This is a genomic window from Nostoc sp. CALU 546 (genome assembly GCF_048836525.1).
On the sequence record NZ_JAWJTF010000069.1, the window covers coordinates 1 to 52,537 of the forward strand.

At 41.0% G+C, this 52,537-nt stretch carries 33 protein-coding genes and 1 pseudogene; 22 read left to right on the forward strand and 12 right to left on the reverse strand.

Annotated features, from left to right (window positions below; all coding sequences use genetic code 11):
* Nucleotides 1-265: 265 nt before the first annotated feature.
* Nucleotides 266-940 (reverse strand): 7-cyano-7-deazaguanine synthase QueC, encoded by a 675-nt coding sequence (queC, locus tag RRG12_RS27530; RefSeq protein WP_420761363.1) that lies wholly within the window; start codon nucleotides 938-940, stop codon nucleotides 266-268.
* 343 nt (nucleotides 941-1,283) lie between these two features.
* On the opposite strand from queC, the gene RRG12_RS27535 reads away from it, so the two are divergent.
* The 8 genes from RRG12_RS27535 (at nucleotide 1,284) to rdgB (ending at nucleotide 14,409) form a co-directional block, all read left to right on the forward strand.
* On the forward strand, nucleotides 1,284-2,366 hold the full coding sequence (locus RRG12_RS27535; protein WP_069068972.1) for a Gfo/Idh/MocA family protein: 1,083 nt from the start codon (nucleotides 1,284-1,286) through the stop codon (nucleotides 2,364-2,366).
* Nucleotides 2,367-2,867: 501 nt separating this feature from the next.
* On the forward strand, nucleotides 2,868-3,491 hold the full coding sequence (locus RRG12_RS27540; protein ID WP_420761364.1) for a DedA family protein: 624 nt from the start codon (nucleotides 2,868-2,870) through the stop codon (nucleotides 3,489-3,491).
* Between the two features lie 240 nt (nucleotides 3,492-3,731).
* Nucleotides 3,732-4,889, forward strand: a complete 1,158-nt coding sequence (locus RRG12_RS27545) for a ParM/StbA family protein (protein WP_069068970.1) — start codon at nucleotides 3,732-3,734, stop codon at nucleotides 4,887-4,889.
* A gap of 5 nt (nucleotides 4,890-4,894) precedes the next feature.
* Complete coding sequence (locus RRG12_RS27550; RefSeq protein WP_420761365.1) at nucleotides 4,895-5,374, forward strand: plasmid segregation centromere-binding protein ParR; 480 nt, start codon at nucleotides 4,895-4,897, stop codon at nucleotides 5,372-5,374.
* A 375-nt stretch (nucleotides 5,375-5,749) separates the two neighbouring features.
* Entirely contained in the window at nucleotides 5,750-7,051 is a 1,302-nt protein-coding gene (locus tag RRG12_RS27555) for a P-loop NTPase fold protein (protein ID WP_420761366.1), read from the forward strand.
* Nucleotides 7,052-7,093: 42 nt separating this feature from the next.
* Complete coding sequence (locus RRG12_RS27560) at nucleotides 7,094-12,046, forward strand: tetratricopeptide repeat protein (protein WP_420761367.1); 4,953 nt, start codon at nucleotides 7,094-7,096, stop codon at nucleotides 12,044-12,046.
* A 264-nt stretch (nucleotides 12,047-12,310) separates the two neighbouring features.
* On the forward strand, nucleotides 12,311-13,747 hold the full coding sequence (locus RRG12_RS27565; RefSeq protein ID WP_420761368.1) for a phosphoglucomutase/phosphomannomutase family protein: 1,437 nt from the start codon (nucleotides 12,311-12,313) through the stop codon (nucleotides 13,745-13,747).
* 83 nt (nucleotides 13,748-13,830) lie between these two features.
* Entirely contained in the window at nucleotides 13,831-14,409 is a 579-nt protein-coding gene (gene rdgB / locus RRG12_RS27570; RefSeq protein ID WP_069068966.1) for an RdgB/HAM1 family non-canonical purine NTP pyrophosphatase, read from the forward strand.
* Nucleotides 14,410-14,534: 125 nt separating this feature from the next.
* Here rdgB and RRG12_RS27575 read toward each other — a convergent pair whose 3' ends face one another.
* From RRG12_RS27575 to thiD, 3 genes are all read right to left on the reverse strand, one after another.
* Nucleotides 14,535-14,873, reverse strand: coding sequence for a P-II family nitrogen regulator (locus RRG12_RS27575; protein ID WP_012410794.1), 339 nt, complete (start codon nucleotides 14,871-14,873; stop codon nucleotides 14,535-14,537).
* Between the two features lie 484 nt (nucleotides 14,874-15,357).
* Nucleotides 15,358-15,966 (reverse strand): hypothetical protein, encoded by a 609-nt coding sequence (locus RRG12_RS27580; protein ID WP_069068965.1) that lies wholly within the window; start codon nucleotides 15,964-15,966, stop codon nucleotides 15,358-15,360.
* A gap of 208 nt (nucleotides 15,967-16,174) precedes the next feature.
* Nucleotides 16,175-17,002 (reverse strand): bifunctional hydroxymethylpyrimidine kinase/phosphomethylpyrimidine kinase, encoded by an 828-nt coding sequence (gene thiD, locus RRG12_RS27585; RefSeq protein ID WP_420761369.1) that lies wholly within the window; start codon nucleotides 17,000-17,002, stop codon nucleotides 16,175-16,177.
* 1,144 nt (nucleotides 17,003-18,146) lie between these two features.
* Between thiD and RRG12_RS27590 the strand changes: the two genes are divergently transcribed.
* Complete coding sequence (locus RRG12_RS27590; protein ID WP_420761370.1) at nucleotides 18,147-20,672, forward strand: choice-of-anchor D domain-containing protein; 2,526 nt, start codon at nucleotides 18,147-18,149, stop codon at nucleotides 20,670-20,672.
* A gap of 222 nt (nucleotides 20,673-20,894) precedes the next feature.
* Complete coding sequence (locus RRG12_RS27595) at nucleotides 20,895-21,437, forward strand: 2'-5' RNA ligase family protein (protein ID WP_420761371.1); 543 nt, start codon at nucleotides 20,895-20,897, stop codon at nucleotides 21,435-21,437.
* 21 nt (nucleotides 21,438-21,458) lie between these two features.
* On the opposite strand, the gene RRG12_RS27600 is transcribed toward RRG12_RS27595, so the two are convergent.
* Nucleotides 21,459-27,482, reverse strand: coding sequence for a trifunctional serine/threonine-protein kinase/ATP-binding protein/sensor histidine kinase (locus RRG12_RS27600; RefSeq protein WP_420761372.1), 6,024 nt, complete (start codon nucleotides 27,480-27,482; stop codon nucleotides 21,459-21,461).
* Nucleotides 27,483-27,860: 378 nt separating this feature from the next.
* On the opposite strand from RRG12_RS27600, the gene RRG12_RS27605 reads away from it, so the two are divergent.
* On the forward strand, nucleotides 27,861-28,019 hold the full coding sequence (locus RRG12_RS27605; RefSeq protein WP_420761373.1) for a hypothetical protein: 159 nt from the start codon (nucleotides 27,861-27,863) through the stop codon (nucleotides 28,017-28,019).
* Nucleotides 28,020-28,113: 94 nt separating this feature from the next.
* Nucleotides 28,114-28,941 carry a peptidoglycan-binding protein gene (locus tag RRG12_RS27610; RefSeq protein ID WP_069068960.1) on the forward strand — a complete coding sequence of 276 codons (828 nt, stop codon included), beginning with the start codon at nucleotides 28,114-28,116 and terminating at the stop codon, nucleotides 28,939-28,941.
* A gap of 440 nt (nucleotides 28,942-29,381) precedes the next feature.
* Here the strand turns inward: RRG12_RS27610 and cobO are convergent, their stop codons facing one another.
* The 3 genes from cobO to RRG12_RS27625 all read right to left on the reverse strand — a co-directional run bounded on the left by cobO (nucleotide 29,382) and on the right by RRG12_RS27625 (nucleotide 32,551).
* The gene (gene cobO, locus RRG12_RS27615; RefSeq protein ID WP_420761374.1) at nucleotides 29,382-30,059 is read right to left on the reverse strand and encodes a cob(I)yrinic acid a,c-diamide adenosyltransferase; all 678 of its coding nucleotides are present in this window, start codon (nucleotides 30,057-30,059) and stop codon (nucleotides 29,382-29,384) included.
* A gap of 340 nt (nucleotides 30,060-30,399) precedes the next feature.
* On the reverse strand, nucleotides 30,400-31,122 hold the full coding sequence (locus RRG12_RS27620) for a hypothetical protein (RefSeq protein WP_420761375.1): 723 nt from the start codon (nucleotides 31,120-31,122) through the stop codon (nucleotides 30,400-30,402).
* 160 nt (nucleotides 31,123-31,282) lie between these two features.
* Complete coding sequence (locus RRG12_RS27625; protein WP_069072085.1) at nucleotides 31,283-32,551, reverse strand: plasmid pRiA4b ORF-3 family protein; 1,269 nt, start codon at nucleotides 32,549-32,551, stop codon at nucleotides 31,283-31,285.
* Between the two features lie 194 nt (nucleotides 32,552-32,745).
* Between RRG12_RS27625 and RRG12_RS27630 the strand changes: the two genes are divergently transcribed.
* From RRG12_RS27630 to RRG12_RS27640, 3 genes are all read left to right on the forward strand, one after another.
* The gene (locus tag RRG12_RS27630; protein WP_069072086.1) at nucleotides 32,746-33,282 is read left to right on the forward strand and encodes a nucleotidyltransferase family protein; all 537 of its coding nucleotides are present in this window, start codon (nucleotides 32,746-32,748) and stop codon (nucleotides 33,280-33,282) included.
* Nucleotides 33,283-33,456: 174 nt separating this feature from the next.
* Nucleotides 33,457-38,883: a trifunctional serine/threonine-protein kinase/ATP-binding protein/sensor histidine kinase gene (locus RRG12_RS27635; protein WP_420761376.1), complete on the forward strand. Its 5,427-nt coding sequence runs from the start codon at nucleotides 33,457-33,459 to the stop codon at nucleotides 38,881-38,883.
* A 427-nt stretch (nucleotides 38,884-39,310) separates the two neighbouring features.
* The gene (locus RRG12_RS27640; protein WP_069072088.1) at nucleotides 39,311-39,973 is read left to right on the forward strand and encodes a nuclear transport factor 2 family protein; all 663 of its coding nucleotides are present in this window, start codon (nucleotides 39,311-39,313) and stop codon (nucleotides 39,971-39,973) included.
* A 181-nt stretch (nucleotides 39,974-40,154) separates the two neighbouring features.
* Here RRG12_RS27640 and RRG12_RS27645 read toward each other — a convergent pair whose 3' ends face one another.
* Complete coding sequence (locus RRG12_RS27645) at nucleotides 40,155-40,574, reverse strand: (2Fe-2S) ferredoxin domain-containing protein (RefSeq protein WP_069072089.1); 420 nt, start codon at nucleotides 40,572-40,574, stop codon at nucleotides 40,155-40,157.
* Between the two features lie 180 nt (nucleotides 40,575-40,754).
* Between RRG12_RS27645 and RRG12_RS27650 the strand changes: the two genes are divergently transcribed.
* The 4 genes from RRG12_RS27650 to RRG12_RS27665 all read left to right on the forward strand — a co-directional run bounded on the left by RRG12_RS27650 (nucleotide 40,755) and on the right by RRG12_RS27665 (nucleotide 46,070).
* Nucleotides 40,755-41,147 carry a carboxymuconolactone decarboxylase family protein gene (locus RRG12_RS27650; RefSeq protein WP_069072090.1) on the forward strand — a complete coding sequence of 131 codons (393 nt, stop codon included), beginning with the start codon at nucleotides 40,755-40,757 and terminating at the stop codon, nucleotides 41,145-41,147.
* A gap of 56 nt (nucleotides 41,148-41,203) precedes the next feature.
* Nucleotides 41,204-42,025, forward strand: coding sequence for an alpha/beta fold hydrolase (locus RRG12_RS27655; RefSeq protein ID WP_069072091.1), 822 nt, complete (start codon nucleotides 41,204-41,206; stop codon nucleotides 42,023-42,025).
* A 351-nt stretch (nucleotides 42,026-42,376) separates the two neighbouring features.
* A complete protein-coding gene (nrdJ, locus tag RRG12_RS27660; RefSeq protein ID WP_420761377.1) occupies nucleotides 42,377-45,646 on the forward strand; it encodes a ribonucleoside-triphosphate reductase, adenosylcobalamin-dependent in 3,270 nt (1,089 codons plus the stop codon).
* A 205-nt stretch (nucleotides 45,647-45,851) separates the two neighbouring features.
* Nucleotides 45,852-46,070: a hypothetical protein gene (locus tag RRG12_RS27665; RefSeq protein WP_420761378.1), complete on the forward strand. Its 219-nt coding sequence runs from the start codon at nucleotides 45,852-45,854 to the stop codon at nucleotides 46,068-46,070.
* Nucleotides 46,071-46,270: 200 nt separating this feature from the next.
* On the opposite strand, the gene RRG12_RS27670 is transcribed toward RRG12_RS27665, so the two are convergent.
* Nucleotides 46,271-46,786 (reverse strand): hypothetical protein, encoded by a 516-nt coding sequence (locus RRG12_RS27670; RefSeq protein WP_420761379.1) that lies wholly within the window; start codon nucleotides 46,784-46,786, stop codon nucleotides 46,271-46,273.
* Between the two features lie 704 nt (nucleotides 46,787-47,490).
* On the opposite strand from RRG12_RS27670, the gene RRG12_RS27675 reads away from it, so the two are divergent.
* The 3 genes from RRG12_RS27675 (at nucleotide 47,491) to RRG12_RS27685 (ending at nucleotide 50,707) form a co-directional block, all read left to right on the forward strand.
* Complete coding sequence (locus tag RRG12_RS27675; RefSeq protein ID WP_420761380.1) at nucleotides 47,491-48,660, forward strand: pyridoxal phosphate-dependent aminotransferase; 1,170 nt, start codon at nucleotides 47,491-47,493, stop codon at nucleotides 48,658-48,660.
* A gap of 269 nt (nucleotides 48,661-48,929) precedes the next feature.
* Nucleotides 48,930-49,367, forward strand: a complete 438-nt coding sequence (locus RRG12_RS27680; RefSeq protein ID WP_420761381.1) for a secondary thiamine-phosphate synthase enzyme YjbQ — start codon at nucleotides 48,930-48,932, stop codon at nucleotides 49,365-49,367.
* Between the two features lie 284 nt (nucleotides 49,368-49,651).
* A complete protein-coding gene (locus tag RRG12_RS27685; RefSeq protein WP_420761382.1) occupies nucleotides 49,652-50,707 on the forward strand; it encodes a Rieske 2Fe-2S domain-containing protein in 1,056 nt (351 codons plus the stop codon).
* Nucleotides 50,708-50,735: 28 nt separating this feature from the next.
* Here the strand turns inward: RRG12_RS27685 and RRG12_RS27690 are convergent.
* Both RRG12_RS27690 and RRG12_RS27695 read right to left on the reverse strand, forming a co-directional pair.
* Nucleotides 50,736-51,449: pseudogene (locus RRG12_RS27690) on the reverse strand (RNA-guided endonuclease InsQ/TnpB family protein); the annotation flags it as partial.
* Nucleotides 51,450-51,501: 52 nt separating this feature from the next.
* On the reverse strand, nucleotides 51,502-52,173 hold the full coding sequence (locus RRG12_RS27695) for an SDR family oxidoreductase (RefSeq protein WP_420761383.1): 672 nt from the start codon (nucleotides 52,171-52,173) through the stop codon (nucleotides 51,502-51,504).
* Between the last annotated feature and the right edge of the window lie 364 nt (nucleotides 52,174-52,537).

Below are 52,537 nucleotides of genomic sequence, written 5' to 3' on the forward strand. Positions count from 1 at the left end.
CCTGCCCTCCTCTGCCCGCAACCCCCCCACCTGACGCTCGCGCTGCCCCTGTCCGATGTTTGCGACGTGTGTTACCCACGTCCCGCGGGAGGGGGGGGGGAGGGGGGCGGGGGAGGAGATGAGGAAGCAGGGGAAGCAGGGGGAGCAGGGGGAGCGGAGGGATGGGGAAAGCGGGGGAGGGAAGGCAGGGGGGCAGGGGGAGCAGGGGGAGCAGAGGGAAAATAACCAATGCCCAATGCCCAATGCCCAATGCCCAATGCCCACATTAAGCATAGGCCACTGGATCAACAAGTCCCAATTCGGCAAAAGCTGCTAGCCGCAAGCGACAAGAATCACACACGCCGCAGGCGACATCACCACCGGCATAGCAAGACCAAGTTAGCTCCCAAGGAACTCCCAATTGGTTCCCCAGTTGGATGATTTCAGTTTTTTTCAAATTTATTAGGGGTGCAACAATATTAATTGGTTGTCCCTCACGTCCCTGTTTGGTTCCGAGGCGAAAAACTTCTTGCATTGCTTGGATATAATCGGGGCGACAGTCAGGATATCCTGAGTAATCTAAGGCGTTGACGCCGATATAGACACGCTCTGCTGCGATCGCTTCGGCGTAACTCAGAGCAAAGCTTAAAAAGATGGTATTACGAGCCGGAACATAAGTGACAGGAATATTTTGAGACATTTCATCTAGCGATCGCTCCTGGGGTAAATCAATGGCGTCATCGGTAAGTGCTGAACCACCCCATTGTCGTAAATCAAAATTAACTACCTGATGTTTTGCGATCGCAGCCTTTTGACCAACGGTGAGGGCTGACTGTAACTCTCGTCGGTGTCGCTGCTGGTAATCAAAGGAAATAGCATGACATTCACAGCCATCTGCCTTAGCTTTATACAGAATTGTGGAAGAGTCCAATCCCCCAGATAACAGAATTACAGCTTTCATCTCAATTGCAACTTTTGGATTTCAAATCGCCAAATCAAACAAACCTTAACAAGATGCCAGGAAACAATGCGAAGGAGAATTTACACTTAGGTCTTACTGAATTTTTTAAATTTAATAAAAAGACATATATTCTTTGTAGAAAGTGCAAAATCCCAAGCAAACCCGAAATATCTATACAAAAGATATTTGGATTACGGGAACCGATCACAAACTTTGAAATTCTTCATAAACATAGGCTCTATGTTACCATCTGGATGGTTTTAGACGGATCGTAACCGGCTTTCGAGTATAAACGCCAACGGCCGTAGCGTCTCTAAATTTGGTGGTTGAGGAGAGAATAATAGTGCAAAATAGCATGTCAGTGGCAGAACCGAATCCATATACACAGCGCAACCAGCCACGACCGATCCGCATAGGCGTGATTGGAGTGGGTAACATGGGACAACACCACACTCGCGTGCTGAGTTCAATGAAAGATGTTGAACTAGTCGGAGTGGCAGATATCAACGTCGAGCGAGGATTAGAAACTGCCAGCAAGTACAAGGTGCGTTTTTTTGAAGATTACTGTGACCTGCTACCCCTTGTGGAAGCAGTTTGTGTAGCTGTTCCCACCCGTCTGCACTATGCCGTGGGTATCAACTGTCTGTTAGCGGGAATTCATGTCTTAATTGAAAAACCCATCGCAGCCAGTATTTCTGAGGCAGAATCTTTAGTAAATGCCGCAGCTGAATCTGGGTGTATCCTGCAAGTAGGTCATATTGAGCGTTTCAACCCAGCTTTTAAAGAACTGAGCCAAGTGCTGAAAACAGAGGAATTGCTGGCGCTAGAAGCCCACAGAATGAGTCCCTACTCAGACCGGGCAAACGATGTTTCAGTTGTGCTGGATTTAATGATCCATGACATCGACCTCCTTCTAGAATTAGCTGCTTCCCCAGTAACAAAATTGACTGCTAGCGGTACTCGCTCCCTAGACTCTGGTTATCTAGATTATGTAACCGCCACCTTGGGGTTTGCCAATGGTATTGTTGCTACTCTGACTGCTAGTAAAGTTACCCACCGAAAAATTCGCCGGATTGTCGCCCATTGCAAAAATTCATTTACTGAGGCAGATTTTCTCAAGAATGAAATTTTGATTCACCGACAAACGGCTGCCAATTCTCTCACCGACCACCGACAAGTACTTTATAGGCAAGATGGTGTGATTGAAAAAGTCTACACCAGCAACATTCAACCCTTAAGTGCAGAATTAGAACATTTTGTCAACTGTGTGCATGGTGGCAATCAACCATCAGTAGGTGGTGAACAAGCTCTCAAAGCCCTAAGACTGGCAAGTTTAATTGAACAGATGGCGCTAGAAGATCGAGTTTGGAATCCATTAGACTGGCAATCGGAACCAAGGGTACAATCATTGACACCGACAGCCTAGACCAAGAGGGAATGAGGGATGAGGGGGACAAGGTAAAATTTTCTCCCTGCTCTCCCACAGCCACAACCTCAAAAAAAATCTAAAATATGTTTTTAAATTTGCCATCAAATCTTTAGATCCTCCCAAGTCCTGATTACAAAAGCGACTAAGGGGGATCTAAAAAATTAGAAAACAAAACCTAGTAGTTCGCCAAGTGAACTTGGCGGGGTAAAGGGTAAAGGGGAAGGGGGAAAGGTTTTAAATCCCTTAACCTTTTCCCTTTCCCCTTTCCCCAGACCTCACCTAGCATCTTTGGGTTGGCAAACTACTAGTGGTTGGTTTCATTAATTTTGTAAGGTTCGTAGTGAGCGATTTATCGCTCAATTTCAAGGGTTAGAGCTACTTCCGAACTTTTCATAACCCTCGAAATTAATGAAACATACCCCTACCTTCCATTCCTCTTGCTTTGTTTCTCTGTTGCCATGCCAACTTTATAATCCAGCAATTTCAGGAATTGACTAAATGCTTGAATGGATAACTAATACTATCAACTATTTTGGCTATTGGGGAATCGCCCTACTGATGTTCCTAGAGAACCTGTTTCCCCCCATTCCTTCAGAATTGATCATGCCACTAGCTGGATTTACAGCAAGTCCATATCAACCAGGAGGGGCAAAGCTAAATATCATTGGTGTGTTTTTCGCAGGACTTTTGGGTTCTGTATTGGGCGCACTTATTTGGTACTATCCAGGTAAGTTTTTGGGCGAAATCCGTTTGAAGCGTTGGGCTGACAAGTATGGCAAATGGTTGGGTATATCTAGTAAAGATATCACCAAGGCCAAAGAGTGGTTTAATCGACAAGGTAGAACAGCAGTATTAATTGGTCGTCTTGTACCGGGAATCCGCACCTTGATTTCTGTTCCCGCAGGGATGAGCAATATGCCCTTGCTACCATTTTTGGTTTACACAACATTCGGTAGCGCTGCTTGGGTGGGTTTGCTAACATACTCAGGATACATATTGGGTAGTCAGTATGAACTTGTGGACAACTACCTTGCTCCTGTATCTAAAATCGTACTTGGGGGTTTGGTTCTAGCATTTGTTTTCTGGATATTCAAGCGCCAGTTAAGACGTACTAGAAGATAAAACACGGACGCTTTTGGTTTGAAAGCAGTGAAAGCAGGGGTTACATCTGACCAAAATTCGCCTACACTATGCCAAATAATACTAGATGTGCGAATGCATGAGCTTATCGGAGATATCGCCGGAATTCATTTTTGACGTATTTCTAGCTACACTTGACGCAACCTAGAATTTCTGGTTGCTCGCATTTTTGTAAGATGAGCATGACAACTTTTTACAGTTAAATTTGAACTAGGAGCTTTCATGACAGACCAACCTTCCGCCGCTACCCCAATCAATGCCGCTGCTATACCGATGAATAGGCAGCCGTTAGCATCGACTCCCATCAATGCTGTTAATAATAATCCTCCCAAGACAGGCGGTGTTCCGGGAAAAACCATTCTCAGTGTTGACTTAGGCAGAACTTCCACAAAAACTTGTGTGAGTCGCGAACCCGGTAATGTGGTGTTCGTACCTGCCAACGTCAAGCAGATGTCAATAGAGCAAGTACGCGGTGGTGTTTTTGAAGCCAGAGCCACTGATCCCTTAATGGATTTGTGGCTGGAGTATCAAGGAAATGGATATGCTGTTGGTCAACTAGCAGCCGATTTTGGAGCGAATCTAGGAGTTGGCCAATCTAAAGTAGAAGCTGCACTAGTAAAAGTATTAGCAAGTGCTGGCTACTTCAAACTCAGAGATGATATCTCAGTCGTACTAGGTCTGCCTTTTCTTTCCTTAGAGCAATTTGAAAAGGAAAAAGCACAGTTGATTAGCCAAGTAGGTGGCCCTCATGTGTTGAACTTCCGAGGCGAATCTGTGTCGCTGAACGTCAATAAGGTATGGGTAATGCCAGAAGGTTACGGCAGCTTGCTGTGGTCTGAAGCTCAACCGAAGAAAAGCCCTGGTAGTCCCGATTTTACAAAAATATCGGTGGCGATCGTTGATATTGGACACCAAACCGTCGATCTTTTGATGGTAGATAACTTCCGTTTTGCCAGAGGTGCTTCTAAGAGCGAAGACTTCGGGATGAATAAGTTTTATGAATTGGTGTCTGCCGAAATCGAGGGAGCAGATAGTCAATCTCTAGCCCTGATTTCCGCTGTGAACAAACCCAGAGGCGAACGTTTTTACCGTCCTAAAGGCGCTAGCAAGCCCACCAACCTAGACGATTTTCTTCCCAACCTCACAGAGATGTTTTCTCGCGAAATCTGTAGCCGTGTGCTAGCCTGGTTGCCAGAACGCGTCACCGATGTGATTCTCACTGGCGGGGGTGGTGAGTTCTTCTGGGACGACGTTCAACGTCTGCTCAAGGAAGCAAAGATTAATGCTCATTTAGCAGCACCTTCCCGTCAGGCGAATGCTTTGGGGCAGTATATTTATGGAGAGGCACAATTATCCTCCAATCGCGCTGCTAGGGCATAAAACTGATGTTCCAATGGTCAAAAAAGGTAGTTAAATCCGTCACGTTCAACCCAGAGCTTGCTGATGAAAGCTTGTTAGCGCAAGTAGAAAGTTATTTGGAAAAACAACCAGACAAGACTTTCAGCGATCTCTGTAAAGAAGCCTTGTGGCAATCTTTATGTGTACCGGAATCTGTACAACCTGCTCCACAAACAGCAGCAACAACACCGACTGATCAACAAATCGGTGAACTGCAACGTCAAGTGGCTGGACTTGAGGAACGTTTTTTTGCCAAGGGATCTAATCGTTTGGAGGCGATGGAACATCATCTACTGCAACTTTCTCAACAAGTTGCACAACTGGCGCTCATAGTCAATGATCGATCATTCATTCCGTCTCCAACTCAATTAGAAGTAGTAAATAATACTTCTTATACTGTTGCTACCCCTCCTCAAGAGGTTGACCCCGTAATCAGTCGCCTTAGTCAGTTTCTCGATGATTTTTAAGGAACAATCAGGTTTGTGAGCAGTTTTTGCTCATGTTAACAATCCTTAATAGTTAATACTATTAAGGATTATTAATGTTTATATCTTTGTACAGACACAATATTTAGCAACGATCGCTACCCTTATTCTTTGGAGACGCTACGCGAACGGGAAGCTGCTTTACGTCAATGCATCTACGCGGCTAATCAAGTTATGTAAAACCGAGCGATCGCACATCAATTTTTAGTGTGCAATCAAAGTGGCATAGAGTATTATTTCGGACTATAGTATAAAGTTTTTCGATTCTAGGAATCTACAGCAGGAAATTACCCAGTTATACTGAGATAAACGAGTGTAAGTCAAAACACCGTTTGAGGTCAGCTAAAATTTGTCACCATGAGTAATACCAGTTTTTGGAAGCCTGCTTATCAGCTTTTTAAGCCAGAGGAACCACTTACTACGCCTGAAGAACTGAAAAATTTTTATGTCCAGCGAGCCAACAGTCCTGTAGAGAATTTAATCACTTTCTTGGATATGGAAGACGACCCAGCTAAATTTTTATTAGCAGGTCACAGGGGTGGTGGCAAAACTACAGAATTGCGGCGATTAGAACAACATTTGAACAGTAAGTATACAGTAATTTGGATTGATACTGTAACTGCTCTCGACCAGTACAACATTGGCTATGCTGAAGTTGTAGTCTTAATTGGAATTAAAATTTTTGAAAAAGTTATTCAACGAGAGTGGGGTTTAAAAGACGATTTATTAAATGATTTACTCGAAAGTCTCAAAACTGTAGTTTATCAAGATGAAGATGCTGAAAATACGGGTCTTGAACTTCCAGAAATTCTCAAAAAACTAGGTCTAATTCTTAAACAAGGTTTAACTCGCAAAGTTACTACAACTCTTAATATTCGTCCGCAGCTTAGTAAAATAATTGAGCGAGTTAATGCCATCATAGAAGCTGCCGAAAAAAGAAACAAGCAGAAGTTACTGGTGATTGTAGATGGTCTTGACCGACACGATCAAGTTACAGCCTTGGAAATGTTCGCTAGTCCACTGCTGACTCAGCTAAGTTGCCATATTATATATGCGATTCCGATTTCGCTCAGATATTCTCCAAGCTTTCGTCAACCAATGGAAAGCTTTCAAAAATGCTTAGATTTAACGAATCCACCAGTATTTGAGTGTGATGAAAATTTATGTCCTACTACAATCCCTAATCAACTTGGTAGAGATATTCTTAATAGTGTAATTCATAAGCGTTTAGCAAGTTTGGGTGTTGCTTATAAAGGTTTATTTAATCCAGATGCGCTAGAACTAATTTCTGAAAAAAGTGGCGGTGTGATGCGTGATTTGGTGCGACTGGCTCGTACAGCTTGTGAAGTTTCTTTAAGGCTAGATTTGATATATGTAGACTTAGATGTTGCTAAAGAGGCTGTGCAAGAAGTACGCAGAGAATATAATTTGAGTGATTACCATTTCCCCGAACTAGATAAAGTTCACCGCACAGGTTGCTTAACTACTAACACCCATAGTTTGCCTAACAAAGGTCAGTTTGTGATTTGTGATGAGCTTTTGCAAAACAAATTTGTATTAGGCTATTACAATCACAGTAAAAAATCCTGGTTTGATGTAAACCCTATTTTATTGGAAGATTTACAACGTTGGCAAGTTGCTAACGCTCCAAAAATTTAATAGTTGTTTTCTCTCGCAATCAGCAATTATTCATTAATAAAAATGGCTTCTAACGAAGATAACACTTATTCCATAAGTGCAAATGACGCAACAGAGCTAAAAAAATTAGTTAGTTTCTTAGAATTATCTAGTGGAACAACGACAATTTTTGCTATTGCACCGGAGAGTGGGCCACAGCATCCAGTAGTTGAAGAAATAAAGTTACTTTTATCAGATGGGTATCATACTTTTAATGAGCCTCAAAACTTTTTTTACAGTGATAACTCACTCTATAATTTTCTCTACAGTTTAGATGAAACTGGGCTGCATAATTCTCCAACTAAACGCAAATTGATAATGGCGTTTGGAATTGACCAACTGCCGACATCACGCCTTAAACAAGAGATGAAGCAGTTGAATTTAGGGAGAGATTCGCTATTTGGTAGGGAATTGGTCATAATTTTTTGGCTGAATAAAGAGGAATTTTTAGAAGAATTTCGTAATCGTGCGCCTGATTTCTGGGATTGGCGGGGTAAATTGGTGAAATTTGAGGCACGTCCACCTGTAAATCCCTTGTTTTATCCTTATTTGGAGTGGCTGATAGCTGAGAATTCCTATCTCAAAATCAGTGGCGTGATGCAAGTCCAGCGCCAAGTAGATATTTTTCTCGATCAAATTTATGTTTCACTACAAGCAGTAAGGCGACAGCAGGTTACAGAAACGTCGAAACTAGATCAAGAGATGACTACATTTCGCAAAGCTGAACATAGGTTGAGCATCTCTGGCCTCTACGATTTAGACGAACCTTCTTATTACGAACCAGTTTTACTAAGTTCAATACCCGCGACTAGCGCCAAAACAGTAACACAAAGAATTGATTTATCCCATGCAGTGCGCGAGAATCAATACTGCGTGATTCTCGGCGCTCCAGGGGCGGGAAAGACAACGTTACTGCGTTATCTAGCGCTACATTTTGCCACAGCTAAACGTGATGGCAATGAAACAGTAATTGGTGGCGAACCCCAAGAAGAATTGGGTAAAGCTCTGTTGCCAATTTTCTTTCGTATTGCCGATTATGCAGAACGACTTCAACAAGAACCACAGTTAAGCCTGCTCGACTATCTGCGCCAATTCTACCGTCAGTGGGAAGCTTACTTTCAAGATGAAGTGGAAGCGGGAACTGAGATGGCGGCGCTACTATTAGAAAAAATGCACCAAGGGCAGTGCTTGATACTGCTGGATGGGCTAGATGAGGTATTTGAACAAGAAAGCCGCAGGCTGATTGTGGAAAGAATTGATCAGTTTGTCAATGCTTTCTCTACTAATAAGTTTGTCATTACCAGCCGCATAGCTGGCTACCGCGATGTGAAACTGAGCAGCCGCTTTGCTGAGTTCACTATTGAAGATATGGGTAGTGAACAGGTAGAAAAATTCCTGGAACGCTGGTGTTTGGCCATAGAACGAGCGCAGCAGCCAGAAGCTAGTGAGGCACAATGGCAAAGAGCAGGAGATGACCAAGCAAGGAAGATTTTAGAGGCAATAAAAGATAATGAGGGTGTAAAGCGCTTGACAGCGAACCCTTTACTGTTGACAATTTTGGCACTGATTCACCGCAATGGTGAGCGTCTACCTAACCGTCGGGTGAAACTTTATGAATTAGCAGTGCAAACCTTAACCGAAGATTGGCAGCTAGGTAAGAAGTTGCCAGATGCTCCGAAAGTGCTGCTGAACCAAAATGAAGTAGTAGCATTTTTAGCACCACTGGCTTACTGGATGCATGAGGAAAAGCCTTCTGGTTTGGTAACTGAGGCAGAAGTTGAACAACAGTTAGCAGCAAAGCTAGCAGAACTAAATGATACTGACTTAGAATCAGACTCAGTACGCCAAGCCGTGCAGGAGTTTTTACGAAAAGTGCGGGAAACCACAGGTCTATTTGTGGAACGTGCGCCTGGAGTCTACGGTTTTATGCACCTAACGTTTGAGGAGTATTTTGCCGCACGTTATATTGCTGACAATGAAGTAAGGGATATTTTAGAAATCATCCGTAAACATTTGCATGAGCCGCGTTGGAATGAGCCGATTCTACTGGCTTTAGGCTATTACGGAATTTATTCTCCTAAACAGGTTAATAAGCTAGTTGAGGAGCTTTTCAGTAATCTTGAGGCTTATGAACCTGTCATTAAAGGTGGTAAGTTAAAAATCAAAAATGCATCTTCGCAGGATGCAATTATCATCTGGTCAGGTTTGCAAGAGGAATCAAGTACTAACTGTAAACAGTCGGAAGTACAGTTAAAAGATTTGCTATTTGCTGGTGAGATTTTAACTCAAGTTGAGGTCAATAGTAGTCGTCGCAAAAAGCTAATTCAAAAATTAGTTATGACCTATCTTGGTTTAGATACAGACTTTGACGATGATGCAACTAAACAACTGTTAAGGCTGTTACGCCAAATTGAACTATTTAACCAGAAAGGTGAAGTTCTGGCACAGCTGAAAGAATTTGCTAATGATTCAACACTTACTGAAGAGATACGGGTAAAAGCCCAGACAGCTATTCTTTATGTTGCTTGTGGTGAATCAGGGGCAGGATTAGTTAGTTGTGCCATTGATATTGTTAATCAGCTAGAGCCTAATATATTTTGTAGTCTTAGAGAATTGGTTAAAGAACTAGGTGAAGAAATGACACCTGCTCTAGAAAATAGTCTGGAAAATTATAATGGCGATCAAGACTCTCAAAAAGCATTAAATTTACTTACCGCAATATCTTATATTCGTACAGATAAATATACAAAAGCTGTGGAGCTTCTAGAAGAAATCAATGTTCAGCCAAATGTCAGGTACAGTGCTTATATAGCTTGGTCAATTGCAACTTGTTATCAGGAACAAGATAAATTTGATCAAGCAATTGACTACTATCAGGAATGCTTTGAAAAACTAGCCTTATATATTCATCCATCAGCTTTTCTACTGTTTTGGAGAAACCGGGGTATTTGTCATCGCTTACACACCAAATATAAGCAGTCACTAGAATGCTTCCAGCAGGCGTTAGCTATAGACAGAGAGTTTCGCAAGCCTGAAGATGAAGCAAGTGATTTGTGGAATATAGCTAGAACTTATCAAGAATGGGGAAAATATGAACAAGCGATCGCCTACTTCCAACAAAGCCGTGATCTCTATGAGCAATTGGGTCAAGACAAAAATGTAGCAAATCAGTGGTACTGGCTAGCTAGTTGCTATCGGCAATGGAGTAAATATGAACAAGCACTTGAGTGTCAGCAAAAGTGCTTGGCACAACATCAACGGTTAGAAGACCAAGCAGATATAGCTAGTGCCTACTTTCAACTAGGCTGGATTAATCAAAGTTGGGGCAAATACGAACAAGCGATTGTCTATCACCACCAAAGCCGTGAGCTCTATGAGCAATTGGGTCAAGACAAGAATATAGCAAATCAGTGGTACTGGCTGGCTAGTTGCTATCGGCAATGGAGTAAATATGAACAAGCACTTGAGTGTCAGCAAAAGTGCTTGGCACAACGTCAACGGTTAGAAGACCAAGCAGATATAGCTAATACCTACTTTCAACTAGGTTGGATTCATGAAAGTTGGGGCAAATATAAACAAGCGATCGCCCACTACCAACAAAGCTGTAACCTCTATGAGCAATTGGGTAAAGAGAAGGATGTGGCTAACTTATGGTATTGGCTAGCTGATTGCTATCGGCAATGGGGTAGATATGAGCAAGCTGTAGAGTGTCAGCAAAAATGCTTGACACAACGTCAACAGTTAAAAGACCAAACAGATATAGCTAGTGCCTACTTTCAACTAGGCTGGATTCATCAAAGTTGGGGCAAATATGAACAAGCGATCATCTACTACCAGCAAAGCCGTGACCTCTATGAGCAATTGGGCAAAGAAAAGGATGTTGCTAACTTGTGGTATTGGTTGGCTGATTGTAATGGCAATTGGGGTAAATATGAGCAAGCACTTGAGTGTCAGCAAAAGTGCTTGGCACAACGTCAACGGTTAGAAGATCAAGCAGATATAGCTAGTGCCTACTTTCAACTAGGCTGGATTCATCAAGGTTGGGGCAAATATGAACAAGCGATCGTCTACTACCAACAAAGCCGTGACCTCTACGAGCAATTAGATAAAGTAAAAGATGTGGCTAGCCAATGGGACTGGTTAGCTGATTGCTACCTTAATTGGGATAGATATGAGCAGGCAGTTGAATGTCAAAAACAATACCTTTTGCTACATCAAATGCTAGAAAACCAACCCGAAATAGCTAATGCCTATTATTGGCTAGGACGCATTTATAGAGCCTGGGACAAGTATGAGCAGGCAGTAGAGTATTTTCAGCACAGTTACAACTTGTACCAGCAACTAGATTTAGGTAAAGATGTAGCTAAATGTCATAGAGCAATTGGTGAGAGCCAACGCTTATTAGCAAAAAATATTCAAGATAGAGCAATAGCTTTTGAATTACTAGCGCAAGCTGAACAAAATATCCGTCAAGTCATCCAAATAAATACCACACAAGACTATAAAGAAAATCTTGCTTACGACTACATTATCTTTAGCTTAATTTGGTTGGAACGCTTACGTATATTGTCTTTTGATAACTCGTTACAGCAAGAACTAATTGTCAAATTTGAAGAGTATTATAATATTAGCTTGACGTATTTTGCCGAACTGGGACAGACAGTAAATAGAGCAGATGAAGCTCTTGATGTCGCCCGTGCTTATCTGGAAGTCAGCGTCTTAAAAAATCTTGACCGAGCCGAAGAACTAACCCAAGAATCTCTCCAAGTATTTCAGGAGTACAATTGCCGGAAACTAGAAGCTTCATCTCTTAAACTCTTGGGCGAAATATATCTGAACCGCGCCCAGCAGCATCAATCAGATACTAAAGTAACTGCTACCCAGTTTTTAACAGAAAGTCTGCAAATCTACAGAGAGCTTGATTTAAGCGAAAAAGCTGCCGAGGTGGAGCAGTTAATGCATTCAAATCTGCTGTAATACTGGAATACTTAGCGATTAGAATTCACCCCTACACAAACCAAGCTACGTAGATACTATATGAAAATTCTACGAAAGCGGATTTTAATTGTGAGCCAAAAGGCGCTGTCTGATGACAAGTCGCTGTGCGTCCACACACTCCGTTGCACGAAATTGCTCACTTTTGTATTGAATATCATTAGTACATATTTTTACTAGATTCTTTTTTTACTTTGCACACTGTATAAATGCTAGAATCCTCAAGTAGACAGTTAGGATACTTAGATGCCAGTTGTAGCTAACTCAATCAAGTTTGGTACAGACGGCTGGCGGGGCGTTATTGGTGACGAGTTCACCTTTGAACGTCTAGCCCTGGTCGCGCCAGTTGCCGCAAAAGTATTATATGATACGTATTTTTCTACTGTGGGTAGCCGGACAATAATTGTCGGTTACGATCGCCGATTCATGGCAGAAGACTTTGCTCGTGCTGTCGCCGATACTGTCAGTGCTGTCGGATTTGATGTGCTACTGAGCGAAACTTATGCCCCAACCCCAGCTTATAGTTGGGCAGCAAAAGAACTCAATGCTTTAGGGGCACTGGTAATTACAGCCAGCCATAACCCTGGTTCATATTTGGGTTTAAAAGTCAAGGGCTATTTTGGTGGGTCAGTACCGCCAGAAGTCACAAAAGAGATAGAAGCGCAGTTGTCGGTTGGAGTACCACTAGCAGCTACCCCAGGTAAGCAAGAGAAATTCGATCCTTGGCCCAGTTATACCCAAGCGCTAGAAGGTAAAGTTGATATTGCCAAACTTCGAGAAGCGATCGCATCTGGTAAATTGACATTATTTGCCGATGTCATGCATGGCGCTGCTGCTAGCGGATTGGCGAGACTACTAGGCAATCAAGTCAAAGAAATCAACTCAGAACGCGATCCCCTATTTGGTGGCGGTGCGCCGGAACCCTTACCAAAATACCTTTCAAAGCTATTTGAAGTCATCAAGACTCACAGAGAAACCGATAAATCAGGTTTAACAGTGGGGTTGGTATTTGATGGAGACTGCGATCGCATTGCAGCTGTGGATGGAGAAGCCAACTTCCTAAGTTCCCAAGTATTAATCCCGATATTAATCGACCACTTAACCTTAAGGCGTGGCTTTAGTGGTGAAATAGTCAAAACTGTTAGTGGTTCCGACTTAATGCCCCTTGTGGCAGCACTACATAACCTGTCAGTATTTGAGACAGCAGTTGGTTATAAATATATTGCTGACAGAATGTTAGCAGCAGAAGTTTTGCTGGGCGGCGAAGAATCGGGAGGAATCGGCTACGGTAGCCATATTCCCGAACGGGATGCACTGCTGTCAGCATTGTACGTCCTAGAGGCGATTGTAGAATCTGGTTTGGATTTAGGTGAGTATTATCGCCACTTGCAGAAACAAACAGGATTTACTTCAGCTTACGATCGCATTGATTTACCCTTAGCAAGTATGGAAGTGCGATCGCGTCTTTTGCAACAACTGCAAACCCAACCCTTGACGGAAATTGCAGGGAAAGCAGTGATTGATTGCCAAACAATTGACGGCTACAAGTATCGTTTAGCTGATAAAAGCTGGTTAATGATTAGATTTAGCGGGACTGAACCAGTTTTACGCCTATACTGCGAAGCCTCGACAATTGAGCAAGTACATCAAACTCTTGCTTGGGCGAAACAGTGGGCGGAGTAAAATTCATTATTAGTCATTAGTCATTTGTCCTTTGTCCTTGGTAAATGACCAATGACTAATGACCAACCAATGACCAATGACTAATGACCAAATTACTTGTAGTAGCCACAGGAAATCCAGGTAAGTTGCGAGAAATGCAAGCTTATCTGGAAAATTCTGGTTGGGAATTAACCCTCAAACCTGAAGAATTGGAAATTGAAGAGACGGGCGAAACTTTTGCCGCCAACGCTTGTCTAAAAGCGTCACAAATTGCTAAAGCTACGGGAAACTGGGCAATTGCTGATGATTCGGGCTTGCAAGTAGATGCCCTAAATGGCGCTCCAGGGGTGTATTCTGCACGTTACGCCAAAACCGACTCAGAACGCATTGCTAGGATATTGAGCGAATTAGGCAACGAGGTAAATCGGCAAGCTCAATTTGTTTGTGCAGTAGCGATCGCTCGTCCTGATGGTGCGATCGTATTACAATCTGAAGGTGTTTGTTGTGGCGAAATTCTCCACGCACCTCGTGGTGATAGTGGTTTCGGCTACGACCCAATTTTTTATGTACAAGAGTTGCAATTGACCTTTGCTGAAATGACAAAAGAGTTAAAAAGGTCAATTAGCCATAGAGGGAAGGCTTTTACAGCTTTACTTCCGCAACTAGAGAGAATTAGGAGTTAGGAGCTAGAAGTTAGGAGTTAGGAGTTAGGATTTATGAATTATGCTAAATCTTCATTCATTAGTCCTGACTCATAACTCATAACTCTTGTACAGACGCGATTAATCGCGTCTCTACTCCTAACTTTTTAAACTGCTTCAGTGTTCTTTTCGCCGGTACGAATCCGAATCACTTGTTCAACAGGCGAGATGAAAATTTTACCATCGCCAATTTCACCAGTGCGGGCAGCAGCAATAATTTTGTCCACCACCATATCAACCTGATTGTCATCAACTACGATTTCCACTTTGAGTTTTTGTAGAAACTCAACGGTGTACTCAGAACCGCGATACCGTTCAGTTTGGCCTTTCTGCCGTCCGAACCCCCGGACTTCAGAAACAGTCATACCGACAATACCAGCGTTAACTAAGGCAATTTTTACCTCATCTAGCTTAAATGGGCGGATAATAGCTTCTACTTTTTTCATCTTCTTTACTCCTGACTTCTACTAGCTTCGTTTATATATCTAACCAGATCCGCTGTCTGAAGCTGTAACTAGCAGTGCTTTTCCTAAAAGATATGTAATAATTGCCACTTTTTTAAAATGTAGATGCTTTGCTTGAGCATTTGGGACATGAGAACCAGCAAAGATTTAGAGAAACACTAGGTAAGCGTAAAACTCAGTCCCTTTAGGGATGAGATATAAGCGACGGCTCGACTGAGCATTCGCCAAAGCCTCGTGTAGTTTTAACCACCATAATTTTTAGACCAGAGAGTGCCAATAACTTGGATAATCTTTGAGCTTCTAACATAAAGAAGTTTCTGTCAATTTAGCATTTTATGTAGCTTTTATAACCTAAAAATAAATCAACTCCACTATTTAGCAGATTTGTTTGGATATTTAGAGAGTGATTGTAGATAAATTGCATAGTAGCCCGAAAGACTGCTGCTGCTGACTGTGGGAGTGTCAACTAACGTTTCTGATGTTCAAACAAGGGACGCACAACGAAATATCCAGCACTAAAGGCAGTAAGCATGATTAACAAGATGGTAATAATTAACCACCAACCATTGAGTCCCTTGGCATCTGGCTCAGTAGTGGAATAATAACTTACTTGTTGTTCTTCTATAAAAACTTGTTCTGGTATCGGGAAATTCATTTCCATTACAGGTGTAGAAAAGTCTTGGCGGCGACTTTTTTCGGGTGCGGCTTTGGGCACAACGGGTGGATGTGAACGAGAAACCTGCTGACGTGGACGCCCTTGTGTTACAGGCTGTTTAGCGGCATTTTTAACTTCGCTAACAGCTTGGGTAGCTTGATGATAATTAGGTTTAGCATGGGAATCCACAAAATTTTGCAAGCGAGAAAAAGACTCAACGACTTTGGTAATTTCTTGGCGTAATAGTTGATTTTCTTGTGTTAGTTGCTGATTTTGGGTGGTGAGTGCATTTAGCCTCGCCTGTGCTGCTTGCAACTCTGTTGACAATTCCCTGTATACAGATAGTGGTACAGAGGGAGGGTAGGCTTGAGTAGTCGGTGTTGGCGAATTTCTGTGAACAGAACCTATGGTTGTTCGCATCGGGGGCTTGGTATTAAAAATCAAGGTAATTAGATCGTACAGAGATGCTAACAGAGATAGTCACCCCTGAAACTATGCCCAAGAATAATAGAAAAATATCGAAAGGGCAAAGATTTTTTATTGGGGGATTGGGGACTGGGGATTGGGGACTGGGTATTGGGTATTGGGTATTGGGTATTGGGGTATTAAGAAAACTTTTCCCTAGTCCCTAGTCCCTAGTCCCCAACAATGGGAAGAAGTGTCCTACAGGGCCTTGCCCTTCGCCAATATCTAGAGCGTAAGTGAGCGCAGTAGTTACGTACTCCTTTGCTAGTTGCACCGCCTGCCACAAGTCTTTTCCCTTAGCCAGATTAGCAGCGATCGCAGCCGATAGTGTACAACCAGTACCGTGGGTATTTTTTGTCTCTACTTGCTGGCAAGTCAAAACTTCCAACTTATCGCCATCAAACCAGATATCAACGCCACGTAAATCTCCTTTCATACCTCCGCCCTTGACTAAAACAGCCTTCGTTCTTAAAGTCTTGTGAATAATTTCAGCAGCAGCTTGCATATCTTCCAAGGAGTTAATTTGTAAACCGCTTAAAATCTGAGCTTCATAGCGATTGGGCGTGATTATAACCGCCTTGGGAATCAGCGTATGGCACAGAGTCTTCACAGCATCATCATCAATCAATTGTGCTCCTGTACGTGACACCATTACTGGATCAACTACTAGATTATTGATTTGTAAAGCTTCTACCTGCTGGGCAACAGCAAAGATAATTTCCTGATTGAGCAACATTCCCGTTTTGGCAGCTTGTACGCCAATATCCTCAACTACTGCCTGAATTTGCGCTACAACAGCCTCCATTGGCATAGCATCAACCCTCCTCACTCCTAGAGTGTTTTGTGCCGTGACACAGGTTATAGCGCTAGTACCGTGGACACAGTGAAAAGCAAAGGTGCGTAAATCGGCTTGAATTCCTGCACCGCCACCGCTATCTGAACCAGCAATGGTTAAAGCAACAGGTATTCTGGAGTTTATTGCAGTATTCATATTATGAAGATTAAGTAAGTTGACACCATCAAACCAAACTATCTCAAAGATTGGCTCTCTAGGCTAAAACCCTATTCCCTCCTACCCAATCGCAACGATAAACAGTTACGGCAACCTGACTTGATAGTGCTGACTAGAGAGTGCTGAGTAAAAAATACTAGTACCGCACGGCGGAAATAAGCCACCCATTCTCAATCAACAAAACCCTTATGCTGTCTTCATTTTTAACTTTTAATTTTTAATTTTTAATTCCACCTTGCGCTACTAGTCCCCAATCCCAATCTCTAATCCCCAGTCCTCAAATTTTTAGATAAACTTCATCAAATCCTCGCACAAAGCACTCTCTATTCCCATATCACTCAGGAAATTAACAGGACTCACCACGACACTTCCATAGTTTTTTGTCTTTTGTTGTAAAAAAACTTACCATGTTACGAGCATTTACTGATATCAAGTGCTGTTTGTAAAGGTTACTTTTAACTAAGTTCAAAACAAGACATCAGTTACACCGCTTAAAAACAGGTTCGACTCAGTTGTTAGATTAATCCCCTTAAGTTAAGGGGTAAACCTACTAAAGTTTCAAGCAAAATTTAACTTTGACCACTGTAACTTTAAGTCCGAAGTTATTAGTCAGGGGTGTATTTTACCATGCCTATTTAGCAATCTCCTGACCTCAGACAACGGATAAAGTCCAGAGGAATTACCATGCAAAATTATGATCGCTGTATTGAATATAGCAGATGGTCAAGCTGGCTCACAAAGAGCAGCGATTACATCTGTGCTCCAGATGAAGATACGATTCAATTCGACTCCATCTAACCTTGCTAATCAGACTATGTCTGACAACCAGCAAAACAGGCGAAGCATCTACCCGCTAATCGTCCGATCACCCTCAACAAAACCCTGACGATTGGATTGATGGTATCGATATCCCTGTTTTAACCATCAACGGTTGACAGGAGAAAATTTTTCAATTTTACAACAGCGTTTCTAGAACCAACGCGATTTCAAGTCGCGATTGGATAACTGTGACTGTCTTGAAAATTCCAGATAGATAACCCATTCAAATAACTACTTAGCAACTGATGAAAGTGGCTGAGAATTTATTACCAATTCACCTTACAAAATATTCGGAGTAAAGATAATGGCTGGCAAAACATACTACGTTTCTGGAACAGGCAATGATAAAAATAATGGCTTGAAAGAAGATACTGCATTTCGCAGTTTGGGTAAAGCCTTCTATGAGATGAAAACAGGCGATACAGTCTACGTCATGAATGGCACTTATGAGAAAGGAGGAAATATTTTTAACATGAATGGTTCGCCAGACAACTGGACAACCGTCAAAGCCTATCCAGGACATACGCCTAAGATAAAAACAACTATAACTGGCATTAATGTATTTAGTTCATCTTACGTGCGGATTGAAGGACTTGAGCTAGAGGGCAATCGGGAAAACATCACTCTAGAATATGCCTTAAGTCAGAAGGATAACGTTAACAACCCCTTGACTTATGCTAATGGAATTTATGTATCAGCATGGAAAGATAGTCAGGGAGCGGGCGGTACTAATCCCCATCACATTGTCATTGCTGGGAATACAGTCCGTAACTTTGCAGGTGGAGGCATTGCATTTCGTGATGCCGATTACATTACTGTTGAGAAAAATGTTGTGTCTGGAAACGCTTGGTATTCGCCTTTTGGTAATCAGGGAATCACCGCACTTAACAGTTTTAACTTTGATAACAATACTACTGACTACAGGATAATTTTTCGAGACAACATTGCTTACGATAATCAAAGTCTGGTTCCTTGGGTAGTGGTAGGCAAAATCACTGAAGGGCACGGTATTATGCTTGATACCACTATGGAGACTAAAGACGGCTTACCCTATACTGGTAAAGCACTAATTGCAAATAACACAAGTTACAACAATGGAGGCGCAGGCATTGAGATTTTTAAAGCTACAAATGTCGATGTCCTCAACAACACAGTTTACCAGAATGGTCGTGTTCTTAAAGAGCATGGAGAGATTGGTGTTTCTTATTCAGAAAAAGTAGGTGTCTACAACAACATCTTGTACGCAACCAACAATCAAAAAGCGAACAGCATTAAGTTCGCCAAAAATATAACCTTTGATCGCAACCTTGTTTATAACTCGAATTTATTTCAAGCTTCAGATAATCTAAAAGCTACGGGATTGCAGAACATTTTGGGTAAAGATCCTCAATTTGTTGATGCGGCCAAAAAGAATTTTGCGCTCAAAGCTGGAAGTCCTGCGATCGATGCTGGTTCCAATGTCTTCAATGCCATAACTGGGAATATTCCTCTGGATGGGGATGGTAATGGCACTGCATTGATTGATATTGGTGCATACGAAGCTCCCCGCATCACTATTACTGCCCCGGAAATTCAAGTTCTCAATGGCACTGTTGACATTGCAGATGGCACCACTACAGCCATTAACTTTGGCGACACCACTGTTAGTAACACTCTCACCAAAACCTTTACTATCAAGAACACCGGTACAGCTGCACTCAGCCTGAGTAACCTTAAACTTCCTGACGGATTTAGTGTGGTTGGTACTCTTCCGACGAGTGTGGCTGCTAATGCTTCCACCACCATATCGGTGGCACTCAACACCACTACACTAGGCACTTATAGTGGTAGCGTCAGTTTAAATAACAACGATAGTGACGAAAGCCCCTTTGACTTTGTTATTAGTGGAACAGTTAAACCTAAAATTATCAATGGTACCGCCGGCAATGACACCTTTATCACCCGATTAAACAATGGCAATGACATCATCACGGACTTTGGTGGTGTAGGTACTAACTCAAATCCTTCAGCTGCGGTGATTGCGAAAATAGACACCTTGCAATTTATTGGGGCTGGTTTGACTGCGAGAAATCTGCAATTAACTCAAAATGCAAACAATTTAGAAGTCACCTTTGAAGATGTGGCTAATACCAAAGTCACTCTGCAAAACTTTAAGTTAGAAAACCTGGAGAACTTAGTTGCATTAGCAACAAGACCCGCCATCGGTAATATCCTATTTGATGGACAGGCTAACTTTACCGACAACTTTGATGTGATTAATGCCGACTCCACTCAAACTAGCGTTTTCAACAGAAACACCGTCACCTTCCTCAATGATTTGAACAATAACATCGTCGGTTTTGACAACTCTAACGATGTGATTAATGGTCAAGGAGGTAATGACATCATTGATGGGAAAAGTGGTGATGACCTGCTGCGGGGCGGTAATGGCAATGATCTTCTTATTGGTGGACAAGGCAATGATACTCTTGTGGGTGGTTTAGGTGCTGATTCTTTCCTTTACAACACCAATGCTGCCTTTACTAGCGCTGCTGTGGGTATTGATACCATTACTGATTTCAACCGCTCTCAAGGTGATAAGATTGTTCTGGATAAGACTACCTTTGCTGCCATTACTTCTGTTGTGGGAACAGGTTTTAGTAACGCCAATGATTTTCAAGTCACCAGTCTAGGGGCGGCTAGTAATGCTGTGATTGTCTACGATCCTCTGACTGGAAATTTACTATACAATCAAAATGGCAGCGCTGCTGGTTTAGGTAGTGGGGGTCAATTTGCAAAACTTACTGGTGCGCCTACTCTGACTGCTTCCGATTTCATCGTTCAAGCATAGTTGGGCCCGGTCAACTGAGTGGAAGCGTAATCCAAATATGAACCCACTTTCAAGATAGTTTTCAATTCAATAGACTGCACCTATAGGGGCACAATATATTGTGCCCCTACAATTTGGATAATACTAAATGAGTCGCATTTGAGTAGTGCGATCGCTAAAAATCTGATTAAAGATGGTACTTTTGAGTAGCAATATACACGAATTACAGCTATTTATAGATAGATGAGCCGTTATTTCATTGCCCTTCTACCATCTCAGGACATTCAAGACTACGCCAACCAGATTAAGCAGGACTTTGCCGATCGCTATTCTAGTAGTGGAGCGCTAAAATCTCCGCCTCATATTACTCTGCAACCGCCCTTTGAATGGGCAGATGCTAACTTACCACTACTAGAAGCATCCTTGCAGGAGTTTGCTCGTGGACAACAGCCACTAGCAATTACACTCAGGGGGTTTGATGCCTTTGTGCCTCGCGTCATATACATTAATGTCGTCAGAAGTCAAGACCTTTTGACTTTGCAAGCTAATTTAATGGCTTATACAGAAAGCAACTTGGGAATTGTTGACCAGGTTTCTAAAACGCGCCCTTTTACGCCCCACATAACGGTTGCATTTCGGGATTTAACAAAGCAGAACTTTAAAGTTGCTTGGCCAGAATTTGAAAAGCGTCAATTGCATTTTGAGTTTACTGCCGACAAATTAACACTGTTGCTTCACGACGGTAAGCGCTGGAATATTAAATCGGAGTTTGCTTTTTTGACTTGATGATAATTTAGCGTTTAACTCTCAGCGAGTTTCATCCGTAACAGGAAGAATTATTGTAAACTCTGTTCCTTGTCCTAAAACAGAATCCACCTTGAGCCTTCCCCCGTGTCGCTCTACAACAATTTGTTGAGCGATCGCTAATCCTAACCCTGTTCCTTTACCCACGGATTTAGTGGTGAACAGGTAATCAAATACCCGTTGCTTCACCTCTTCAGTCATGCCGATACCATTGTCTGCAATCCGAATTGAAACTTGCTCTCCATCTTCAGTGAGATGAGTTTGAATTAAAATCTGATGGGGGGTTGCTTGAATATTTGCTAAATGGCGCTGCCGATGAGACTCTTCTAATGCATCGATCGCATTTGCTAGCAGATTCATAAATACCTGGTTTAGCTGGCCTGCAAAGCATTCCACTTGAGGTAAATTGCCATAGTCCCTCACCACCTCAATTGCGGGGTAATGTTCATGAGGTTTTAGGCGATGTTTGAGAATTAAGATGGTGCTGTCTATGCCATCATGTAAGTTGAAAGGAACTTTGTAATCCTTATCAGACCTGGAAAAGGTGCGGAGGCTAGTACTAATCTCATGGATGCGATTGACTCCTAGCTGCATCGAGTCGATTAATTTCGGCAAGTCTTCCCGTATATACTCCAAATCAATTGCCTCGATTTCGTCTTCCAAATCCTGTCCTGGATTGGGTAACTTTTCTTGATATAAGTTAATTAGCCCAAACAAGTCTTGCACATAATCTTGGGCGGGTTTCAAGTTCCCAGCAATAAAGCCAACGGGATTATTAATTTCATGGGCAACTCCGGCAACGAGGTTCCCCAGTGCTGACATCTTTTCATTTTGAACTAATTGAAGTTGGGTTTCTTGGAGATGCTGGAGTGTCTGTTCTAGTTGGGTTGCCTGTTGGCGAGTTTTAATCAGTAAATCTGTCTGTTGGAGTGCAACCCCCATTTGGGCGGCAATTTGTTGGGCAAATTGAATTTCGGAGGTTTGCCAGTGACGAGGTTGATCGCATTGGTGAATACAAAGCAGTCCCCAAAGTTCGTTGTCTTGCATAATTGGCACAACCAGCAAGGCTCTGATACTGAATTGCTCTAAAATTACCCGATGGCACTCTAGCACTTCATCTGCTTCGATGTCTGCCATTGCACAGAAACGTCCCTCCTTATATAGAGTTGCGTAGTTTTCGCCGAAGCAATGATCTTGAATTTTGATCGCCAAGGCAGAAGGAAATGCAGGTAATACATCTTCGGCAATAAATTCGCCGTATTCGTACCCCGATTCAAAATGAAACTGATAGATTCCCACCCGATCGGCGTTCAGAATGGGACGAATATTCTGGGTTACAGCACAAAATATTGCATCCATGTCTAAAGATTCTCGCATCTGGGTGACAACATTAAACAAAGTCTTCTGTTGGGCGAGCGATCGCTCCAATTGTTGAGCATAAGTCTGCGCCTTCTGATAAAGGCGGGCATTTTCCAGAGCGATCGCAGCTTGAGTACAGAGCAGATTCAGGATTTCGACGCGATCGCCTGTAAATACCCCAGTGGTTAGTCTATTCTCCAAATACAAAATTCCCAACAGTTTGCCTTGATGAATAATCGGTGTACACAACAAACTCTTGGGTTGTTCACGAATGATGTAAGCATCACCCATTAATAAAGGATGGGTAGTTGCATTGATAATAGTCGAGGGTTGCCAGGTGCGTTTAACATTATTAATTAGTGAAATCGGTAGATCCTGTGAGTCTTCTAGAGGCAGCGATTGCATTACTGTTGATGATTGGCCAACTGTAGTAATTGCCTCAATCAGCAACCTTTGCTTTTCGAGTAATAGCAATACACATTTATCTGCTCCAGCATTTTCAATTACTACATTCAGCAATGTCGAAAGCAGTTTTTCTAGCTGAATTTCACTAGAGAGTGTGTGGGAAGCTTTGAGGAGTGTTGCTAAATCCAGTGCAACTGACACACCACTACTAGCAGATGTCGTGGAGTTGACATAATTTAAGTTGAAAGTGCCATTATCATCTGGGCTAATTGTGACATCAGCCATCATCTGTATTTTCTCTTGTTGCAGAATGGGAGCTAAAAGATGCGGATAGTCTCGTTCTAAATCCTCAACCTTGGCTTTTGCTCCCCAACGAGAGTATGCATAGTAGGCATTGAGTAAATAATCCTGAGCAATTCGCTCTTTGCCCCATCCCAAGTAAAATCGGGCTGCAAGTTCGTTGGCTAGAGCTTCTTCATTGAGGTATTGATTTTCCTGAGCTAAAGCAATGGCAAAATCATAATATTCAACCGCTTCAACTTTATTGCCCAAAACGCGATGACATTCCGCTTCCACTAAATAATACTTGTGCAGGTGATTTGCTGGAATATGGTCAGCCCATTTTTTGATCTTTTCCTGGTTGGCAATTACCTGTTGCTGAATGGATTGTTGTTCTGCTGGAGAAACTTCAGCATAGATAGCCAAATGTGCCAGAGAGTGGTATGTGTGGAAAACTGGAACTAGGAATAATCCTGTAGCACCACCCAAGTAATTTTTGATTGCGATCGCAGCTTCAACTGCTAGCTCAAACTTACCAAATGTATAGCAGAGGATTAGTTTGCTGACGTAGAAATAGCACAGTGCTGTTTGATCGCCTGAGCGCTGGAGAATTGGCAACATTTTCTCTTGATCAAAGGCATTACCAATCAGTTCCCATGCTTTTGGAGCATCGCCAATTAAATTCAAAATCCCTTGCTGAAAAATAGTTAAATGGCTGAGAAGACCTTCCTGTTTGAGGTGAGTCAGTTGATCACGGAAGGCAACACTCTCTCGGCTGAGATCATTCAGTTCTTTGCCAACAAACCAAGAGTGCATGACGTAAACGAATGCACAAATGGTAGCCGATTCTAAATCTCCTGTTTCCAGTCCACTTTGATAGCCTTCTCTGAGAAATGCTAAGGTGTTTTGGAGTGGCTGCTTCCAATGCCACACACTACACTGAACTCCGACATAGGTTCTGGCTTTCATTTCTTTGGCATTCAACCGTTCGAGCAACAAGTACGCCAGTTGTGCAAACTGATAGCCACACTCAATATCTCCAATTACCCCACATAGCATTAGTCCGTAGTAGGCATAGCCATTTGCTGAGTATGAGATATTGCCATATTGAACCGATAAATTCACCTGCTCAAGAATAATAAATGGTAAAAGAGATGGCGCGACAACATAAGCAGAAGAAGAGACATTTGCAAGAATCCGGATGGCGGCTATCTTTTCTGGCTCCGTCATCTGGGGTAAAGTAATTAAATCTAACGGCTGCCTACCTGCCAAGATTGAGTTAGTCGCCGCACACGCTTGGGCAATATCCGATTCGCTCGGTTGCTGGGGAAAACTGACTCCGAGACACTCCAAAATCTCCAGGGCAATTTGCACTGCCTCTAGAAATTGATGTTGGGCTTGAGCTGCTTGAATTCTGATTTCATAGACTTTGACTGTATCTAACAGAGTGCTGGCATTTTCTAAAATAACTGCCGCAAATTGTGGCATCTGCTCTAGATTGCCACTCAAATAAGCAGTTTCGGCAGCAGTTTCATAAAGAGCCAGAGTTAGCTGATATTGTGTTTGCCACCGTTCCTGTGTCAGTAAAGCAATGCCGGTGGTGACATACTCAAATGCTGCTGTATATGCAGTTGCGGCTCTTGCTTTCTTTCCAGCTTGCAGATTTAGTTGAGCAAGTTCAGTCTGCTGCGATCGCTCACTAATCAGATTTTTGCCAATATTAAATTGGTTGACAATTTCAAAAAGCTTTTCGTCTTGCTGTGCCAAAGTTGTATTCTTCAGCAGTAGTTGCCCAATTTTTAGGTGAGTTGCTTGTTTTTGCTCCTCTGGGATGAGAGAATAGGCGGCTTGTTGGACGCGATCGTGCAGAAATTTGTAATTGGGTAATTGCTCATTATCCATTGGTAATTGGGATGATTCATTACCATTGCCAGACTTCTGGAAAAACTTATAAATTTCACTGGTTGGTAAAATCAATCCCTCTTGCAGCCCTCTCCACAAGTCTACGGCGGTTTCATCTGGGGATTTTTCATAGACAATGGCCAAAGTTGCCAGGTCAAAAGAGTTACCAATACAAGCAGCTAGTTTTAAAACACATTGGGTAGAAGTAGGCAACTTCTGGATTTGATGCGCCATAAACTCGACAACATCATTGGTGAGCGTCAATTCTTGAATTTGAGCAATATCCCCTTGCCAATAGCCCTTCTCAATATCAAAGGTAATCCATCCTTCTTCATACAATGCCTTGAGTAACTGGGTGACGAAAAAGGGATTGCCCGTAGTTTTCCGATATACCAATTCCGTCAAGGGTGCTGCTAGTGTTGGGGGACAACTAAAGGTATCGGCAATCAAATGATTGAGGTCGGATGGCTTGAGGGGAGTTAGATTGATAGTATTAATTACCGCTCCAGTTTTGCCAATGTCGTTCAATACCATCATTAGGGGATGAGCAGGGGAGACTTCATTATCTCGGTAAGCACCAATGAGCAACAGATAGCCCGTTTCTGCCTCACTCATCAGTAGTTGCATCAGATCCAGTGATGCCGAATCTGCCCATTGCAAATCATCCAGAAAAATCACCAAGGGATGCTCTGGGGTTGTGAGTACCTGAATAAACTTTTGGAACAGCAGATTGAAGCGATTTTGAGCTGCACTCCCTGAGAGTTCAGGTGTAGGAGGTTGCTTACCAATAATCCGTTCGAGTTCGGGAATGACTTCAATAATCACCTGCCCGTTTTCACCCAAAGCAGAGAGAATTTTCGTCTGCCATTGTTCTAGTTGGGTATCTGTTTCGGTAAGTAGTTGCGCCATCAAGTCCCGTAATGCTAGGACAAAGGCTGAAAAAGGAATATTCCGCCCAAACTGGTCGAATTTACCTTTGATAAAGTAACCTCTCTGCCGGACAATCGGCTTATGGACTTCATTAACGATCGCTGTTTTGCCGATACCAGAGAAACCCACTACTAACATGATTTCTCTAGTACCACTACTAATGCGGTCAAAGGCTTGCAGTAGTGTAGCTACTTCGGTTTCACGACCATAAAGTTTTTCTGGAATGAGGAAGCGATCGCACACATCCCGTTGAGCAATTGGGAAACTTTCAATTCTACCCGTTTCCTTGAGTTGAGCCAAACAAATTTCTAAATCATATTTCAGCCCTAATGCACTCTGATAGCGGTCTTCAGCATTTTTCGCCATCAATTTCATCACAATATCTGAAATCATCTGCGGAATTTCTTTTTCCCTCCTGCCTCCTGCCCCCTGCCTCCTGCCTCCTAATTTTTCTGGTTGTTTAGCAATGTGACAATGAATCAGTTCCATCGGATCATTGGATTGGAAGGGCAATTGACCCGTGAGTAATTCAAAAAAAGTCACCCCCAAGGAATAAAAATCACTGCGATAGTCGATACCCCGATTCATTCGTCCTGTTTGTTCAGGAGAAAGATAAGCAAGAGTACCCTCCAAAACCTGAAGATTTTTAATTTCCTGAGTTTCTTTGGGCAGCAGAGAAGCGATGCTGAAGTCAATCAGCTTAACTTGTTTTGTCTCTGGATGAATGACGATATTGGCCGGCTTGATATCTTTGTGGATTACCCGGTGCTGATAGAGTCCGTTGAGAATGTCAGCTAGATGAATAGCGATCGTTAGAAATTCACTTAATTTTAGTGGCTGTATCTTAGTATATTGCCCAAGTGAAATGCCTCCAAAATCTGGCATCACTAGTACATAGCTATTGCGATAGGTTTCTAGACTGTAGGGTTGAACAACACCAGGTAAGTCAAGATTTTTGGTGATTGTATACTGATTGCGGAACTGCAATAGTTCACTAAAGGATGGGTAATCACGTTTCAGGTATTTGATGATCACAGGTTGCAAGTCTATATCTCGAATACCCCGATAGACAATAGTCTTAGAACTGAAGTAAAGTTGCTCAACAACTTGATATCCTTCGATTACAACTGTCCAATCTAGTTCTATTGTCATATATGCTGACCTCATTCCAATAGTCTATTCTCAATGGCTATAATAATTAAGTATTCCCAATACTCAGTTTTTTGTAACATCATAATTTATTTCTCTGGGCAATTTTTTTAGGATGATTTTTTGATTAAAATTAGTTATCTATTATATTTTTTTAGTAATAGAGCTATTAAAATAAATAAGTAAAAATAACTATGTGGATATATTGTGATAAATTAATCAGTTTCTTAATTAAAATTAACTCATCTCGCAGCTACGAAAACATCACTTGTCTGACAAAATGCTCCCGCGATCGCTAATTTTTTGTAATTACCGTGAGAAAATCGAAGTCAGTGGTTATTGTTACTAATGACCAATGACTAATGACTATAGGACTCATATTTGATTTCTGAAAAAACTCAGTACAACCAAGAAGCCTTCTTTCCTGTTGCCTATTGCCTATTGCCTATTCCCTGCCTACGCAAATCAGTTCAGAAATCAAAGCGGATTCCTATATCATCAATGGTAAAGAATAAGCGATCGCGATCGCACTTTCTTTAATTCCCGGTGTGTACTAGCCTACGCCGAACGTCTCAAAGAGTTGCAGTTTGTCATCACACATTGCTTAACTTTTACAACGCCTTGCAAACAAGAAATGTTAGACTTAGTTATTTCTACTTACTTAATTTTTGTAAAACAAGATACATTAAATAGTAGTTTAGTAGCAAAGGAACCAAAAAGCATGGCCGTTAGTAGCCCTGAAGTCATCCGTCATATATTGATTGGACTGGGATATTTAGCTCCTGAAATTGATCCTAAGCCGGATCTGACTAAATTTGCTCCCTGGAAGCGGAATAACAACTCCTTGACAGATGATCCTACCGAAGAGGCGATTAAAAAGTTTCAGAAACAGTACTCACAAAAACTTGTGGTTAATGGTAACGCTGATTCGGAAACTCGAACTGTCATGGAAGATACAGTCAAAGGGCTTCAGAATAGATTGAAGTTTCACGGTTTTGCAACCAATGCCGAAATTCCTCCAGACAGGCCTTTTTATGGGCCAGCTACTTATACAGCAGTCAGAAAATTTCAGAAATCTCAGGGTTTAACTGAAAATGGCATTGCTACTATTGAACAGCGTCAAATTCTACAGCAGCCTACTCTCACAAATAAGCCGCAGCAGCCACAGCCCCAATTCAGGCTGATAGATTTGTTGGTTCAATTCAAAAAGAATCCTCAAAATACTTCTTACATTGCAGCCCTAAATAACTTACAACAAAACCTACCCAAGGACGTTTTACACAAAGTTACTAACAAATGGAGAGGAACAAATGATCAAAATCCTGAGATTGTCAAGCTGACGAATCTGTTCACTTATTATGATGACAACAATCAAAATCATCGTGATGCACTAAATCACTTACAAAGTCAGATTACCCCAGCCATCTCTCAAGCATTTTTAAGTCTCTGGAATAAGAAGTAAACAAATAGGATTTCAGAGGGAGTAGGGGAGAAGGAGTAGGGAGTAGGGAACCATTGGTGTCAACTTAAGCTAAATAACCCGCCAGAGAATTCATTCTCTGGCGGACATGCGGTTTCGCGTTAAGTTGACACCAATGGTAGGGAACCCACGCCAACCAGGCGTGGGATTGAAAATTTGGACGCATTATGCCTCATTGCAAGCAATAAGAGCAAAAATCTTTTCCTAACAGTGGGCAATGACCCACAACTAAAGTTTTTAATGTTTTTCTATCCCTACTCCCTACTCCCTGTTTTGTAAAGCAAAGTGCTAGATGCTGACTACAAACCCTCAAAACTAGCTTGACATCCGAAAATTAAAAACCAGATTTCTGATCTCTGCTGAGTCGGAAACCTGGTTTTTTAACAATTCTGAATTCTGAATTCTGAATCCTGAATTCTGATTTAATACTCAATTCCCGGTTGCGCTTTCACACCTTGATCGCGGAAAGGGTGCTTAATTAAAGTCATTTCGGTTACTAAGTCAGCACGCTCAATTAAAGCAGCCGGTGCGCCTCTACCTGTGAGAATAACGTGTTTGTTAGCTGGTTTTTGCGCCAAACCTGTTAAAACGTCTTCTACTGGTAAGTAAGCCATTTTGAGAGCGATATTGATTTCGTCTAACAAGACTAGATGAAAATCTGGGTTGCGGATGTATTCTAATGATTTCTCCCATGCGGCGCTAGCTTTGTCAAGATCGCGATCGCGGTCTTGAGTTTCCCAGGTAAAGCCTTCGCCCATTGCGTGAAATTCTATCTGGTCTTCCCAATAGCTAAAAACCCTTTTTTCGGAAGGTTCCCAGCTACCTTTGATAAATTGGATGATCGCTACTTTATACCCATGACCGAGCGATCGCAACACCATCCCCAAAGCCGCAGTAGTTTTACCCTTCCCGTTACCAGTATTTACAATAATTAACCCTTTTTCTGGTACCGCGTCTGCTATGCGCTTGTCTTGCACTTCTTTGCGTCGCTGCATCTTTTTGCGGTACTGTTCATCAGTCAAAGATGAAGACATTACCTCATCAATCAAGCGCCCAATCTCTTGGTCTGGGTTCAATTCGTGCGGTGTATCGTTTTTCATCAAGCTTGTCTAGAAATAACTGTTAAAAGTGTTGAGAATGAACCAAAATCGTCTTACTTATCCAATTTCACTTAAATTACTTGATTGGAAATGTCCAGTAAGTTTTCATGTGAAATATTAATAGTGTGTTAGCTTTATTAATGATTTGCAGACAAGTAGAAATATATATGATACACAAGCTGAACTTATAATTTGGGTTCCCTATTACTGTTTTAAATAATTTAATATGTTCATTAAAGTAGTTTACCAGTAAAAATTTATTATTATCTCCTTTGTCCTTTGGTACAGTTTGGCGTAAATATTTCGCTATATCTACGCCAACTTACGGAAGATTGCGATTCTACTCAACCCGACTACGGGAAAGAATTTCTAATATCATTGTCTCAATCTCAGGTAGTACTTCTTGAAGATAGTCATGCTTTGTACCTGTATATTGCACGAGTTTGAAATCGGCTTTAATTTTGTGTAGAAAATCTGTAACTCTTTCAGGCTGTATGGCATCTATGACATACCAATATACGCTTTTTAGTAACGGGTATAGCTCGACTCGGTGTTGAAATTGATCAAGCGACAAATTATAGAAATCGTTCTCCCTTGTGTTTACAAAAATGCACGCTGTGACTCTGCTGAAAACAGTTTTCACATTGATATCCACATTAGGCTCAGCTGCTCCAACGAAATGAGTAACTAAGCAATAATCTTGCAAATCTCTTTGATGGGATACCACGTTTTCAGCTATACCTGATGTTCCTTGTGCGATGTACGCTCTCACCTGTTCTCCAGAACATCCGCGTAGCTGCTTTCCAAGGCTATCAATGTATAAACCATCTTTATCCCTGAAAGCCATGCGACTCCCAAGCATTGGAGAGTTGTAATCACGCTCTATCCTTCCCATGTGTAACTTACCACAGTAATGAGATTGGTCATTTAATAATATTTTGAAGTGAAACTTATTATTTTCTCTGTCAAAAAATATCGAAGTCCCTTCTAAGAAGGATAAATTAAAATCTGAAAATAAACTTTCTGCAAATTCATGATGAGAAAATCCAGCCATATATGTCATGAAATTACTTTCATTTTCCGATAATTCTCGCCTGCATAAAAGCACCTCCCTAAGTAACTCGATAGTCGGTCTTCTACACTGATTGATTAGTTCTGCCAATTTCTGATGCACTGTGCTATACCTTATCTAAATATTTCAACAAGTATGTAATAAATCCCCTTTATTCTTCGTCTTCATCCAATTCATCATCCTCACTCCAATACTGTTGAGGTGCATTTCCGTGAACTTCTAAAATCTTCGGTTTTTTGATTTTGTTATCAGGTGGATTAATTGCTTCTAACTGCACATCAAATTTCCAATTGTCACCAAAATCATAAAGATAGGTCATTTTACCACCTGGTTCGAGAGACACATCACCAATTTGCACTTGGTCTGCAAATGGGGGTGTTTCCATATAGGCATGACCAACTTTTATTATGCGGCCAAAACGGTCTTTATAACTAAACTCGTACAGGTGATCGTAGTCAAAGTCAAAAGCATCGAGAATTATCTCTGCTAGCCAGCTTAATGGTTTTTTTGCTGGGATAGCAATGCGTCGCCAAGCCTTAAAAAGGGATACTTTGAAAATATAAATCCCATCGGTGAAGCCTTGCTTGGGAACAAGTAAATTGTGTTTCCATTCTGGAAAAAAGGGTTGCAAATGTGACTGCAATTTTCCAAAATTCACATTTACATCATCCTGTAGTTCTCCTCGTATCCCCAATGGAAATAGTAATTGCAACAGAGCATCTCCAAAGGGCAAGCGTTGTAAACTAGTTATGCGCCATCCCTTGCCTTCTTGTGGTTTCCCATGTTTGATAGATAAAAATCCAAATAACTCTAACAGGGCAACATTATGCAAACCTGGGTAATAACTAATATTGTTTTGATCTTCATATTTAGAAAATTTTAAACCTTTATCTGAGACACGAGGCCAAAGTTGAATACATCTAAATAAATTCCCTAATGAATCTTGATGTTCACCCAAAACTTCGTTATTTCCCCAAATCAACCAGGCTTCTAATAAGTTGAAATAGCGTTCTGTTGGATTGAGGCTTGACCAGGATTGTAAAGTTGCTGCGTCTAAAACTAAAAACTGCTTCTTCCCTTGGGATCTAATTTGGGCTATTCCAGAACTGCGTAATAACAGATATAGTCCATTAATGTATGGGTATGATTTCTGTACGGGACGTTTGAGTTTAATTTCAATTGGGTGACTTAACCGAGAATTAACTTCTGATAGGACTTTTAGCGGTAGAAGGTTATTAACACTACTAACTTCTACTCCATTTGGTTGTAAGAAATCTATCAGAATTTGAAAGTCATGCAGAATTGTACCGGGTTTATTTTCATCAATACTGAGTTTTTGTAGGAGTTGTTGTTGTGACTCTGTTATAGAAGGCAGTTCAGGATTGAGTGTGCGTTCTAGTCGCGCAAATAAATCTTCCATAAATAAAAATTCTAAATTCTAAATTCACAACTTAACCTTCTGTGTAACCTGTTTTCTTTATACTATGACTACAGAAGTTCACCTGATAAATATTGACATACCAAGTGTCACAACAGGACTATTAATACCGTAAGTTTAATGAAATGTGAATGATAATATTTTCACCTTCTACTTGACAATCCCAGGAATTTGATATGAATAGTAACACTCGCCTACAGATAATTTTAGCTGATACACGTATTAATACAGTATTACCTGCGATCGCTCAACTAAATCTACCGAACTGGTGGTTAGCCGGTGGTGCAGTCCGAAACACCGTTTGGTCTTCAATTTTTGGCAATGACTGTGGGTTAGGGATTAAAGATTTTGATATTGCATTCTTTGATATAGAGGGAAACCGTTCGCAAGAACTAGCAGCAAAGGCGAATCTCACAGAACAATTTCCTCATGACGAGTTTGATGTCAAAAATCAAGCTAGTTTTGCTCGTTGGCGTCTTGGTAGCAGACCCTACACTAGTACAGAGGATGGCATCACAGATTGGCTGCACACCGCCACTGCTGTGGGAGTTCGACTAGATACCCAAGGTCAATGGCAATTTTTCACACCCTACGGATTAGATGACCTATTTGGTGGCATTATTCGACCTACGCCAACGCATACTCATAACTTAGATGCCCACAATAAGGCCTCTGGATTTTTGCAAAAGTGTCCTTATCTGCGGTTGGCGTAAAAGTTACAGTCGGGTTGTAGCCACTAGTTTTCGTCACAAGGAAATAATCGCTTTTTAATTTTTAACCCTTGGATACAGAAGCGCAATGTTAATAATTTTCTACGTATTGGGAATATTAAACTAGAACCCCAAACGGGGTTGATGCTAGTTTTGTAACTTTATAGTCGAAAATCAATGCCAAATCGTACTGGATACCAAATTAACTCGACTCTCCACGAAGGAATCCAAACAATTATTTATCAAGCACAAACGCCAAAGACGCAACAGCGAGTTATCATCAAGCTGCTTAAAAATGAATATCCGACTCTCGAAGCCTTTACTCGCCTTAAAAATGAGTATCAAATTCAGCAAGGTTTAGACCATCCCAATATAGTTAAAGCTATTAGTCTAGAAACCTTTCAAAATCGTGTAGGACTGTTGTTGGAAGACTTTGGAGGTCAGTCTTTAGCGCAATTTTTACAAACAAAAAAACTTGACTTGATTAACCATTTAAATATTGCTATTCAACTGACTAAAGCTTTAGATTATTTACATAAAAATCAGATTATTCATAAAGATATTAAACCTAATAACATCATAATTAACTCCCAGACAGATATTGTTAAACTCACTGACTTTGGTATAGCCTCCCGTCTCAATAAAGAAAATCCCCAATTTAATAACCCTAACTGCGTTGAAGGCACACTTGCCTATATGTCTCCTGAACAAACTGGGAGAATGAATCGCATTCTTGATTATCGCACTGACTTTTATTCCCTTGGTGTGACTTTATATGAAATGTTAACTGATAAAACACCATTTTTTAGCCAAGACCCCCTAGAAGTAGTTTATAGTCACATTGCAGTTCAAGCGATAAACCCCCAATCATTAAATTCACAAATTCCTACCGCCGTCTCTGAAATTGTGATGAAGCTGATGGCAAAAAATGCGGAAGATAGATATCAAAGTGCTACAGGATTATTAGCAGATTTAGAATCATGTCTCAACCAGTTAGAAAGCAAGGGAATAATTACTGATTTTGTTCCAGGGCGTTTAGATATCTTGAGTCAGTTATTAATCCCTCAAAAATTATATGGTCGTGAAGAACAAGTTATTGAACTGTTAGCTGCATTTGAGCGCGTTACATCTGGGACTAGTGAAATGATGCTAGTTTCTGGTTATTCTGGTATTGGCAAATCAGTTCTAGTGAATGAAGTTAATAAACCCATTACTCGCAGACAAGGGTACTTTATTTCTGGTAAATTTGACCAATTAAAGCGAAATATACCTTATGCTTCTTTAATTCAAGCTTTTGCTTATTTGATGCGGTATTTACTGACAGAAAATAATGAGCAAATAGAAATATGGCGGAATAAAATACTATCAGCTTTAGGAACAAATGGAAAAGTTATTACTGACGTAATTCCAGAAGTAGAATTAATCATTGGTACACAGCCAGAAGTTGCCGAAATTGGGGCAACAGAATCACAAAATCGCTTCAATCATGTTTTTAAAGAATTTATCCAAGTTTTTACCCAAAAAGAACACCCCTTAGTCATATTTTTAGATGATTTACAATGGGCAGATTCAGCCACATTAAATTTAATCCAACTGCTCATAACTGATACCGATAGCAAATATTTTCTATTTATCGGAGCATATAGAGATAATGAAGTTAATTCGGCACATCCTTTAATTCAAAAAATAGAAGAAATTAAAGATAGTGGCACGGTAGTTAATAATGTTATATTACAACCTTTAAATTTAGAAAATGTAACTAAGCTAATTGCCGAAACTCTCCAAGAAGGAGAACCTAAACAGGATGATGGCATTAGAGCATTTAACAATAAAATTATTCAATTAGCCGAACTGATTTATAACAAGACAGGTGGAAACCCGTTTTTTATAACACAACTAATTCAGGCACTTTATCAAGAAAAATTACTAAAATTTGACTTTGCCAATGCTAGATGGCAATGGAGTCTAGAGGATATACAAGCAATTGGAATTACTGATAAAAATGTAGTTGAGTTAGTTGCCAGTAGAGTTGAAAAACTACCAAGTTTAACCCAAGATGTTTTAAAATTAGCAGCTTGTGTGGGTGACAGATTTAGTCTGGATGTTTTATCGATAGTCAATGAAAAATCACCTTCTTTGACAGCTAATGATTTACACTCTGCTTTGCAAGCGGGATTAATTCTACCTTTAAGTGAAGCTTACCGTATTCCTTTAGTTTTTAATCAAGAAGAAGCAGTTAATTTAAATCTCGACACTTCACGGGTAGGTTATAAGTTCTTACATGACAGAGTACAGCAAGCAGCATATTCATTGATTCCAGAAGAACTCAAAAAATCTACTCACCTGAAAATTGGGCAATTGCTTCTCCAAAATACACCTAAAGAGGAAATAGAAGCTAATATTTTTGATATCGTCAATCAGTTGAATGTAGGTATTCTTAACCTGACAGAGCAATCTGAAAAAACTGAATTGGCACGATTAAATTTAATTGCAGGACGAAAAGCTAAAGCTTCTACAGCTTACGAAGCGGCTCTGAAATACTTCACAAATGGGATAAAACTTTTAAATATAGATGCTTGGGAAACTGAATATACCTTAACTATTGGTTTATATGAAGGAGCCGCAGAGGTAGCTTATCTTGGCGGTGATTTTGAGCAGATGCAAGAATGGGCTGAGGTGGTGCAGCAACAAGCCAAAGTCCTTCTAGATAAAGTGAAAGTCTATGAAGTACAGATTATCGCTTCTATCATTCAAAGCAAACAACTGAAAGCCATTCAGATAGCTGTATCAATTCTGCAATTGTTAGGAACAAGTTTTCCAGACGAACCCACATCAACTGATATTCAGCAGGGGATGGATGAAATCGCGGCTTCTTTGAAAGGTAAAGCCATTGCAGATTTAATTAACTTACCATTAATGACTGATCCTAACAAGATTGCAGCTATGAGAATCTTAATGGGAGTTCTCCCGGCGGCTTTTCAAACTGCTCCTGCAATGATGCCAATTATTGTCTGTAAAATGGTCAATTTGTCCTTAAGATATGGAAATACGGCTGTATCTGCTTATGGTTATAGTCTTTATGGATTACTTCTTTGTGGAGTTCAAGGAGAAATTGATTCTGGCTATGAATTTGGTAAATTAGCTTCACGTTTGGTATCACAATTTAATGCTGAAGAACTCAAGGCGAAAATTCTGACGGTTGTTAGCGCTCATGTTATGCATTGGAAAGAGCATGTTAGGGAGACATTAACATCATCAATGGCAGGATATTCTAGTGGTCTGGAAACTGGAGATTTAGAATATGCTGGCTATTGTGGTTACATTTATCCCTATCATTCATTTTGGCTGGGTAAGGAACTTTGGGTTCTAGAAAAAGAACTGATAGCTTATTGTGATTCGCTGAAAAAAATCAAGCAACAAGTCGCTTTTACTTGGAACTCAGTATATTTGCAAACAGTTCTGAACTTGAAAGGAAGTTTTGAAAATGTGGACTGTTTAATTGGAGAAGCTTACGACGAGCAAAGTATGCTACCCATTCATCAGCAAGTAAATGATCTTTACACAATTAACCATTTATTTGTTAATAAACTAATGCTCTCTTACATATTTGGGGAGTATTTTAAAGCTGTAGAAAATGCTGCGATCGCAGAAAATTCTTTAGGTGGTGTTACAGGGTTATTTGTTGTTCCAATCTTTTATTTTTACGATTCTTTAGCCCACTTGGCAATATATCATACTGCTAAAGAGTCTGAGAAGCAAGCTATTCTAGAAAAAGTCCGAGCTAATCAGCAAAAGATGGAACTCTGGGCTACTCATGCTCCCACGAATCACTTACACAGATTTTACCTCGTGGAGGCAGAACGGTATCAGATTTTAGGTCAAAAGCTGGAAGCAATGGACTACTACGAACACTCTATTGCCAAATCTCAAGAAAACGGTTTTCTCCAAGAAGAAGCTTTAGCTTATGAGTTAGCTGGAAAATTTTATCAATCTCTTGGTAAAGAGTTAATTCATCAAACTTATATAACTAAATCCTATTATGCCTATATTCGCTGGGGTGCGATCGCTAAAGTTAAACACTTAGAATCAAAATATACTTTTCTAGTAGGGCAAACTACTCCTATAGAAAACAGTACTTCAAAAATAGATACAATTCATCTTACCACTAGCACGACTACCAATAGCAGCTTGAGTGATTTTTTAGATTTTAATGCATTCATCAAGTTTTCCCAAGCGATTACTAATGAAATTGTTTTAGAAAATTTATTAGGCAAGTTGATCAAAATTTTACTAGAAAATGCTGCCGCCCAAAAAGCAGTACTACTCCTAATTAAAGATAATAATTTGTATATCGAAGCTTCTGGAAATGCTGCTGAAAATGCAGTGACAGTTTTACGCTCTATTCCTGTTGAAACCTATCAGGATTTACCGCTCTCTGTCATTAATTATGTTTTCCGAACTCAGCAATATCTTGTATTAAATGATGCTATCCTTGCAGAACCTTTTAACCTTGATATCTATATTCAGAAATTTCAAACAAAATCAATCTTTTGTTTGCCAATTATGTACCAATCACAGCTTACTGGGATTATTTATTTAGAAAACCAGTTATCATCAGGAGCTTTTGTTCCAGAAAGGGTAGAAGTATTAAAAGTCTTAGTTTCTCAAATGGCTATTGCCATAGAAAATGCCAGCTTATACACGAGAGCACAAGAAAAATCTAGGGAATTAGAACAGTCAATAAAAGATTTACAAGAGGCGCAACTACAAATTATCCAAAGTGAAAAAATGTCTTCTCTGGGAAATTTAGTTGCAGGTGTTGCACACGAAATCAACAACCCCATTGCTTTTATTACAGGTAGTATTGCCCAAGCAAAAGATATTGTGAAAGATTTAATCGACTATCTGCAACTATACCGAGAAAAATTTCCAAATCCTGGTGTAGAAATTGAAGAAAAAGCTGAAGAAATAGATATAGATTTTCTACTAAAAGATTTACCAAAAATGATTGATGGTATGACAGTAGGGACACAGCGCATTCGGAATATTAGTACATCTCTCCGTACTTTTTCTCGTGCCGATACTACATATAAAGTATTAGCGAATATCCATGAAGGTATAGATAGTACTTTAATGATTTTACAGCATCGTCTAAAAGCTGATCATAATCGTCCCGCCATTCAAATCATTAAAAACTATGCATATATTCCATCAGTAAAATGCTACTTAGGACAATTGAATCAGGTGTTTATGAATATTCTTGCTAATGCAATTGATGCTTTAGAAGAAGCAAATATAGGTCGTAGCTTTTTAGAAATCCAAGAAACACATCCTAATATTATCACTATAGAAACTTATCTCCAAGTAGACAATGAAAACGTAGTAATTAATATTAAAGATAATGCCAAAGGCATGACAGAAGAAGTGAAAAACTCTATTTTTGAGAATTTATTTACTACCAAATCTGTAGGAAAAGGTACGGGATTAGGATTATCTATTAGTCGGCAAATTATAGTAGAAAATCATGCTGGAAGTTTGACTTGTAAATCTGTCTTAGGAGAAGGAACACAATTTATAATTTCTATTCCCATTTTAGGAGAATAGGTAACTTCTGATAGTTGTAGCCGCAGAACCCCGATTTTTTTAAGATTTCGGGGAACTTATCAAGAATTATTTAGGATTGATATAGTTATTATATTTGATTTTTAGCGCTTGGTAAAATCAAATTTATCTGGCGATTCATAAAACTATGTAAGTAGTAAGTCTATTACTTAATCAAATCAACACAAACTTAGTTATAATTAACACTTAAAATTGGTCAAACACCTGCTATAACTAGTTGTATACATCAAATCGTGTCCTAGTTTTATCATTTACTATAAAACAGATTTTCTGGCTTACACAAAATGTAATTGCTAGCAAAGTATGCAAATATTTTAGCCGTTTTCAATGAGCTAAAAATATTAGCCAAAGTTTTAGTTTATGGTAAAGTGCAAGATGCGAAAATAGTAAAAATTAAGGTGGATATACTGTGGAAAAAAGAAGAGACAATGGGCGAATAGTTACAAATGCTATCTCGTTTCTTTTAAATCGAATAACTCTGGTTGTGATTGCAGTTGCTCTTGTGCTGTTTATTGGAGGTAGGTTTGAAATAGCAAGCGCAAATCAACCTAACGCAGAATTAGAAATTCAAAAATTAACATCCTGTTACGCCCTGGGAACTGACGCTATTGGTAGAGGAAATCTACTAGAAGGAAAGAATATTTATCGGGATTGTTTTACTCAAGATTCAGTCCTCACTGCTATTTTTCCTGATGGCGCAAGTGAAACACGTTATGGGACAGATTCTTGGGCAGATTTTGTCTATTCAGTATTTCAAGGAAATGGATATCAAGCTACCCAACACTTAATAGGTACGATAAACATTTCAATTGAGAATAATAAAGCAACAGCTACCTCTTATCTCCATGCGACTCATAAACGTTCAGAAACCAGCATTGATGTCGCTAATGGCACTTATGAAGATAAACTCATCAAAACAAATGGGCGTTGGAAAATTCGTAATCGTACTCTCAAACTTATCGATTTCTTGAATCTCAGTTCCCCAACTACTGCTTCTTCAAGCACTAATGCCCGAAGCACTAATTCTTCTGCTACCTTTGTCAGACCAAATATACCTCGTTTAAAAGAATAATTCTTCAGGACAGAATGGTATTAATACGGGTTGGATAAGTCTTCTTTACCTCCTTAATAACATAGAAGAAGGGGTGAATATTTAAATTCACCCCTTTTTTCTTTGCTACTTGATTGAAACATAGTGCAAGGTCAAATTCAGTTTGATTTCAATAATTGGAAGCTTTCACAAACTTTTGCAGTTAGCCTTGATTCTGTTTAATGTATGAGTAGAGAAGTTCGCGATCGCTCTGCGGATTTACAATTAAGCATGGACTATTCCCGTGAATTCCATTACTTACAAGAACAACAGTAATACCCATCCGGGGACAAACCCCTAAACAACTGGTGCTAACGACCCGAAATTCCCCCCATAAGCCCTCAAATTTCAAACGAGATTTCAACCAATTCTCTAAGTCTTCCGAAGCAGTTGAGCCTGATTGCTCGTTGGCACATTGTGAACACACAAGTACCAAACCAGACTCCCATCGAGGAGAAACAGTTGGAATGGAAGTTTCTAATGGGCGAGAATTTATTACAGGCGATGGTTGCTGAGAATTAGATGAAAACTCCTTGAGGATACGTCGGAGTAATGCTTTAATACGCTGGATCAATTTCTTCATGGATGACCCCACCTATTTCTCTGACAGGATAGTGTAAATTTCCTGTTTAGTCTGTTCTAGTAGATCGTCCAAGAAATGCTAGTTTATGCCAAGCAGACATGATATTACTATCTTTAATTGCAACTCAGTATTACAATCTAGGGGTTCCCACTCGCTGGGGAAACTATATGGAATCAAAACATGACTAAGCTGATTGAATACGAAGAAGCCAGCGACGAAGTGCGTGCAGTGTATGACGACATCCGGGTTACACGTCAAAATGACTACATCAATAACTTCTGGAAAGCCATAGCCAACCATCCCCCCACTTTACAACGAACGTGGCAAACGCTAAAGGAAGTGATGGCCAGCCCTGGTGAGATTGATCCATTGATGCGCGAACTGATTTATATCGCCGTGAGTGCGACCAATGGGTGTGAGTACTGTATCGCCTCCCACACAGCGGCGGCGCGTGCCAAGGGTATGAATGATACTATGTTTGGGGAACTAATGGCGATCGCAGCCACAGCCAACATGACCAATCGCCTCGCCAACGGCTATCAGATTCCGGTAGACGAGAAATTCAAGACTTAGAAGTATCGCCTCGTCTATACCCTGCTTAAAAATAAGGTTTAGCAGAATTATTTACTATGCCCAAGGTTCAGATTAACGGGATTGATTTGTTCTACGACATTAAGGGAACGGGTGAGCCTTTGCTATTAATAGCTGGCTTTCTTTGCGATCATGCTTATTGGTCGCTGATTATGCCATCGCTGGTTTCGCAATATCAAGTCATTCGCTTGGATAACCGAGGTATGGGGAGAAGTTCTGCTCCCGAAAGTCCCTATGGTCTAAAACAGATGGCTGGTGACGTTGCAGGATTGCTCGATCACATCGGGATTAATCAGGTGCATCTAGCTGGTCATTCAATGGGTAGTCAGATAGCCCAAGAACTAGTGTTAGCACACCCTGAAAAGGTAAAAAGTCTGACACTACTTTCATCTTTGGCAAAAGGTGATGCATTATTCAATAGCATCATCGAGACTTGGGGCGAACTTCCTAGTAATGTAGATTTAAAACTTTATGAAAAAGTTATATTGCCCTGGATATTTACAGATGCGTTTTACTCAATTCCTGACATGATTGAAGGTCTGATTGAATTTGCGATCAGATATCCTTTCCCACCAGCAACTCATTCACTTTATCATCACAGTCAAGCCATCCTTAGTAGTGACACATTACACCGCCTCCAACAAATTCATTGTCCTACCTTAGTTATGGTTGGAAAACAAGATATTCTCACCCCGCTAAAGTTTTCCCAACAGCTTGCTCAAGGTATTCCCAATGCTGAACTTGTGGTCATCGAACGTGGTGGTCACGGCTTCTTGATTGAGTCGCCGGATGCTGTAGTTTCAGCCATGCTCAACTTTCTGGGGAAGTTGAAGCTAGCTTATACCAATTCGGGATTTTAAAGTTGGATTCTAAATTCCTTGCCAAAACCCTGTTTGGAAAATCTCAAATAATCACAAATAATCCTGAGTACAGTTAGCGGTAGCGAAGCGTTGAGCCATTACTGAGTAGCGATCATCAGCCTGAAGATGGGTTGATAGAGATAATTTGCTTAAAAACAATAGTGCCAATTAAAACTTAGTATCCATCTCTTACCCAAGGGTAGAGGATATTATACATCATAAATTTCTGTTGTAATTAGTGCAGGGTAGAGCTAGCGTAAAGTGGACAATTTGACAATCTTTAATACTCAAACTACTTGGCGTATAGTCATAATCTGTCCGCACGCAACAAGAACGCAAGATACTTAATATATGGTTCAGAATCTCGAAAGAACACGCCAGAGTGCAAGGTTTCCAGAAACAGCACCGGCTGCAAATCCCGTATTTTTTAGAACCTATAGCCGCCGGACAAAGGCGGGACTAAGGGAAACATGGGATGAGGTATGCGATCGCACTCTACAAGGCTTAGTCGAGTTGGGAAAGCTAACTCAAGAAGAAGCTGCCACACTGGATAAGATGCAGCGCAACTTGAAAGCTATGCCCAGTGGGCGCTGGCTATGGGTTGGTGGCACAGACTGGATAACCAAGCCCAAGAACTTTTCCGGGGCATATAATTGCACCTCTACCAATCTCCAAGACTGGAGTGCCTTCGGCTTAATGATGGATCTGGCAATGATGGGCTGTGGTACTGGAGCCGTTCTAGAACCGCAATTTATTAACCAGTTGCCCCCCATCCGTAATCAACTGAATGTCACTGTAAAAGGTGAAATTGGCAGCACTCCTGTGCAACAGCGACGTGAATATACTGAAACTCATATAGAAGGAAATAACGTCACTATTCACGTTGGAGATAGCCGTGAAGGTTGGGTTGAATCATATCAAGCCTTATTAGAACTCTCCACTGATGAACAATTTTCAGCAGAAGTTGAAGTATTAGTTGATATCAGCGATGTCCGCAAAGCAGGAGAAACTCTCAACGGCTTTGGAGGAGTTGCAAATCCGGTGAAATTGCCCGGACTTTATCAGCGTTGTGCATCTATTCTGAATAAAGCTTTAGGACGACAATTAAATTCAGTTGAATGCTGTCTGTTAATTGATCAAGCTGCTGTAACAATTGTTGCAGGCAATATCCGAAGAAGCGCGGGGATGCGTCAGTTTGATTCTGGCGATAACCTAGCAGCCACCGCCAAAGATAACTTATGGCAACAAGATGACAATGGCAACTGGCGAATCGATCCAGAGCGCGATGCACTCCGAATGGCAAACCATACGAGAGTTTTTCACCGCAAGCCAACCTTAGAAGAATGTGTTGGTGCTGTCCGCAAACAATATTACAGCGGAGAGGGAGCGATTCAATGGGCTGGTGAAGCCGTAGCGCGATCGAATATTGATTTGCTACCAACACAAGCTCTGAAAGTCGAGTTTTTACAAGCTTATGAACAAGGAACAGCAAAACAGTGGTTAGAAGAACGTTATTCCAATCTTGATGCTAATGAGCTAGAACATCGTTTGCAGCGATATGGTTTAAATCCATGCGGAGAAATCATCGGTGCTAATTTCCACTGTGTCAGTGGTGATACTTTACTCATCACTAGAGATGGAATGCATAAAATCAAAGATGTTGTTGGAGATGACATTGAGATTTGGAATGGTCAAAAATGGAGCCAAGTAACACCTTTTAAAACTGGTAGCGATCGCCATCTATATCGAGTCAAATTTGCAGATGGTACTTACTTGGATGCAACTGAATATCATCGCTTCTTTGTAAAAGATAGATTTGATAAAGAATACAAAGAAGTCCAAACCAAGGATTTGATGGATGTTAGTAGATATGCCATTCATACTGAACCTTTTATAATTCAGTATGAAAGTGGCTTAAATATCGATCCAAGTTATGCCTATACTTTGGGAATAGCTGTAGGAGATGGAACTACAGACCAAAATGGTAATGCCAAAGTTAGACTCTATGAACAAAAAGCAGCTTTATCTGTAATCGGAAGTAAGTCTCCTGAAAGAAACTATGACTACTTACCAACTTTTATAGATGTAACAGACTTAGGTTTTTCTGGAGAATTTTTAAAGAGTTTAAAAACAAATCCAGAGTCACTGAATGTAATTGCTAGTTGGAATCGCCAAGCAATTTTGCACTTTATCGCTGGTTTAGCCGATACAGATGGCACAAATACACATAGCAATGGCATTAGGATTTACATCTCTGATTACGAACGTGCGTATCGAGTGCAGTTATTACTAACTAAATGTGGTATCCGTTCTTCTTTAAATCTCTGCGCTCATAAAGGGTCAGTAACTAACTATGGTTTTCGCAGTCAAGATTTATACTACTTGCAAATTACTGACTGTGGACAAATTCCTTGCCAGCGTTTGGATGTGAGCAAAGGGTGTGACGCCAAATACAAAGGTAAATGGCAAATAGTCAGAGGTGTAGAAGAATTACCAGGTTTACACGATACTTATTGCTTCAATGAACCGGAACATCACAAAGGAGTATTTGGTAATACCCTAACTGGGAACTGCAATTTGTCAGAGGTTCACCTCAATCAAATCGATCCACGTAACTACAAAGAACAAGAGGAGGCTTTCACCGCTGGGGCGTTATCTGTAGCAGCACTTTTAAATCACAAATTCCTGGAACCACGCTATCAATACAGCCGTGAATTAGACCCGATTGTGGGAGTTTCTTTTACAGGTTTATTTGATTTCTTTGTCCATGCTTTTGGTGTTGATTGGCTGCGCTGGTGGGAAGCAGGAAGACCTGCAACTCCACAAGGATTAGCTTTCAAGCGTGAGGAAGAGAAATACCTCAGTTCTTGGAGAGATATTGTACATCGGGTGGTTTGGGATTATTGCGATCGCCACAATCTCAAGCGTCCAAATCGCTGCACCACAGTGCAACCCAGTGGTACTAAGGCTTTATTAACTAATGCTAGTTCAGGATGGCATCCCCCAAAAGCCCAAAGATTCATTCGCCGGATTACTTTCGGTAAAAATGACCCAGTAGCCTTGGCTTGTATTGACTATGGTTACAACGTCATTCCTTCTCAATCAGACAAAGATGAACAGGGCAATTTGCTCAACGATCCCTTTGATCCACGGGTGAGTGAATGGCTGGTGGAAATCCCTGTTTCTGTAACTTGGGCGGATTTACCTGGGGCTGATGAAATTGATGTTTCTAAGTTTTCAGTCTTAGCCCAGTTTGATTTTGTCCTTCAGGTTCAACGTTGGTACGTGACTCACAACACATCAGCGACTTTGGAACTCCGCTCTGATGAAATCGAACCTTTGGGACAGCGCATTTACGAAACTATCCAGAATGATGAGGGATATATTTCAGCGGCTCTTTTAGCCCGTTTTGACGATTTGCAATCATTCCCCCGTTTGCCATTTGAACCAATAGACAAATCCACCTACGATCGCTTAACTCAAGAGGTGAAAGCGCGGCGTAAAACAGATGACTTCTGTGCAGTCCTAAGCCGCTATGATTTAGGCGAAATGACAGAGGCCGGCCCTAGTGGTTGTGATTCTGATAAGTGTATGTTTCCCGATCAGCAACCAAGCTCATAAGGTGAAATGACTGGGGACTGGGGAAGAAGCAAGGGGGCAGGGAGCAGGGGACAGGGGGAGACAAGAAGAATAACCGATGCCCAATGCCCCATGCCCAATGCCCAATGCCCCATGCCCAATGCCCAATGCCCAATGCCCAATCCCTTAACACGTTACGATCAATTAAGAAGTAGTAATTTTTTACCGCAGTGCCAGGAGTCTTTTAATGTTCATTAATGAATTGTCACCTATATTCAAAGAATTTACTCAGCATCCAGTCTCATTTGTGGGTGGGTTCTTCTCTGGTGTGCTTCGCCTCAACCTTGCAGATGATCCTGTTAAAAGCTGGCTGGATAAACAGATTCGCTCAAATATTTACACCAGCAACACGACGGACGCGCATAATGGCAAAGCCACTGGCCCTCAGCAGATCTCGATTGACTAAAAACTCTCAGAATACATAGTTGAATTTTCTACCAAACACGAAGTCAGTGCTGCTGTCGGCAGCACTGACTTCTACTTTCTATAGCCGTAGTCACACAGGTTAAGACAGCGTTGATTGCTCAAAGCTTTGAAAAAACTGGGTTTTTACTCAGCACTGGCTCAACACTTTGCTATACAATAATTTTATTGTTTGGAAATCCCTTACTCCTTGATTGGCACTCTGAGCATAAGTGCGCCCACAAAGTTAGAGGTAGGGCCGGCAGGATAATTTATGTGGCAAAGCGCACACTCTGCTCTAAAGTTGCTGAGGGGGACTGAGCGTCGATAGTACCATTTTCTATCCACGCGCTGGACAGACGTGTATGCCTGTCCCGCCAGTGCCAGCGCGTTTGCCTGACGCTCGAAGTTGTCGCTAGGGCGATCGCTTTGCCGAAGCGGGCCAACGGTGCCAACTAACCGCATATCCTTGTTCTGATCATTAAATATCAGCGAGATGGAATGCTTACCCTGCTCCACGTTATCCACCGTGGTTTCGTCGAACTCCTGCGTCAGCGCCGCGAACAACGTGTTGAGCATGAGATCGCTCGTCTCTTGGGCAAACTCAATCTTCGGAGTTGGGGGTGGATAGTCAAAACCACGAGCAATTGATGTGAAACCGAATCCAATGACGAAGATCAGCACAAAAATTCCATAGCTGACTAGCTTTTTCAGACCCATTCTCTTATTCCTTTGGTTTTATATGGTTCCTGACTCATACCAATCCTGTGTGAAGATACACATAATTAAGACCCCGATGTAGTCTTTCCTTGATCAGGGAAAACGGCATAGCCGGGGGATAAATATATACAACTTCACAAAGAAACGATATCAGCAACTCCGCATGACGGATTGAACCTTTACCGAAGAAAAGTAAAGAGCAGAAGGCAGAAGAGAAGAATTTATTTTCTACCTGCTAAAGAAGTATGTTTACGTAGCATTTTGTAGAATCTTATCATATTTATCAGGGAAAATACTAGTACAAGACTACGTAAATCTAAGTACCATCTCAATTAAGAAGACAAGTAGGGGCAATTCATGAATTTCCCCTACTTGAGCAACTTGTTAAAGGTAGGTAATGCTGTACTAGTTGCTTGGTTGCCTGTTTATTCGATATCGCAACGAACCAAAGTACCTTCTTGAGCGATCGCAACAATAAACATCGTTCGTAGTGAGCGATTCATCGCTCAAAATAAGAATTATCAGGACTAAAGTTCTTAATACAAACTTTAATTTATTTACGCCTAGCTACTTAAGTGGGTGAATAAGAAGGAAACAACTTGATATAACTACGCGCGACCAGTTGTGATCAATAAATTAATATCACGACTAGTCGTTTTTATACTATAAAAAGATACTAAAACCAGGTCTATAGGCATCGAAACATGGAATCCCTAACCTCTCGTATGCAAGCGGTACAGTCACCGATTATTCCTCTGGTTGGGGAAATGATTAAAAATTCTCCTGGAACAATCTCTCTGGGACAAGGTGTAGTTTCTTACAACCCACCACCTGAAACCAGAGAATTTTTGCCCAAATTTCTGGACGAGCCAACTAATAATCTATACAAATCAGTTGAGGGAATTCCCCAATTACTGACAGCACTTGCAGAAAAATTGCAAGCCTTCAACGGCATTGAAATCAATAGGGAAAACTCCATCGTCGTGACAGCAGGGAGCAATATGGGATTTATGAATGCCATTCTTGCTATTACTAACCCAGGCGATGAAATTATTCTGAATACGCCCTACTATTTCAATCACGAAATGGCGATCGCAATGGCTGGTTGTCATCCAGTATTAGTGACGACGGATGAAAATTACCAACTGCGTCCAGATGCGATCGCTCAAGCAATCACTCCCAGAACACGGGCTGTGGTTACAATTTCACCGAATAATCCGACTGGAGTTGTCTATTCTGAAGCAGCATTGCACCAAGTAAATCAAATTTGTGGCGATCGTAGTATTTACCACATCAGTGATGAAGCCTATGAATACTTTACTTATAACGGGGTAAAACACATTTCACCTGGTGCATTTGATAATAGTAGCGAGTACACCATTTCTCTCTATAGCCTTTCCAAAGCATACGGTTTTGCCAGTTGGCGTATTGGCTACATGGTGATTCCTAAACACTTACTTGTCGCCATCAAAAAAGTCCAGGATACAATTTTGATTTGTCCGCCAGTCATTTCTCAATATGCAGCTTTAGGAGCATTGCAGGCAAAAGAGGAGTATTTGCAGAGTAATATAGGAGCGCTTGCTCAAGTACGCCAACTAGTATTAGACTCCCTTAACCCGCTACAAGGCTTATGTAGTATTACCCCCGCCAATGGCGCTTTCTATTTTTTCCTCAAAGTTCATACCCAGATGGATGCTTTTGAATTAGTTAAAAGACTGATCCAAGAACATAAAGTAGCAGTCATTCCAGGTACAACCTTTGGCATGGATGATGGATGCTATCTACGCGTTGCTTATGGGGCGCTGCAAAAAGAGACGGCAAAAGAAGGTATAGAAAGATTAGTACAAGGTTTGGAAACTATAGTTAGGAATTAGAAGTCATTCAATTTTGGATTTTATACCAATTTGAAAAAAGAATGCGACAAATAGACCATTTGTAGAGACGCGATTCATCGCGTCTTTACCCAAAGATGTGTTGCAATCATTAATTGAATGGTATTAGATTTTTTCTTCAAAAATCCAAGTTGCGCTAGAAGCGCACCAAAATCTAAAATTGGCATAGTTAGATGTTGATATTAAATTGATGAGTGCGTTAGGCTGTGTTAGCTTACTTCGTCTGCAATCTAAAATATAAAATTCAACAGATGCCAATTATTAATAAGTTAATTGAAATTGAAACTGAGCCAAAAATAAATATTCATAATATCACGCCACAAATCCAAGATTTTATTGCCTCAACATCAATTAAAAATGGACAAGCTTTAGTATTTTCTCGTCACACAACAACAGCATTAGCGATCAACGAAAATGAAGTCCGATTGTTAGAAGATATAAAAGTGTTCTTGCAAAAATTAGCACCTGAATCAGACAGCTATTTGCATAATGATTTGCATTTAAGAGATGTCCCGGAAGATGAACCGATTAATGCTCACTCTCATTTAATGGCAATGATGCTGACTACTAGTGAGATAATTCCCATTGTGGATGGTAAATTAGCTTTGGGAACCTGGCAATCTGTGTTGTTTTTTGAGTTGGATGGCCCGCGAAAAAGAACGGTATTTGTCCAAATTTCTGGTGAATAAGGCAACTTCACACCTGCAAACCTCCTAGAACAACCCAAATCTGAGAGAATTACGAACATGACCAACATTTGTATCAGTTGAATTTACTTACAGTAATTAAAAACCTGAAATAATGTTTTCAAGCATAACCTTCCTTTCTACAAACCAGGACTTTTGTTGCGTCAAAAGCAGACGCAGTTATACTAATTTGGGATTTTAGATTTGGGATTTTAGATTAAATATCTTTACCAAAAGTCTGTTCCAGTAATGTCCAATATACTATCTATTTCAATTTGGTATTAGTTATGAAAAATAACGATAATTTTTTCTTGCGTAATACTTGGTACTATGCTTTGCCTAGCGATCAAATCAAGCCAGGTATGATGATCAGCCGCATTTTCTTGGGAGAACCAGTGCTTCTAGTCCGCAGCCAGGATAGGAAAGTCTCTGCGATGCGGGACATTTGCCCCCATCGTGGTGTGCCCTTGAGTTGTGGTAGATTCGATGGACAGGAAGTGGAATGCTGTTATCACGGTTGGCGCTTTAACCCGGTTGGAAGTTGCACTGCAATTCCATCTCTTGTAGAAGAACAGCAGATTGATTTGAGTCGCTTCAATGTACAGTCTTATGAAATTCGCGAAGTCCAAGGAAATATTTGGATATATATGCCTGATCCAGATAACCCACAACCTCCTGCTTCTGAGATGGAAATTCCGGTAATTCCAGGGTTTGATGAGCGTTCGCCCCAATTCGTAGAGATTGTGAAATTCCCCTGTTTTGTGGATCATGCAGTGGTAGGTCTGATGGACCCTGCTCATTCACCTTATGTTCATCGCGCTTGGTGGTGGCGAAATGAGCAACTACACGAGGAAGTGAAGCAATTTGATGCTTCGCCCTATGGCTTCACAATGCGACGACACCGATTACCAGAGAATGGGGGCCGATTATACTGGCTGATTGGCGGTGGTGTCCCGGAAACGGAGATTTCTTTTCGTTTACCTGGCGTCAGAATAGAAGAAACCACCATTGGTAAGCATCGAGTCGTTAATTTAACAGCAGTTACACCCATTTCAGATACGGAAACTGAGGTAACTTTTGCTCTTTACTGGACACTTCCTTGGGTGGGATTTTTCAAACCACTGATGCATATACTAGCGCGAACTTTCCTTGACCAAGACCGAACGGTTGTGGAAAAACAGCAAATTGGTCTGAAATATAATCCTGTACTACGGCTGATTAAGGACTCAGATATGCAGGCGCAGTGGTACTACCAGTTGAAGCGGGAGTATGCTCAGTCTGTCGCTGAAAAACGAGAATTTGTGAATCCTGTTAAGGGTCAGGTACTCCGCTGGCGTGCTTAAATTACTCCAAAGTGACATACTCCTACACTCAGTCCGAAGGACGAGTGTAGGCTTCCAAGACAATCCGGCTACTGCTTAGGAGGCTCTTGCCTTTAAGAACGGAATGCCCTACCGCCCTATTTTTTATATTCACGGCTGCATTATGATCGCGGTCAAGACTACACCCGCAATTAGAGCAGTTGTGCCAGCGTTCATGCAGTTTTTTAGGAACCTTTACACCACAACTAGAACAATCTTGACTTGTACCAGACGCTTTAACTGGGATAACCAACAAACCAGCATTTTCGGCTTTGTTTGTCAGTATCGACAGAAAACTTGACCATCCGGCATCAAGTACAGACTTCGCCAATCGGGTGCGTGAAAGTCCCTTAATATTCAAATCTTCAACCGCCACAACATCATATTTCTTCAACAGATTGTTAGCAGTTTTGAAATGAAAGTCTTTGCGTTTATCAGCAACTTTTTTATGTTGCTTGCCCAACTGTTTAACCGCCTTCTGTCTGCGTTTACTTCCTTTTGTGCGACGGGAAACACGTTTTTGGATAACTCGTAAACGTTTTTGAGATTTGCGGTAGTGTTGAGGGATAGCAACAGTTTCACCAAGAGAAGTTGTCAAAAACTCCTTTAAACCAACATCAATTCCAGTTATCGAATCTGGATTAAAATCGGGTTTAATTGCTGGAACTGTCGCATCTTCCAAGCTGAGAGTTAAATAGTAACCATCAGCTTTTTTCGTAATAGATATTTATCTCATCACTTCCGATCAAGCGGTAAGTGAGAGGCTTCTTGCTGTCTCAGCTAAATTCTGCAAATTCTCTTTGTCCGAATAGCATATTTCGGTCTACGGCTGATAAGATTTTATTATTGGTGCGATTGCTATTTAAACAGCGACCAACTAACTGCGCCACATCTGCACGATTGATGCTACCAATAATCTGTGGATCTTCAGTCAAAACGCCATTACCCGTTGCTGGTTCTGACTTGAGTCCACCTGGGCGGATGATTGTATAGGTAAGTCCACTGGCAATTAAGTGTTGTTCAGCTTTGTCTTTCTCAACTAAAACTGTTCCCAGTGCTGCCAAAACTTGGGGTGACAGAGCAACAACACTATTGCCAGCGCCAATGGAAGATATGAGAATAAACTTTTGTACTCCACCTTTAACTGCCGCATCGATCAGATTTCTATTACCAGGGTAATCTGCTCTTTCTCCGTCTGTCGGTAAACCGCCAATTGTACTGATAACGGTGTGAATAGGTTCATCTGTCAGGATTGCGCGTTCTACATCGTCAATATTCAAAGCATCTCCCACAACTGCTTGAATACCTGTTTTCTCTAGTTCAGCCGCAACTGCTGCTGTTCTCAGGAGTGCTTTGACCTTTAGCTGTTGTGCTGTCAGATATTGAGCAATTTCTCGACCAACACCGCGACTTGCTCCAGCCAGAAAAATATAAGATGCACTTGTCATAATAAACTTAACTACTTACGCTCCAAGGATTTTATCAGAGGATCGGCAGTACTTAATAATTCCTCAAGCAACTGAGATCCTTTGGGTTGGTGGCGAATATAATACCCATTCAACTAATGATTGCAACACATCATTGGGTAAAGACGCGATGAATCGCGTCTCTACAAATGGTCTATTTGTCGCATTCTTTTTTCAAATTGGTATTACCTACTTTTAACAAGTTGCTCAAGTAGGGGCAATTCATGAATTGCCCCTACTTGTCTGTGCTGTACTAACCACAAGTTTTGAGCTAGTTCATGCTAGATATTTGCTTGCTGCCGTTGCTATATTGTCCAGTACAAACCCTTTTGTTGTCACCCCTGTG

Coding starts and splice junctions, on each gene's coding strand:
- RRG12_RS27625 (WP_069072085.1), bottom strand. CDS start 32,551: ATGGAAGATTTATTTGCGCGACTAGAACGCACACTCAATCCTGAACTG.
- RRG12_RS27595 (WP_420761371.1), top strand. CDS start 20,895: ATGAGCCGTTATTTCATTGCCCTTCTACCATCTCAGGACATTCAAGAC.
- RRG12_RS27650 (WP_069072090.1), top strand. CDS start 40,755: ATGACTAAGCTGATTGAATACGAAGAAGCCAGCGACGAAGTGCGTGCA.
- RRG12_RS27635 (WP_420761376.1), top strand. CDS start 33,457: ATGCCAAATCGTACTGGATACCAAATTAACTCGACTCTCCACGAAGGA.
- RRG12_RS27680 (WP_420761381.1), top strand. CDS start 48,930: ATGCCAATTATTAATAAGTTAATTGAAATTGAAACTGAGCCAAAAATA.
- RRG12_RS27555 (WP_420761366.1), top strand. CDS start 5,750: ATGAGTAATACCAGTTTTTGGAAGCCTGCTTATCAGCTTTTTAAGCCA.
- RRG12_RS27565 (WP_420761368.1), top strand. CDS start 12,311: ATGCCAGTTGTAGCTAACTCAATCAAGTTTGGTACAGACGGCTGGCGG.
- RRG12_RS27540 (WP_420761364.1), top strand. CDS start 2,868: ATGCTTGAATGGATAACTAATACTATCAACTATTTTGGCTATTGGGGA.
- RRG12_RS27655 (WP_069072091.1), top strand. CDS start 41,204: ATGCCCAAGGTTCAGATTAACGGGATTGATTTGTTCTACGACATTAAG.
- RRG12_RS27630 (WP_069072086.1), top strand. CDS start 32,746: ATGAATAGTAACACTCGCCTACAGATAATTTTAGCTGATACACGTATT.
- RRG12_RS27560 (WP_420761367.1), top strand. CDS start 7,094: ATGGCTTCTAACGAAGATAACACTTATTCCATAAGTGCAAATGACGCA.
- RRG12_RS27685 (WP_420761382.1), top strand. CDS start 49,652: ATGAAAAATAACGATAATTTTTTCTTGCGTAATACTTGGTACTATGCT.
- RRG12_RS27575 (WP_012410794.1), bottom strand. CDS start 14,873: ATGAAAAAAGTAGAAGCTATTATCCGCCCATTTAAGCTAGATGAGGTA.
- cobO (WP_420761374.1), bottom strand. CDS start 30,059: ATGAAAAACGATACACCGCACGAATTGAACCCAGACCAAGAGATTGGG.
- RRG12_RS27590 (WP_420761370.1), top strand. CDS start 18,147: ATGGCTGGCAAAACATACTACGTTTCTGGAACAGGCAATGATAAAAAT.
- rdgB (WP_069068966.1), top strand. CDS start 13,831: ATGACCAAATTACTTGTAGTAGCCACAGGAAATCCAGGTAAGTTGCGA.
- RRG12_RS27665 (WP_420761378.1), top strand. CDS start 45,852: ATGTTCATTAATGAATTGTCACCTATATTCAAAGAATTTACTCAGCAT.
- RRG12_RS27600 (WP_420761372.1), bottom strand. CDS start 27,482: ATGACAATAGAACTAGATTGGACAGTTGTAATCGAAGGATATCAAGTT.
- queC (WP_420761363.1), bottom strand. CDS start 940: ATGAAAGCTGTAATTCTGTTATCTGGGGGATTGGACTCTTCCACAATT.
- RRG12_RS27695 (WP_420761383.1), bottom strand. CDS start 52,173: ATGACAAGTGCATCTTATATTTTTCTGGCTGGAGCAAGTCGCGGTGTT.
- RRG12_RS27545 (WP_069068970.1), top strand. CDS start 3,732: ATGACAGACCAACCTTCCGCCGCTACCCCAATCAATGCCGCTGCTATA.
- RRG12_RS27580 (WP_069068965.1), bottom strand. CDS start 15,966: ATGCGAACAACCATAGGTTCTGTTCACAGAAATTCGCCAACACCGACT.
- nrdJ (WP_420761377.1), top strand. CDS start 42,377: ATGGTTCAGAATCTCGAAAGAACACGCCAGAGTGCAAGGTTTCCAGAA.
- RRG12_RS27620 (WP_420761375.1), bottom strand. CDS start 31,122: ATGACATATATGGCTGGATTTTCTCATCATGAATTTGCAGAAAGTTTA.
- RRG12_RS27550 (WP_420761365.1), top strand. CDS start 4,895: ATGTTCCAATGGTCAAAAAAGGTAGTTAAATCCGTCACGTTCAACCCA.
- RRG12_RS27670 (WP_420761379.1), bottom strand. CDS start 46,786: ATGGGTCTGAAAAAGCTAGTCAGCTATGGAATTTTTGTGCTGATCTTC.
- RRG12_RS27610 (WP_069068960.1), top strand. CDS start 28,114: ATGTTAGACTTAGTTATTTCTACTTACTTAATTTTTGTAAAACAAGAT.
- thiD (WP_420761369.1), bottom strand. CDS start 17,002: ATGAATACTGCAATAAACTCCAGAATACCTGTTGCTTTAACCATTGCT.
- RRG12_RS27675 (WP_420761380.1), top strand. CDS start 47,491: ATGGAATCCCTAACCTCTCGTATGCAAGCGGTACAGTCACCGATTATT.
- RRG12_RS27645 (WP_069072089.1), bottom strand. CDS start 40,574: ATGAAGAAATTGATCCAGCGTATTAAAGCATTACTCCGACGTATCCTC.